This is a genomic window from Phreatobacter sp. GW821-FHT04C01 (assembly GCF_059420385.1).
This window is the reverse complement of record NZ_JBWKTP010000014.1, coordinates 55,581-112,502: the sequence shown is the minus strand read 5'-3', so window position 1 is coordinate 112,502 and position 56,922 is coordinate 55,581. Positions and strand designations below refer to the sequence as shown.

Genomic DNA, 56,922 nt, shown 5'->3' with positions numbered 1-56,922 from the left:
TGTCCGGCCAGGCGCGGGCGCAGGTCGACAATGCGCTCGCCTGGAAAACCGGCGAGGAAGCGCAGGCGATCGAGCGGCGGGTCGAGGAATTGCTCGCCCGCATGACGCTCGACGAGAAGATCGGCCAGCTCAACCTGACCGGACGCGGCGACGGCTTCGATCCGCAATGGGTGGCGACGGGACGCTCGGGCGCGGTGATGAACTTCATCGATCCCAAGGAGATCCGCCGGTTGCAGGATCTGGTCCAGACCAGCCGCCTGAAGATCCCGCTGATCATCGGCCTCGACGCCATCCACGGCTTCGCCACCTATTTCCCCCAGCCGATCGGCCAGGCGGCGACTTTCGACCCCGGGTTGATCGAGCTCGCCGCCTATTGGACCGCCCGGGAGACGCGCGCGGCCGGCGTCAACTGGACTTTCGCGCCAATGGTCGACATGACCCGCGACCCGCGCTGGGGCCGGGTCTTCGAGGGCGCCGGCGAAGACGTGCACCTCGCCACCATCGCGGCGGCGGCCCGGGTGCGCGGCTATCACCGCGGCGGCCTCGCCACCAGCGTCAAGCATTTCATCGGCTACGGCGAGGCCGAGGCCGGACGCGACTATAACAGCGTCTGGATCCCGGTCTCGAAACTGCTCGACCGCCACGTGCCGGCCTTCCAGGCGGCGATCCGCGCCGGCGCCTTCACCGCCATGACCTCGCTCAGCGCCATGAACGGCCTGCCGGCGACCGCCGACCGCACCTTGCTCACCGGCCTGCTCAAGGGCCGGCTCGGCTTTCGCGGCTTCGTCGTCTCCGACTTCGCCTCGATCGAGGAGCTGATCCATCACGGCGTCGCCGCCGATGGCGCCGAGGCGGCGCGCAAGGCGCTGGTCGCCGGCGTCGACATGGACATGTTCTCCGGCCTGTTCATTCGCCATCTCGCCGATGAGGTGCGCGCCGAGCGGGTGCCCGTGGCCGCTATCGACGAGGCGGTCAGGCGCATCCTGCGGGTGAAGTTCCACATGGGCCTGTTCGAGGCGCCGCCGGTCGATCCGGCCGCGACACCGGGCCAGATCATCACGCCCCCGGCACAGGCCGCGGCCCTCGCGGTTGCTCGCGAGGCCATGGTGCTGCTGAAAAACGACGGCGACATCCTGCCGATCCGCCCCGAGGTCCGCTCGATCGCGGTGATCGGCGCCCTCGGCATGTCCGATGACGACTGGCAATATGGCGACAATGTCGGCCTGCCGCGCATCCGCCGGCCGACCGTTCAAGGCGAACTGGCGCGCCAGCTCGGCCCGAATGTCCGGATCACCGCGGACCCCGCCGTCACCACCATTTGCGGCACCGAATTCACCGACCGCGAAGCCACCTTGCGGATGGCGCGCGAAGCCGACCTGATCGTCGCCGTGCTCGGCGAGGAATGCGAGTTCATGGGCGAAAGCGCCTCGCGCACCCGGCTCGACCTGCCCGGGGTCCAGGGCCGGCTGCTCGACGAACTGGTGGCCACCGGCAAGCCGGTGGTGCTGGTGCTCAAGACGGCGCGGCCGCTGGTGCTCACCGACATCGCCGCACGCGTGCCGGCGATCATCCAGAGCTTCCATCTGGGCTCGCAGGGCCGCGTCGCCATTGGCGAAGTACTGGCCGGCCGGGTCAATCCGAGCGGCAAGCTGCCGATGAGCATGCCCCGCTCGGTCGGCCAGATCCCGGTCTATTACGACCATTTGCCCACCGGCCGTCCCAACCGAAAGGGCGAGCGCTACGAGACCTCCTTCGTCGACGAGCGCAACGAGCCGCTGTTTCCGTTCGGCTTCGGGCTCTCCTACACCCGCTTCGATCTCGACCAGCTGACGCTCGACAACGCCCGCGTGCCGCTCGACGGCACGATCTCGGGTTCGGTCAGGCTGAGTAATATCGGCGCGCGCGACGGCCGCGAGGTGGTGCAGGTCTACATGCGCCAGCGGGTCGCCTCACGTTCGCGCCCGGTCCGGCAATTGCAGGCCTTCGAGAAGGTGACGGTCGGCGCCGGCGCCCATCAGACCGTGCGCTTCTCGGTGCCCGTCGAGGCGCTGGCCTTCCACGACGACCAGGGCCGGCGCCATCTCGAGCCCGGGCTCTACGACATCTATGTCGGCACCGACTCGCGCGCCACACTGACCGCGACGGTGACGGTGACCGGGCGGTGATGGGGGCGAATGGCGAATGGGGATGATGCGTAAAGCGCAGTGAAATCAACTCTCTCCCAAAGGGAGAGGGTGGCAGCGTGAGCTGCCGGGTGAGGGGTCGCTCATGTCAGGATGGGGCGGCATGCGCGACGCGCATCGGCATCAGTTCTGGACGTTCACGCCCCTCACCCGGCGCCTGACGGCGCCCCCCTCTCCCAATCGGAGAGGGTCGGTCGCGATGCTTGCCGCATCATGCCCTATTCGCCACTCGCCACTCGCCACTCGCCCCCTACTTCCCCACATTCGATCCCGAATAGGGCGGCGGCGGGATGTCCATATGGGCCTTGCGCAGGGCCGCCGACCAGCGTTCGCGCAGGTCGTGGAAATAGGGCTCGCCCGGCTCGATCCGGTAATTGGTCTCGACCCGCGCCTCGCCGCGCGGCATCACCGCGATGTCGATCGGCATGCCGACGCCGAGATTGGAGCGCATGGTCGAATCCATCGACACCAGGCCGATCTTCAGGGCGTCGTTGAGGGTAGTGTCATATTTGATGGCGCGATCGAGGATCGGCTTGCCGTATTTGTGCTCGCCGATCTGCAGATAGGGCGTGTCGACGGTGCATTCGATGAAATTGCCGGCGGCATAGATCATGAACAGGCGCAGCCGGCGCTGGCTGATCTGGCCGCCGAACAGGAAAGAGGCCTCGAACTTGACGCCGTCCTGGTCGAGGCCCGGCCCGTCCAGCCTGCGCACCATGCGGATCGCCCGGCCGACGCGCTGCGCCGCCTGGAACATGGTCGGCGCGTTCATGATCGTCTCGATCTCGCCGGTCTCCTCGTTGCGCAGGCCCTCGTTGAGAAAGCCCAGCACCGACTGGGTGATCGACAGATTGCCGGCGGAGGCAAGCGCGATCGCCCGCTCGCCCGGCTTTTCGAACACTTGCAGCTTGCGAAAGGTCGAGATGTTGTCGAGGCCCGCATTGGTGCGGGTATCGGCGATCATCACCAGACCGTCGCGCACCAGAATGCCGCAGCAATAGGTCATCGAAGGTTCTCCAGTTGCCCCGGGCATAACCGGCGGCTCCCGCCCACGCAACCGCCCGGCCGAAGCGGCTCCACCTGCGCCTGCCGATGTGCACCTGCGAAAGGCCCCTTCCCTCCGGCGCTATTTTACCGCTAGCTTGGTCGTCGAAGCATTCAGACCGGTCCGTCAGAGAAAGGCGATGCTTCGTCTTCCAGAGGGGATCAGACTGGCTATGCCGGATGACGTACTGGCCTTCGACGAAATGAATCTTGCGGGCGGCGGCGTCCGCCCGGCCTACGAAACACTGGCGCAATGGCTGAAATCGGTCCCTGAAGGCCTGCTGCAGACCAGGGCCCGCGAGGCGGAAGCGCTGTTCCGGCGCATCGGCATCACCTTCGCCGTTTATGGCGACGCCGAATCGACCGAGCGGCTGATCCCCTTCGACGTGGTGCCGCGGGTGCTCACCTATGCCGAGTGGGCGCGCCTGTCCGGCGGACTGACCCAGCGCGTCAAGGCGATCAACGCCTTCCTCAACGACGTCTATGGCCGGCGCGAGATCCTCAAGGCCGGCATCGTTCCGGAGGACCTAGTCTATCGCAATCCGGCGTTCCGGCCGGAAATGAACCAGCAGCCGGTGCCCCATGGCATCTATGTGATGATCGCCGGCATCGACATCGTGCGGGTCGACGGCGACACCTTCTACGTGCTCGAGGACAATGCCCGCACCCCGTCGGGCGTGTCCTACATGCTGGAGAACCGCGAGGTCATGTTCCGGCTGTTCCCGGAACTGTTCGCCCAGCACCGGGTGGCGCCGGTGGAAAACTATACCGACGATCTGCTGGCGACCCTGAAATCGGTGGCCCCGAGCTCGGCCTCTTCCGACCCGACCTGCGTGCTGCTGACCCCCGGCCAGTTCAACTCGGCCTATTACGAGCACACGTTCCTGGCCGACAAGCTCGGCGTCGAGCTGGTCGAGGGCCGCGACCTCTTCGTCAAGGGCGACATCGTCTATATGCGCACGACCCAGGGGCCGAAGCGCGTCGACGTGATCTATCGCCGACTCGACGACGAGTTCCTCGATCCGCTCACCTTCCGGCCCGATTCGGCGCTCGGCGTGCCCGGCCTGATCTCGGCCTATCACCACGGCAACGTCACGCTCGCCAATGCCGTCGGCACGGGCGTCGCCGACGACAAGGCCGTCTACAGCTACATGCCCGAGATCGTGAAGTTCTATCTCGGCGAGGAACCGATCCTGAAGAACGTGCCGACCTTCCGCTGCCGCGAGGCCGACGGGTTGAAATACGTGCTCGACAACCTGCCCGAGCTGGTGGTCAAGGAGGTCCACGGCTCGGGCGGCTACGGCATGCTGATCGGCCCGAAGGCGACGGCGGCCGAGATCGAGATCTTCCGGCACAAGCTCAGGAAGGACCCGGAGAATTTCATCGCCCAGCCGACACTGGCGCTGTCGACCTGCCCGACGCTGGTCGAGGAAGGGGTCGCACCGCGCCATGTCGACCTCCGGCCCTTCGTGCTGACCGGCCGCGACAAGGTCCGCATCGTTCCCGGCGGATTGACGCGCGTGGCGCTGAAACAGGGCTCGCTCGTGGTCAATTCCAGCCAGGGCGGTGGCACCAAGGACACCTGGGTATTGGATTGCTGAGGTCTCAGGATGCTGTCCCGCACTGCCGATAATCTGTTCTGGCTGGCCCGCTACGTCGAGCGCGCCGAATATCTCGCCCGCATCATCGAGGCCTCGACCCGGCTCGCCAACCTGCCTTCGGCCTATGCCGGCTCGTCCAACGAATGGGACTCGGCGGTCGCCACCGCCGGCTGCGCGCCGCTGTTCTACCAGGTCCACGACAAGGCCACGCGCGAGACGGTGATCGACTTCCTGGCCTTCTCGCCCGACAACCCCTCCTCGATCCGCTCCTGTTTCGAGGTGGCGCGCACCAATGCCCGCTCGGTGCGCACCGCGCTGACCATGGACATGTGGGACGCCATCAATTCGGCCTGGCTCGATCTCGGCAAATACCGGGCGAGCAACCTGCGCCAGGACGAGGAGCTCGGCGGCTTCCTGTCCTTCGTCAAGGAAACCGGCCTGCGCTTCGACGGCTCGGCCTACCGCACAATGCTGAGGAGCGACGGCTACTGGTTCTCCCGCCTCGGCGTGATGATCGAGCGGGCCGACAACACCGCGCGCATCCTCGACGTCAAATATCATGTGCTCTTGCCCGACGCCGAGCATGTCGGCGGCTCGCTCGACTATTTCCAGTGGTCGGCGATCCTGCGCGCGGTGTCGGCGCTGACCGCCTATCACTGGGTCTACAAGGAAAGCCTCAAGCCCTGGCTGGTCGCCGATCTCCTGATCCTCAACGACCAGATGCCGCGCTCGCTCGCCGCCTGCTACGAAAGCGTCGTGCGCAATCTCGATTCGCTGTCGCTCGCCTATGGCCGCCAGGGCCCGGCGCAGCGCGCGGCGCGCGCCATTCGCACCAAGCTCGAGAATGCCCGCATCGACGACATCTTCCAGTCGGGCCTGCACGAATTCGTCTCCGACTTCATCGCCGACAACAACCGGCTGGGCGCGGCGATCACCCAGCAATATCTGACCTGACGACGCGCGGCGTCAGCGCCGCGCCTGTTCATATCGAGCCGGCGCATATTGACAGGCGGAGCCTCCACCTCATCCTTCGCAGCCTGCCCTGAAGAATCGACCAGCAAGGCCCAGATCATGCGCATTCGCATCGCACATGAGACCGTCTACAGCTACGGCACGCCGGCCAATGCGGTGATCCAGACGCTGCGCCTGACGCCGCGCAATTTCGGCGGCCAGCATGTCGCGAAATGGCGTATCGAGGTCGACCAGGACTGCCGCCTGGACGCCCATGAGGACGCCTTCGGCAACATCACCCACACCTTCTCGGCGGCCGGGCCGATCGAACGCCTGGTCGTCAGGGTCGACGGCTTGGTCGAGACCACCGACACGGCAGGCGTCGTGCGCGGCTCGGTCGAGCGCTTCCCGCCCGGCTTGTTCCTGCGCGAAACCGACCTGACGCGCGCCGACGACGCCGTGCGCAGCTATGCCGAGGAGCGCCGCACCGCCGCCGGCGGCGAGCGGCTCGCCACCCTGCACGCGCTGATGGACGGTCTCTATGCCGACATCCAGTTCGACAAGGACCCGACCCATGCCGCGACCACCGCGGTGGAGGCCTTTCAGCTGAAGCGCGGCGTCTGCCAGGACTTCGCCCACATCTTCATCGCGGCCGCCCGGCATCTGGCCATCCCCGCGCGTTATATCGGCGGCTATTTCCTGCATGACGACGGCACCGTCGACCAGGAGGCCGGACACGCTTGGGCCGAGGCCTATGTCGACGGGCTCGGCTGGGTCAGCTTCGACCCGGCCAACAATGTCTGCCCGACGGAGGCCCATATCCGCATTGCCGCCGGCCTCGACTACCTGAACGCCGCCCCGGTGCGCGGCACCCGCTACGGCGGCGACGGCGAGCAATTGTCGGTCAAGGTGCAGGTCGACCAGGCCGCGCGACAGGTTCAGAGCTGACGGGCATTGTTTGGATTCGACAACAGTGGCCTGCACCACGCTCAGTCGTCCTTCGATGCAGTGCTTCAATCTCCGACAGCTAAGCTCGAAACACGCTAGAATGAAGCTCGAAGCAAACCATCCTGGCTGACCCGCGATCTTGAAGGTGCAGCCGTGCCCGCGCGGGCGTAAGACAGTGCTGCCACCGCCCGCACGCCGCGCCTATCGGAGATCCGCATGCCCGAGACCGTCACCGCTGCCATCCTCGTCATCGGCGACGAGATCCTGTCCGGCCGGACCAAGGACAAGAATATCGGCTATATCGCCGAATATCTGACCGCCATCGGCATCGACACCAAGGAAGTGCGCGTCGTTCCCGACGAGGAGGACGAGATCGTCGCCGCGCTGAACACGCTGCGCACCAAGTTCGACTATGTCTTCACCACCGGCGGCATCGGCCCGACCCATGACGACATCACCGCGGATTCGGTCGCCAAGGCCTTCGGCGTGCCGATCGACGTCGACCCGCGTGCCCGCGCCCTTCTGCTCGAGCGGATCCCCGAGAAGGACCTGAACGAAGCCCGGCTGCGCATGGCGCGCATTCCCGCCGGCGCCGAACTGGTCGAGAATTCGGTGTCCAAGGCGCCCGGCTTCATGATCGGCAATGTCGTCACCATGGCCGGCGTGCCGGCGATCATGCAGGTCATGCTCGATGCCGTGACGCCCCGGCTGAAGACCGGCGCCAAGATGCTGCAGGTGACCATCGAGGCCGCCGGCCTGAAGGAAGGCGATATCGGCACGCCCTATGGCGTCATCGCCAAGGCCCATCCCGGCGTGATCATGGGCAGCTACCCGATGATGAACGACAAGGGCTTCTATACCCGCCTGGTCCTGCGCGCCAAGGACCCGGCTTTGCTGGCACCGGCCGAGGCTGACGTCACCGCCATGGTCGCGGCGCACAAGCCCGCCGGGTCGGAAATCGTCATTACCCGCGGCGCCTGACCCCCGAGATCGGTGGATTTCCGGCGAAATCGGCGTTCGCGCGCTTGTCACGCGTCTCCGCGTGGCTAGTGTGCCGGTCCCGAAATCACGCGCCGACCGTGCGGAGTTCACCATGGCCACGCCGAACCCAGACAAAGCCTTTCCCGTTTCCTGGGATCAGTTCCATCGCGACGCCCGGGCGCTGGCCTGGCGCCTGTCCGGCCAGGGCCCGTTCCGGGCGATCGTCTGCATCACCCGCGGCGGCCTGGTGCCGGCGGCGATCGTGACCCGCGAGATCGGCATCCGGCTGATCGAGACGGTGTGCATCGCCAGCTATCACGACTACCAGAACCAGGGGCAGCTGCAGGTCATCAAGACCATCGCGCCGGACCTCCTGGCCGATGGTGGTGAAGGCATCCTGGTGGTCGACGATCTCGTCGACACCGGCAAGACCGCCAAGGTGGTGCGCGACATGCTGCCGAAGGCGCATATCGCCACCGTCTATGCCAAGCCCCAGGGGCGTCCGATGATCGACACTTTCGTCACCGAAGTGTCCCAGGACACCTGGATCTATTTCCCCTGGGACATGGGTTACACCTTCCAGCCGCCGATCCGCGACGGCGGCTGAGCCGCCTCGGCCCGGCCGCATCGGATTCGCCGGGTCGAATGCCAGCGCCCGACGCGGCATGACGACGCGCCTCGCGCATCCGGCGGAGAACCATCGGATTCCCGGTGAACAGGCCGCTTTCGGCCGGGAAAGACCTGGACTCCCGACAGGCCGCCAAGACATATTCCTGCCACACTTGCATCTCGCATGACGTGCATTTCTTGGGGGGAATTGTGGCGGCAACGCATGACGGCGCACCGGCCCGGCGCGGACGATATCTTCGTGTCGCATCCCTTCTCCTGAGCTCCACCCTGCCCCTGGTCCTGGCGCAGCAGGCCGCTGGCGGCGAAAGCCGCGGCGCGACGCCTTCGGTCATCGGCCCTTCCATGGCCTCGCCATCCCGCACGGCACAGCCGGCGACGCTGCGATCGGCGCGCCGTGACGGCCCCCGCATGCCGCGCGCGAGCCGGCAGGCCGACCACGACCGCGCGCTGCTGGCCTCCGTGGTCGAAGAGGCCCGCCTCAACCCTGCCGGCCGGGATCGTTTCGCCCAAGCCGCCGCGACCCTGTCGCCGGCCTTGTCGGCGGAGATCTTCCGCGCCGCCGATATCGGCCGCCTGCTCGCCGAACGCGAGACGATCCGCCATTTCGATCCCCAGGCGCCGTCGGCGACGACGCGCCTGAACCCGACCGTCGCCGTCGCGACGACAATGCCGGGCGCCGACGCACCGCGCGCCGCGCCTTCGACCTTCCCCTACATGACCGATAATGGCGCGGTCGCCGTCAGTCCGCGGACCGAGCAGCCCTGGATGGCCAACCGCACCGGGCTCGACGGCAGCTACACCAATGACCAGAAGCTGGAATTCGCCGCCAACTGGGGCAATCTGGCGATCGGCCAGGGAACCGCCCTCAACGCCACGACACGGCCGCAGGACGGCGCCGCCCTGCCGGGCAAGGGATTGATCGGCCGCGGCGTCACGGTGGCGGTGGTCGATACCGGCATCGAGGCCACGTTCAACGCCGACGGCACGGGCTTCACCTCCGTCCATCCGGAATTCGCGGGACGGCTCGATCCGCGCAGCCGCCGCACCGGCTTCAACCAGGACGGCGACCTCGCCATCGGCGACGCCAACGGCCACGGCACCCATGTCGCCGGTACGATCGGCGCGGCCCTCGACGGCTCCGGCATGGTCGGCGTCGCGCCGGGCGCCAATCTCGTCGTGATGAGCGGTTTCGGCAATATCAACCGGGCCCTGGAACTGGCCGCGGCCATGCCCGATGTCCGGGTGATCAATGGCAGTTTCGGCGCCATCATCCCACGGGGCACGACCACCTGGGAGACCGGCGACCAGACATCGCGATGGCAGGTGGTCCGCACGGCGCTCGCAGCCGGCAAAGTGCTGGTCATGTCCAATGGCAACGAGGCTCTCAATTCGCCGGTCCTCGCCGCCAACCCGACCGGCATCGCCCTCTTCCCCTATATCAAGCCGGCCCATGCCGGCACCGGCATCTACGATGACGGCGGCCGGAATTTCGACTTCTCCGAGGCCAATTCATCGCGGCTGCCCGGGCGCATCGTCACCGTCGTCAATCTCGGCATCGACCTGAAGATCGCACCCGATTCCAACCGCTGCGGCGTCGCAGCGGCCTGGTGCATCTCGGCGCCGGGCGGCGGCACCGCAACGAACCTCTACAGCGCGAACGAAATCATCTCGGCCATTCCGAGCACCGACAGGAATGTCATCTTCACCGCCCCCAACGGTGCGACCTATGGCTACAAGACCGGCACGTCGATGGCCGCGCCGCATGTCTCCGGCGTCATCGCCGTGCTGATGGAAGCCTATCCGAGCTATTCGGCGGCCGAGATCGTTCGCCTGATGTACGCCACCGCCGAAGATCTTGGCGATCCCGGTGTCGATCGCGTCTATGGCCATGGCCTGGTCCGGCTCGACCGGGCGCTGACCGGCTCGCCTGCCCTGGGGCCGACAGATTCCAAGACCACCACGGTCGCCGCCGGCCAGAGCGAACTCTGGACGGCGCCGGTGGTCACCACGGGAACGCTGACCATCGACAATACGGCGCCGACCTCCGGGCCCCAGTCGAGCCGCACCCCGGCGACCTATGGCGAACTCCAGATCGCGGGCGAAGCGACATTCGGCGCCGTCGACGTGCGCAACGGCCAGCTTTCGGTCGACGGCACCCTGACCTCGCCGCTCATCACCGTCTTCGCCAACGGCATGCTCGCCGGCTACGGCGAGATCATCGGCGACGTCGTGGTCCACGGTGTGCTCAAGCCGGGTCATTCGCCCGGCGAACTCTTCGTCACCGGCAATGTCGCGATCAGGCCGGCCGGCAGCTATCAGGTCGACATCGACGGTCCCGACGACACCGGCGGCCCGGGCAGCTACGACACCCTGTTCGTGCTCGGTCAGGGCCACACCTTCACCGCCGGCGGCACGTTTGCGGCGCGGTTCCGCGGCATCGACAGCGGCGCCACCAATACCTACGCGCCGACGATCGGAACCAAATTCGTGGTGGTCCGGACCGAATCCGGTGCCCGCGTCACCGGCAATTTCGCCCAGGTCGAGGTCGAGCCGGACACCCAGGGCAATACCGGCCTGCCGGTGAACAGCCGCCTCGACGTGCTCTATTACCCGACCTCGGTCGTCGCCGCGGTGACGCCGGCCTTTTTCGCCAATCTGGCCGAAAACGGCTTCGCGCTCAGCCTGCGCCAGTCGGCGCTCGCGGGAGCTCTCGACCGCGGGCGGCCTGCGCCAGGCGCGGCCATGAGCGGCGCGCAGCTCCATGTCTTCGACCTCGTCTACGGGCTCGCTCCCGCCGGCCTGCAAAGCGCCTTCGACGCGATGTCCGGCCGTGGTTACGGCGGCATGACCAGCACGGCGCTGCAGACCTGGCTCGGCTTCGGCACCATGCTGCAGCAGCGGCGCGACGGCCTGCGCAGCGGCAATGCCCTGGCCGCCTTCGCGCCCGCCTTCGGCTTCAACGGCGACCGCCGCTTCGAGGTCTCGGCCGGGCTGCCGGCAGCAGCCATGGCCTATGCCGACGGCGACGCGGCACGTGCCACGGCCTCCGGCTGGAACCTATGGGGCCAGGCTTTCGGCAATATCACGCAGGCCGGGGCCGACCGCGCCGGAGCCGGCTGGTCGAGCTCCGGCGGCGGCGTCATCCTCGGCGCCGACACCCTGGTGTCACCCTCGCTGCTGATCGGCGTCAGCGGCTTCTATGCCGCCGACAGAACCCGCAGCACAGGATTTACCGGCACGTCCAACACCTTTGCCGCCGCGCTCTACGGCTCCTGGAGCCTTGGCCGGTTCGAGCTCGACGCCGCCTTCGGCGGTGGCTGGACCGAGATGTCGGCCGGCCGCGATCTCGCCATCGGCGATGCCAAACTGGCGGCGCGCGGCGCGACCCGTGGCCTCGGCCTGCTGGCGACCGGCGAAATCGGTTACCGCTTCTCGCTGGCGACCGGCCTCGGCTCGGCCTTCCTCAAGCCCTTCGCCGGCTTCACCTATACCGGCCTCGACCGCGCCGCCTTCACCGAAACCGGCGCCGGCGGCTTCAATCTGACCGTATGGGGTGACCGGCCGTCCCGGGCCATGGCGCAGCTCGGCATCAGCACCGGCCTCTCGATCGCCGGCGCCGGCGGCCTGACCTGGCGTCCGGAGCTTCGCCTCGCCTGGGGCCATGATTTCAAGAATCCCTCGGCCGCCACCACCTCGGCCATTCTCGGGCAGAGCTTCACCGCCCAGGACGCCCGCCAGGGTCGGGATGCCGCGCTGATCGGCTTGCAGCTCGCGGCCCATCGCTCCGACTGGCTGCAGGTCTATGCCGGCTATGTCGGCGAATTGCGCGACAACGGCACGTCGCACCAGGGCCGGATCGGCGCGCGCCTGCGCTGGTGAGGGCCCGCCCGGCCCGCAACGCTCCCGCCTCAGAACACGAAGCGGGGCGTGGAGGGGTGCAAGCGCCCGGTCCTGGTGGTGATCGGCCAGGCCGCCTCCATCTCGGTGGCCAGCGTCGCCATCAGCCGCGCGATGTCCTCATCCGCGGTGTCGTGCAGCGCCTCCGCGACGACAAGCACGGCGGCGGTCTCGGCGCGGACCGCCGAGGTTCCGCTCTGCCGGTTGGTCCAGCGCCGCGCATGGGCTTGTCCCTCGCCGTCGGCGAAAATGATTTCGCCGGCTTCAGGATGCTCGATCTCGCCGGCGAAGGTCCGATAGGTCTCGCCGCCGGTGGCGGCGCGCACCGTAAGGTGATCGGCGACGCGAGAAACATCGAACACGGCGATCGGAATGGCGAAGGCCATCGAGATCGCGTTGCACAGGTCGATCAGCGGATGGATCTGCGGCAGCGCCTTGTCCTGCCGGAACCGCCGGAGCAATTGCTCGGAGGCGCAGCGATATTGCGTCGGCTTCAGCCCCATCTTCGAAAACGCCCGCCGCCAGGCCTGGATCTCCGGCAGCTCTCCTTCCGACTGCGTGGCGAGGCGGGTTTCGGCAATGGCGTTGAAGCCGGCGATGCGGGAGGCGACGGAGACATGCGGCGCGATCCCCTCGGCGAACATCGCGCCGGCGCCAAGGCCCGGGAACTCTTTCCAGATATCGGGGGCGTGACCGAAATGCATGATGGTTCTCCTCAGGCCCGCGACGAGCCGACACTCTGATCGACGGTGGCTGGCTTGCGCGACCAGCCGAGGCTCAGCACCGCCACGAGCACGCAGCCTATGCCGATCATCTGGTTCAGGCCCACCGGCTCGCCGAGCCAGGCGAAAGCCAGCAGCACCGCCGAGACCGGCGCCAGCGCGGTGAACAGCGAGGCCTCCGCGCCGCTCACCCGCGCCAGGCCGGCATACCAGAGCACGAAGCCGCCGACGGTTGGAACCAGGGCGTAATAGATCACGGCGGAAACCGCGCCGGAGCCGATCTCGACCATCCATGGTCGCTCGGCCAAAGCAGGGATCAGGGCCACCGCCAGGCCGAGGCCGGTCATCAGCGTGGATTGTGCCAGCGGCGCGATCTCGCCGTGCAGGCGCTTGTTGAGCAGGATGAACAGGCCCTCGCAGAGAACCGCCAAAAAGATCAGGCCATTGCCGATCCAGGACGACGTGCCGCTGGCCTCCGCCTGGACCGTGATCACCACCACGCCGAAGGTGGCCAGCGCCAGTGCCAGGAGCAGGAAGCGATGGGGGCGTTCGCCCAGCACCACGATGGCGATGGCAGCGGAGACCACCGGCAGGGTTCCGATGATGACGCCGGCATCCGCCGCCGACGTGTGGCGCAGCCCGAAAATCAGCAAGGTGGTGTAACCGACGCTGCCCGCCCCCGCCTGGAGCAACAGCAGCAGCCAGTCCCGCCGGCCCGGTCGCGGCCAAGCCGTTCCGGTCAGGCGCATCAGCACGACGAACAGCGGCAGGGCCAGCGCGAAGCGCAGCGCCGTCGCGGTGAAGGGCGGCAGCCCCGAAGCGATCAGCTTGCTCGCGATCACCGTGCTGCCGACCAGCGCCATGGCCAGCGCCAGATAGACGTAACCCTGCACCTGTCTCGACATGTCCTGCCTGTCCTCGTCATCGGAGGGCGGCAGAAAAGGCGATGGGGTGTGCGACGTCTTGAACGGGATTGCAGGCCCCGGACGGGCTCAGGCGACCGCCTGGGCATAGGCGCCGGGCGAGACGCCGTATTTGCGCACGAAGACGCGGGTCATGTGGCTTTGATCGGCAAAGCCGCCGGCCAGCGCCGCCTCGGCCAGCGGCGTGCCCGCCGCGATCAGGCGCCGGGCGACCGCGATCCGCCGCTGAACGAGATAGGCATGCGGCGTCAGCCCGGTTGCCGCGGCGAAGGCACGCAGCACCTGGAACCGGCTCAGGCCGCTTTCGCGCGCGAGGTCGGCGAGCGAGATCGGTGCCGCCGGATCGTCGTCGATGAGGCCCTGCGCCCTGGCCACGCCCTGCGGGATCGACGAGGGCCGGTCGCCGCCGACGCGCTCGCGCATCACTTCCGCCAGCAGCGCCAGCAGGGCCTCCTCACGGCCGACCGTGGTTTGCCGGTCGTCGCCGGCGGTCACGCGGTCGAACAGCTCCCGGAACCGGCGGGCGATCGCGGCGCTGCGGATCACCGGGTCGGAAAACTCGCCGGCCTCCGCCCTGCCCTGGGAGATGTCGCGCGCCGCCTCGGCAATGACGGCCGGATCGACATAGAGCATGCGCCAGGATCGGCCGGCATCGCCGATCGGCGCACCGTCATGGACCTCGCCCGGATTGACCGTGATGGTATCGCCGGCGCCGGCTTCGACCAGCCCGCGGCCGCTGGCCGAGAGCTGCGCGCCGCGTTCGATCACGCCGATGCCGAATTGCTCGTGGGTGTGCCGCGGGAAACTGTGGCGCGTCTCCGCCACGACAGCTTCGACGCCGGCCATGGCGCTGCGCAACATCATGAACTGGCGGTTTGCCATCCGATGGGTCTGTCCGTGTCGCAGAGGATGCCGGAACCGATGTCGCGGTCTCGGCCGCTATTGTAACGACCGGCGTCGGCGCTGTCTTCGGCATCCACAGCCAGTACGGCTGCGCAGTGATTTTGACCGATTGATTCCGGTGCAGATAAGTCGTGGGTGCCCGGGACGAGCCCGGGCAGGACGATGTGTTGAGTTCACGGCGAGCCGGAGCCGGCCCGCAATCGCAGTCTCGGCCAAGCCATCAGCGTCGTCCCCACACGGCGATCCGGAGGTTCGCCGTGCCCAGCCCCTCCTCGATCGCGATCCCGATGCGGCGGCCTTCCTGGCCGAACATTCCGAGCACAATAGGTGGGTTGATGAGCACGAGGAGCGCCGAAAAGAACAGCACAATGCGGGTCGGTGTCATCGTCAAGACTGTTCTCCGGCGTCGCTCCTCCCTCACCCATCCACAGAATGATCCTGTCAAATAAACCGCCAGTTCACGCGATCGCTCGACTTGAGGCGATCGCTTGGACATCGCCCGGGGCGCCAGGCCGATGGCTCGCGATCTCGCCGGCGAAGCGGTCATCGCCTCGACCGGCATGGGCGCTGCGCGGAGAGGCCCGATCGCAGCGAATATCGGTTCGCTTACCAGCTCTGTCTCAGCGCGACGCTTCCCCTGAGCGCGCGGTGCCGCTCGCCGACCTCTCCGTCGAGAGCGAGGGAGGCCGCGAAACCCTGTCGGAACCGGGCTTCGATACCGAGGGTTCCGAGCGCCGTGTGGGTCGAAGCCCTGGCGCCGAACACGGTGAAGCTGGAGCTGGCGAGCGCCTGGAACTGGGCGTCCGCCGCTCGCTGGGTGTTCGACTGCACGGCATAGCCCAGTTTCGAGAAGGCGATGAGATCGCCGCTCTCCGCGGAGGCGACGAGGGCATCGGCCCGGGCGCCGAGTTCCGCCCTGAGCGTGCCGGTGGTGCGGCCGGCATAGGCGAGCGCAAAGGCGCCGGTAGCCGGCGCCGCCCAGGTCTCGCGATAACCCGGCGCGACAAAGGCGATGGCCTCGGCCGCCGCATAGGGCGTAACAGCGAAGCGCATCATGCCGATGCTGCCGAGGGCGAAGCGGCGCCCCGCCTCGACCCGGCCGCCAAAGGTGTGGCCGATCATGCTCGAACGATAGGTTTCCCCGGCACCGAGAATGCCGGCCGTGCGCGTCATGTCGAAGCGGTTCCAGCCATAGGCCACGGCACCCGACAGGTAACCCGCTCCGAGCCGCGAGGACGCATAGGCACCGATCTGCAGGAAGTCGCCGGTGCCGCTGCCGGGCGAGCCGGGGCCGAAGACGGTGCCGCCGCCGGCCAGCGCGAAGCCGACGACGAGGCCCGGCGAGACCAGCTTGTCGGCACCGGCCGCCACGCCATAGATCGACGAGGCCGTGCCGGTCGCGCCGAGCCCCGCATCGGAGGCGGTGCGGGCCGCCTGGCCATAGGCCCGCGTCCAGATCGACCAAGCCTGCTCGACCTGCGCCGCGGGCGTGCGGGCAGCGCCGAGGTCGGCCATCTCGATGAGCGAGGAACCCGGCGCCGATGCCGTGCCGCCGCGCGAGCCGCCCATCGGGTCGAGCATCATGCCGAGGAAGGTCGAGACGCCGGCAAGACCCGTCGATTGCGGCACGGTGCCGGCTTCTCCGGAGAGCCTGGCGAGGACACGCGCGAGATTCGGTGCCGAATAAGACATGAACTGGTCGAAGGCGGCGGGCCCCACGCCGCCGCTGGCATCCATGCCGCGGTCGATCCCGGCGCCGACATTGCGGGCATTGGTCGAGCCGGCCCCTTGGAGCACCTGGCCGACACGGAAGCCGTTCACCGTCACGACGATGTCGTGGGTGCCATAGGCGACGCTCGCGATCGCCGCGGTATTGGCATCGAGCGCGAAAGTGCCGCTGACGCCGCCCGTGGCATTGACCAGCGTCTGGCTATAGCTCTTGAAGCCGGTCTGGCGGACCCGCAGGCCGCCGCCACCGAGCGTCACCATCCCCGTGACGGAGGCGACACCGTTCCTCTGCATGACCCAGGTGCTGCCGGCGGCAAGGGACAGATCGCCATTCACCTTCAACGTGCCGTCCTCCGGCGAAAAAAAGCCGCCCGACTTGATCGTCGTGTTGCCGATCGATCCGAAGCCGCTGAGTTCGCCGCGCTCGATCGTCACCGTCGCCGTGCCGGTCGTGTCGGCCGTCCGGAGCCAGAAGACCCCCGAACTCGTGATCGTCGCGGTGCCGGTGCTGCCGTAGACAGAGATCCAGCCATTGGCGGTGTTCGTGATCGTCGCGGATCCCGCCGTGCTGCCCCAGCCGAAAGACAGGAAATTGTCGTTGGTGATGGCGGCGCTGCCGGCGGTGCTCGAATCGAGGAATGAGAGAGAGCCCGTATTGGCAATTGTCGCTTTGCCGGCGGTGCTCGTTCCTGAAAAGTTAATAGCGTTGCTGGAGCTGATATTGGCGCCGCCGGCGGTGCTCGAATCGTAGAAATAGAAAATGCCGCTATTGACGATCGTGGCGCTGCCCGCCGTGCTCGTATTGTTGAACGCCGCGATGTTGGTATTGGTGATCGAGGCACCACCGGCGGTGCTGGACGCATAAAAATTCATATTGCCGCCATTGGTGATGGTGGCCGTTCCGGCACTGGCGGAGCCGGTGAAAGTAAGATTGAAAAGATAATTATTGCCGTTGACGATCACGGCATTGCCGGCTGTGCTGGAGCCAGCGAAATAGATCTGGCCAGTGCCAGTGATGTTTGCGGAGCCTGCGGTGCTGTTTTCAAAGAAGCTGACAGAGCTGCTGGTGATGATTGCGCTTTCGGCGGAGCTGTTCCCGTAAAATGACACACCGTAGAAGCCCGACGTGGTGATCGTCGCCGAGCCGGCCTTGCTGTCATTCAAGAAGACCACCTCGCCGGTGCCGGTGACGGTCGCCGAGCCCAGCGTGCTCGTCCCGTAGAACAGCAACGCTCCCTTGTTGACGAACGCGGCGGCACCCGCGCTGCTCGAATTGAGGAAGGAGATCGAGCCATTGTTGGTAATGGTCGGCGTTGCGCCGTTCACCACGATGCCCGCGCCGGTGAATTTGCTCACCCCCGTCATGGTGATCGAATAGGCGGGCGCGCCGGTTGCGAAGGTCCAGCCGTCGAAGGTGCGCCCCTCCGCGAGCGTCAGGGTGGTGACGGTCGATGCCCCGAACGTCGCCGTGCCGCCCGGCAGGCCCGCGGGCGACCAATTGCTCGCCTCGAGCATGTCGCCGGAGCTCGGTGTGCCGCCCCACATGCCGTCCTGCGCCATCGCCGGTGCGCCGGCGAAAGCCGTCGACGCCAGCAGCCCCAGCACCAGCGTGCGCCTGCGCGGACGGCGCACCGCCGGTTCCTTCCTCATCCTCATGGAATGCCCTACCCCCATGCACCCACCGGGCCCGGTACCGATATGCGCGAGGACCGTACCGAAATCGCGAAGACAGGTCTTCTCACTCCGCGCAAACTGCGCGGTCCGCTGAGCACATCCGCAGCGACTTGCCGTCACGTCCGCCGCCCGCCTGCCCTTTATTCACATAAATAATCTGTTCATTAAGAGGCCTGTGACGCGATCACCGGGCTCGCCGATCGCGAGAGCAACGAATTTTCCGTCTTGGACGGCAACGCCTCCCGGGGCGTCCGCGGATCTCACCATTGATCCGCTCAGGGCCGCGCTATGGGCGCAAGCCGGTTTCACCGGCCCCTCACCAGCTCTGCCGCAATCCGACGCTGCCGCGGAGGGAGCGATGATGATCGCCGAGTTCGCCGTCGAGGGCGAGGGAGACGCGGGTGCCCTGCCGGAAGCGGGCCTCGGCGCCGATCGTGGCCAGTGCCGTATGGGTCGAGGCGCGCGCGCCGAACACGGTGAAGCCCGAGCCGGTGACCTGCTGGAACAACGCTTCCGCCCCACGCTGGGTGTTCGACTGCACGGCATAGGCAATGCGCGAGAAGGCGATGAGGTCGCCGGTCTCGCCGGCGGCGATCAGGCTGTCGGCGCGCGCGCCGATCTCGCCCCGCAGCGTCGCGGTGGTGCGGCCGCCATAGGCGAGCGCGAAAACGCCGGTGGCGGGCGCGGTCCAGTTTTCCCGGTAGCCCTGCGCGACATAGGCGATGACCTCGGCGGCGGCATAGGGGGTCAGGCCGAGGCGGCCGAGGCCGAGATTGCCGGCCGCGAAGCGCCGTCCGGTCTCGATCCGGCCGCCGAACGTATGGCCGACGGGCCCGGAGCGGTAGGTTTCGCTGAGGCCGAGGGCGGCGACGTTGCGCGTCACGTCGAAACGGTTCCAGCCATAGGCGAGCGCCGCAGACACATAGCCGGTCCCGAGCCGCATGGAGGCATAGGCGCCGAGCTGGGCGAAGTCGCCGGTGCCCGAACCGAGCGCGCCGAGCCCGAAGCTCGTGCCGCCGCCGGCGAGCGCGAAGCCGACCAGCAGGCCGGGCGAGATCAGCCGGTCGGCGCCGGCCGCCACGCCATAAAGCGAGGAGGCCGTGCCGGCGGCGCCGAGGCCTGCGTCGGAGGCGGAGCGGCCCGACTGGCCATAGGCCTTGGTCCAGATCGACCAGCCCGCCTCGACCCGCGCGGCCGGCGCGCGGGCGGCGGCGATATCGGCCATCTCGATGAGCGAGGAGCCGGGCGCATCCGCCATGGCGCCGCGCGCACCGGCCATCGGGTCGAGCATGATGCCGAGGAAGGTCGAGGCGCCGGTGATGCCGGTGGCAACAGCGCCCGTGCCGGCCTCGCCGGTCAGCGCGTTCAGCTGGTTCGCGAGGGCGGCGCCGGTGAGGCCGATAAGGCCATTCCAGACGGCAGGGGGCAGCGCGCCGCCATTCAGCCCCCTGTCGATCCCGGCCGCGACGTTCTGCACGTTGACGCTGCCACTGCCATTCAGCGCGGTGCCGGCGCGATAGCCGTTGACCGTCAGCGTGACGTCGTTGGTGCCGTAGATCGCGCTGGCGCCGCCGCCGCCTGTTCCCGCGAGCGTAAACGTGCCGTTGACGCCGCTCGATGCGGTCAGGACGGTATAGGTCTGGGCCTGGAAACTCGTGGTCGTGAATGTCAGCTTTGCTCCGCCGAGCGTCGCCGTTCCGTTGACCGTCGTCAGGCTGGACGGCGTGAAGGCGTAGACGGAAGCGGAATTGAGGCTGAGCGCGCCGTTGATCGTCAGGTTGCCGGCCCGCAGTGTGCCGCCGGTGATCGCCGTCGCCGCATTGATCGTGCCGGAGCCGCCGAGCGTGGCCCCTGCGTTCACCGCGACCCCCGAGCCGCCAATCGCGCCATTCACGACCAGAAGGCCGCCATTGACCGTGGTGGAGCCGGCATAGGTGCCGGTACCGGTCAATGTGAGGCTGCCGGTGCCGGTCTTGGTGAAGCCGCCGGCGCCGCCCAGCGCGCCCGACAGGACGATCGCATTGCTCTCCGTGTCGATCGTGCCGCCGCCCGCAGCCATGGTCATGGTATTGGCGACGGTATAACTCCCGCCGAAGCGCAGGGTCGGGGTGCCGGAGCCGCCGCCAAGCGTGATGACACTGGTGCCAGCGGCGGTCGCCGACCCGAGCACCAGCGTTCCCGAGCGGATCAACGTCGAACCCGAATAGGTATTGGCTCCAGCGAGCACGGTCGTGCCGTTCTCCACCAGCACCGTGCCGTTGCCGGTGATGGCGGGGGCGAGCACGTAATTGCTCTCGGTGTGGTTGAGGACGAGTTGGCCGGTACCGGCCCCGAACTGCAGTCTCGCCACGTCGAGGGTGCCGGCGGCCTGGGCTGCGGACCCCGACGCGCCACCGATATTGACCGTGCCGGTCGAGCCGGCCAGGACAGCGATGTAGATGCGCCCGGTGCCGCCGGTGACGCGCACCGTGCCGCCATTGTCGACCGTCAGTGTGCCGACGCCGCCATAGCCGACCATCAGATAGAGTGAGTCGTTCCACAGGGAGTCGGCGCCGGTCACCTGCAAGGTGCCGCTGCCGCCGGCCACGCGGCCGAGCAGGCCGCCATAGCCACCGATGGTGCCGCCGTTCGAGATGACGGCGGAAGCGCTGCCGGACCAACCCACGACCGTATTCGAGACGGCCCCCAAGACATTCAGCGAGCTGCCGGCGCCATCGACGGTCATCGACCCCACGCTGCCAGCCTGCCAGCCGACGACAAAATAGGTGCCGACATTCACATCGGCGCCGTTCGAAACCCCCAGATGGCCGGTGCCGTAATGGCCGACCACCAGGGTGAGCTCGACATTCAAAAGGCTTCCGGCGCCATCGATGGTCCCGGTTCCGTTGCCGGTCGCCTTGTCGCCGAATGTGGTGGCCCGCTCGTTCGCATAGGCGCCGCTGAGCACGTTGAGCACGCCCTGCCCGGAATCACCGGTGATATGGCCGTTGGCCGCATTCCATCTGGTGCCTGCGCCGGTGATCGTCACGGTGCCGGACGAGCCGGCGAAAGTGCCCGACGTTACGAAGGAAGAGACAGTCGCGGCGGCTCCGCCTGATAGCGTGAACACACCTGTCCCGCGATGTCCGGAATAGAGATATTGGCTGTTCCATGTCGCGCCGGCGCCGCTGACCGTGGCGCTGCCGGTCTGGCCGGCGAGATCGCCGAGCGTCGCGGAATTGTGGGTGAAGGTCGCTCCCGACGAGACGCCCAGAGACGCGCCCGCGCCGGTGGCGCCGATCTTGACGATATCGGCCGCGGCGGTGCCGCTCGCGATGACAGGACTGACCGTCCCACCGGTTCCGATCACGACATTGGTCGCCGCGCCCGGAACCGCGTTTGTCGACCAGTTCGCGGCCGTTCCCCAATCGGATGTCGAGCCCTGCCAGACCGACTGGGCGAGAGCGGGCGCGGTGAGAACGGCGAAAACACTTGCGGTGACGACCAGGGAAGCGACCGCCGGGGACTTCAGCCCGTACACAACACGGCTCATCATGCACTCCCCGGGGTTGAGTTACTCTGGCACCACAATCACACGATGGACGTGGCAAATGTCAAGACGGCCGACGGTTCTTTTCACAAGTCCGTCGAACAAAATACCGCGTGACGTAAAACGGTATCTTGGAATGTCTCAATATCGTTTGGCTCAAGGACTGTAACGAGCCGCCAAATCAACTAGATATCGGCGAAATGACCGAAGCTGACGTAACTGACGATGTCGATGTCGCCGGCAGGATAGCGAAAAATAGCGTTCGGAACGAAGATTCCACTCGGAATCACAAAGGATTAGGTTCCACTCTCGAAGATCATCCAACCCTGGGCGACCGCGCGGAAGGGCGATGTCGGCATGGCGCCCGTCGGAGCAAAATGCAGCGGAATGGCACACCCGTTGCGGGATATCGCTGCCCGGACTCGCCCCGGTTGGTCGGTGCCGAACGATCGCCGGTCGCCGTGGTACTGCCGACGCTGCCCTAGACATCGGTCCGCGCCATCGCGGCGAATGGGGTCGCGGCCGCCGCCGCTGGCGGCAGAACCCGCATCGGCACCCGCGCGCCCGAAAGACGCAGCGACGAACCATCCCCCCACCCGCATGCCATGCCCCGCTTGCCCCGCGCAGGGCGACAACCAGCCCGTGCGCAACCACACGCTACGCAGGTCGTGCGGGGGCTGCGTCTCATTTTGTGCAGAGACCTATGGACACCTTGCCGCACCCGAAACGCAGGCGAACGCGCCCGAGGGCCGCGGTGCGGGATTCGTGAATGCGTTTGCGAGCGAGGTCGTGGTGCCCCCTGCCGGACTCGAACCGGCACGCCCGAAGGCGAGGGATTTTAAGTCCCTTATGGCTACCAGTTTCATCAAGGGGGCCCGCTACCCGTCTAGCTGTCGTTGACCGTCGCGACAAGTCACGAGAGCGACGCCGGGCTTCCGGATGGCCGGGCTGTGCCGATGCGAGCCGGTCTCAGGCTTTCGGCGTCTCGCGGCTGTTGATCGCGGCGTCCGACGTCGCGGCCCCGTACCTGCAAGGGTCAGCCGGCCGAGGAGCGGTGCTCCCGGAAGGCCGCGGCGAGCGTGCGCAGCGCATCGCGCGACTTGGCGTCGGAGAGCGTCGAATGCAGCACGATCTCCGATGACGGCAGCGCCGGCAGCCCGAAACGCCGGCCGACGTCGACCGTGCCCGACGGCGCGACGCGGCAGGAGAACACCGAGACCGCCAGGCCGGCCGAGACCGCCGCCATGACGGCCGAGGATCCGCCGCCGAGAAAAACCTCGGTCCAGGCGATGCCGGCGGCATCGAGCACGCGGGTCGCGATATCGCGCACGCCGCAGGCCGGCGCCAGCGCGGCAAGCCGCAGCGGCTCGCCCTGGCGATGTTCGAAGCCGGGCGCCGCGAACCAGGCGAAATGCTCCGGCCCCAGCACCTCGCCGTCGCGCCGGTCATCCTCGCGGCGGATGATCGTCGCATCGAGCTCGCCGCGGTCGAACGCGTCCAGCAGGTTGCGCGAATTGTCGAGCTGCACCTCGATGGTCAGCGCCGGATCATGGGCGTGCAGCCGGGCGAGCAGGGTTGGAACCTCCGGCCCCATGACATGGGCGGCGATGCCGAGCGCGAAGCGGCGGCGCGAGGAGGACAGGCCGGCGAGCGCACGCTCGTGGGCCGCCAGGAAGTCGCGCGCGGCATCGAGGAACAAGGCACCGCGGGCCGACAGCCGCACCAGCCGCGGCGTCCGCTCGATCAACCGATGGCCGAGCCGGTCTTCGAGCCGCTTCAGCTTGACGCTGATCGCCCCTTGCGTGGTGCCGAGCGCCTCGGCGGCACGGGTAAAGCTCTGCAGATCGGCGATGGTCACGAAGGCCTGGACCGCATCGACATCGAGCGAGGTCATGATCGACATCCAAAATTGTTGTCTCTGAAATAGTCAGTCATCCAATTCAGCGATGATCAAGGCGACACTATGTTGCGCCTTCAACGCAACGGGCGGACCGGCCCAAGAGCCCGGGGACGGCGCAATCGCAGAGGTGGGCATTCTCCCGGGCGCCGGCAATGCCGTGCGTCCTCGCTCTCATCTCGCGATTGCACCGCCGCCCGCGCCGACACCGAAAGACCTGGATCATGAATCATGCCTTGCCGGGCCGAAGCGCGATCGCGCTGGCCGCCGTCTGTCTCTCCTCGCTGATGTTCGGCCTGGAAATATCCAGCGTCCCGGCGATCCTGCCGACCCTGGAACAGGTGCTGCACGCCGACTTCAAGCAGCTGCAGTGGATCATGAACGCCTATACCATCGCCTGCACCACCGTCCTGATGGCGACCGGAACGCTGGCCGATCGTTATGGCCGCAAGCGCGTTTTCCTGATCGGCATCGTCGCCTTCGGCGTCACCTCGCTGATCTGCGGGCTGGCCCAGGATGCCACCTTGCTGATCGCCGCCCGCTTCCTCCAGGGCATGAGCGGCGGCGTGATGCTGATCTGCCAGGTCGCCATCCTGTCCCATCAGTTCCGCCAAGAGCGCGAGCGCGGCGTCGCCTTCGGCCTGTGGGGCGTCATTTTCGGCATCGGCCTCGGTTTCGGCCCGATCGTCGGCGGCGCGATCGTCGCGCTGTCGAACTGGCAATGGGTTTTCCTGGTCCACGGCGTGCTCGCGCTGGTGACCCTCGGGCTGGCCATCGCCGGTGTCGTCGAATCGAAGGATCCCGACGCCGGACGCCTCGACGTCGCCGGCATCACGACCTTGTCCGTCTCAGTCTTCAGCCTCGCTTATTTCATCACTCAAGGGCCGGATCTCGGCTTCGCCAGCGCCTCCGCCCTCGCCATTCTCGGTGTCGCGATCGCGAGTTTCATCGCCTTCGTCGTCGCGGAGAAGATCAGCCCGCGTCCCATGTTCGACGTCTCGGTGTTCCGCATCCGCAGCTTCTCGGGCGCCCTGCTCGGCTCGGCCGGCATGAATTTCAGCTTCTGGCCGTTCATGATCTATCTGCCGATCTATTTCCAGGCCGGCCTCGGTTATGACAGCGTCGCCACGGGTCTCGCCCTGCTGGCCTATACGCTGCCCACCCTGGTCATGCCGCCTTTGGCGGAACGGCTCGCGCTTCGCTACCGGCCGGGCCTGGTCATTCCCGCCGGCCTGTTCACCATTGGCCTCGGCTTCATCCTGATGTGGTTCGGCAGCGCGGCCGCTCAGGCGAGCTGGCTGACCATGCTGCCCGGCTGCCTGCTCGCCGGTGCCGGCCTCGGCCTGACCAATACGACGGTCACCAACACGACCACGGCATCGGTGCCGGTCGAGCGCGCCGGCATGGCCTCGGGCATCGACATGAGCGCCCGCATGATCTCGCTTGCCGTCAACATCGCGCTGATGGGCGTCATCCTGGTCGAAGGCACGCTGTCTCACCTGCGCGGCGCGCTGCCCGGCCTCGACGCGGCCCAATTGCGCCATCTGGCGGAACGGGTCGCCGCCGGCAACCTGACCGCCGCCACCCAGGCTGCCGCCGATCCGTCATCAGTGGCTGCGAGCGCCGGCCTCGTCCACCAGGCGCTGGTTCACGGCTTCGGCTGGGTGCTGCTGTTCGGCGGCATCGGCATATGGGTGCTGGCGGCGCTGAGCTTCATCGTCTTCGGAGCGGCAGCGCCGGCCCGGTCGCCGACGCCGTGTCAGCGCGCCTCGTCATAGGCGCGGCGCAACCACTCCATGAGCTCGGCATCGACCTGCGCCGCGTCCGTCAGGCGCACACGGTGGGTGACCATGCTGTTCCATGAACCGGCGGCCGCGAAACGCGCGGTCGCGTCCGCCCTCTTGCGCTTGATGCCGATATCCATGTGCCCGGCCGCGGGCGCCACGATGGCGAATTTCTTCTTGGCCCGCACCAGGCTGGCGTAGCCGTCGGTCGGCGCCACGGCGACGTCGTCGCCGAAGGCCCTGACATCACGCAGCAGGCCGTCGAAACATGATTGCCAGACCGCCTTGCCGCCGGCGAACAGCCTGGCGATGCGGTCGTCCGCGGCGCCACGCGGTTCGCCATCGGCCTTGAGCAGGGCATAGATCGCCATCGCATGGCCGCGCCCGAGTCCGAAATCCTGGGCGAGCCAGGCCACGACATCGCCGGCCTTGGCGCCCGCGAGCCCCTTTTCGGCCGCCAGCGCCCTGAAATCGTCAGGACCTTTGCCGGTCTTGTCCTTGATGGTGTCGAGATAGGCTTGAAACGACATGGCATTCCCCCGGAGACGACCGGCAACCTGCCCCAGCCGGTACCCGGCGCCAAGCCCGCGGCCGATCGTTTCCCCAGCGATGGTCATGTCTGTCGCGGGCGCGGCAACGAAGCGTTCCGCGCCCGCTCGGAGGCGATGAGGCATGGCAGGCTCGGCCGAAATTATCCGGCCTTGCCGCCATCCAGGACACCGGCGATCAGCCGCCTGACCTGGCCGATCTCGTCGTCATTGATGGTGTGGCCCATGCCCGGATAGATCCGCTCGACCACCTCGGCGCCGAGGGTTGCCAGCACCCGGCTCGTCTCCTTGACCCGGGCGAGCGGAATATGGCCGTCGACATCGCTGCAGCCGAGGAAGACCGGCGTGCCGTCGAGCGTGCCGGCATAGTCACGCGGCGCGCCCTCCGGTCCGATCAGGCCCCCGCTCAGGCCGGCCACGCCGCCGAAACGGCGGGCGTTGCGCGCGGCATATTCGAGCGCCAGGCAGGCTCCTTGCGAGAAGCCGGCAAGGATGATGCGCTCCGGCCCGAACCCCTGTTGCGCGAGCCCCTCCACCGTGCTGCCGACGATACCGAGGGCACGTGTGAGATACGGCTCGTTCTGGGCAAAGGGCGCCAGGAAGGACTGGGGGTACCAGCTGTGGCCCGGCGCCTGCGGCGCGAGATAGGCGAGGTCCGGCTGCGCCAGCACCTCGGCCAGCGACAGCATGCCCTCGGCGGTCGCGCCGCGTCCGTGCACCAGGATCATGGCGGCCCGGGCGCGGTGCAGCGGAGCGCCGGCGCGGGCGACGTTCAAGGTCTGATCGATGGCCATCAGGCTGTCTCCAGCGGGGCGAGGATCGTCTCGAGGTCCTTGCGGCGCGGTTCGAGGAATGCGGGCAGCTTCAGGTCCTGGCCGAGCGTGGCGAGCGGCTCGTCGACGGTGAAGCCGGGGACGTCGGTGGCGATCTCGAAGATCACCCCGCCGGGCTCGCGGAAATAGACCGAGCGGAAATATTGCCGGTCCTTCTGCTCGGTCACCTGCAGGCGATGATGGGCGCCGAGCTTGCGCGCCATTTCGGCCTGGTCGGCATCATCGACCGCGCGGAACGCGACATGATGCACCGAGCCGCGGCCCATGGCGCCGCGAGCGCCACCCTTGACCTGCCTGATGTCGACGATGCCGCCGGCCGCCTCGCTGCCGCGATAGCGGATGAGATCGCCGTCGCGGCCGGCCTCGCTGAAGCCGAAGACATCGGTCAGCACGGCGCCGGTGGCGGCCGCCGTCTCGATCGCCAGGGTGACGCCATGGAACCCCCTGATGGCATGCTCGGCCGGAATGTCGTCACGCGCCCAGCCGGGTTCGGTTTCGGCGCCGGCGACGCCGACGAGCGCCAGCCGCATGCCGTCGGGATCGGCGAAGCCGAGCACCGGCTCGCCGAAACGCTCGACGACGGCGTCATGGGCGACGCCCTTGTCGGCGAGGCGCCGGGCCCAGAAGTCGATCGAGCCGGCGGGCACGCGAAACCGCGTCTCGTCGGTCAGGCCGACGCCGGCGCGGCCGAGACCGGCATGTTCCCAGGGGAAGAAGGTCAGGATGGTGCCGGGATGGCCGGCCTCGTCGCCGTAATAGAGGTGATAGGTGCCGGGATCGTCGAAATTGACCGTCTTCTTGACGAAGCGCAGGCCGAGCGCGCGGACGTAGAAGTCGAGATTGCGATGGGCCGAGCCCGAAATCGCGGTGACGTGGTGAATGCCGGACATGATCAGATCCTTTCCGTCCCGTCGTCCATGCGACGGGGCAACGCTGTTGATGGCGCTGATATTGACCCGGGACGCAGGAAAGACAATCGGCACAAATTTGCAGACACTGTCTACGATTAGATGACAAACGGCCTATGCCGCGCCGCATCCGACAGCGACGGCCCCAGGCGGCATGCCAAACGAGAAAAGGCGCCCCTGGAGACCAGGGGCGCCTTCGATGCGAGAGAGCGGAGAGGAGAAAGCGGGCTCTATCCGCGCAGACGCGCGGCGATCCCGGCGACATGGCGGCCCTGGAAGCGGGCGCCGTCGAGTTCGACGGCGGAGGGCTGGCGGCTGCCGTCGCCGGCGGCGATGGTGGAGGCGCCATAGGGCGAATTGCCCATCACCTCGGAAACGCCCATTTGCCCCTGAAAGGAATAGGGCAGGCCGACAATGACCATGCCCAGATGCAGCAGCACCGGATGGAAGGTGAGAATGGTCGATTCCTGGCCGCCATGCTGGGTCGCCGACGATGTGAACACCGAGCCGACCTTGCCGACCAGCTTGCCCTGCGCCCAAAGGCCGCCGGCCTGGTCGAGGAAGTTCTTCATCTGCGCGGTCATGTTGCCGAAACGCGTGCCGGTGCCGAAGATGATCGCGTCATAGTTCGGCAGTTCGTCGATGGTGGCGATCGGCGCGGCCTGGTCGAGCTTGAAACCGGACTTGCGCGCGACCTCCTCTGGCACCAGTTCCGGCACCCGTTTGATGGTCGCCTCGGCGCCCGCCGCGCGCACGCCCTCGGCAACCGCCTGGGCCATCGTTTCGATATGGCCGTAGGACGAATAATAGAGCACCAGAACCTTGGTCATCGCTGTCTCCGGATTGAACGTTCTGGCACTATTGACACGCTCCTGAATGACGACAATCTGCTATTTCATGGCAATAGCGTCTCCAATCTGGTGACAATTGCGCGACCATTCCGGCGGCACCATGGATAAGCTGAGCAGTATCAAGGCCTTCACCAAGGTCGTCGACCACGGCAATTTCTCCGAGGCCGGCCGCGAATTGCGGCTGTCGCGCTCGGCGGTCAGCAAATATGTCATCGAGCTGGAACGCGAGCTCGGCGTCCAGCTGCTCAACCGCACCACCCGCAGCGTCAGCCCGACCGACAACGGCCAGGCCTATTACCGGCGCTGCCTCGCCATCCTGGCCGATCTCGAAGAGGCGGACATGGCGGTGACCCAGGCCCAGGTCGAGCCGCGCGGCACGCTCCGGGTCAATGCGCCCATGTCGTTCGGCACGCTGCATCTCGGCCAGGCCATCGCCGATTTCATGGGCCTCTATCCCGAGCTGACCATTCAGCTCGTGCTCGGCGACCATTTCGTCGATCCGGTGCAGGAAGGCTTCGACGTCACGCTCCGGATCGCCGATCTCGCCTCGTCGAGCCTGATCGCCCGCAAGATCGTGCCGGCCCGGCGCGTCGTCTGCGCCTCGCCCGACTATCTGGCGCGCCGCGGCACGCCACGCCACCCGAACGACCTGCGCGACCACGATTGCCTGACCTATGATCACCTGGCCACCGGGACGCAATGGAAGCTGTCGGGACCGGATGGCGATCACTGGATCCAGGTCAGCTGGACGCTCTGCGCCAATAATGGCGAGGTCCTCGGCGACGCGGCGATCAAGGGCCGGGGCATCGCGCTCCTGCCGACCTTCCTCGTCGGCCCGCATCTGCAGGCCGGGCGGTTGAGCGCCATCCTGACCGACTACAAGGCGCCCGACCTGACCCTTTACGCGATCTATCCGCCGACCCGCCACCTGTCGGTCAAGGTCCGGCTGTTCATCGACTTCCTGGTCGAACGTTTCGGCGGCCGGCCATCCTGGGACAAAGCTGATGAGGCGGTGGCCTGACCCAGCGTTCCCGCCGCGCAATACCGGTGCATCACATAACCGCATACCGCCCCGGCGGCACGATCCCCTTGCGGAAAGCCCGAGAATCCCGGCCTCTTGCCCGCGTCTGACCTACGGGAAATTCCGCTATGGCAAGCGGCTCGACGAGCCTGCACCTCGATCTCACCACACTGCTGTTCACGTCCTTGCTGGTCACGCTCACGACCGGCGTGCTCTATGTGCTCGACGCCGTCAGGCGCGGTGACGTTCTGTCCGGGCGCTGGTGGAGCCTTGCCTTCGTCGCCTCGTCGCTGGCCTCCTTCACCTATATCGCGGCGGCGCAGAGCCCGGCCTTCGCCTGGGCCTATGCCCTGGGCAATGGTCTCGCCGGCACGGCCACCGCGCTGATCTGGGTCGGCGCCCGCAGCTTCAACGGCCGCCCGCCGCTGCCGCTGGTCGGCCTGGCCGGCCCCTGGCTCATGGCCGGCGGCACGCTCATGGCCGACGCGCCGCTCGACGCCTGGAGCGGTGCCACCAGCTTTCTGCTGGTGATCGCGGTCTATGCGCTGGCCGCCGCCCACGAATTCTGGCGCGCCAACGGCACGCGCCTGCAGAACCATCTGGTGCTGGCGGTGGCCTGCGCGGTGAGCGGGCTGTTTTATGCGGCACGGGCCGCGGCCCTGGTCGCGCTCGGCCAGGACCACCCGGTCTTTCTGAGCTATTTCGGGCCGGAGGTCGCCTCCACCGTCGTGCTGCTGCTGATCGTCATCCTGACCTTCAGCCTGGTGGCGCTCGGCAAGGAACAATCGGATATCGCGCTCTATCGCCTGGCCACCCGCGACGCGCTGACCGACGTGCTCAACCGGCGCGAGTTCGCGCGCCAGGCCGAGCTGATCCTGCGCCGCCTCGCCTATGAACGCGCGCCTGTCGCCGTGCTGCTGCTCGACCTCGACGAGTTCAAGGCGATCAACGACACCCATGGCCATGCCGCCGGCGACCTGGTCCTGGCGCGCTTTGCCGCGGTGGCAACCCGCTGCCTCAGGCCGACCGACCTCTTGTGCCGCTATGGCGGCGAGGAATTCGCCGTGGTGCTGCCACGCGTCTCCTTCGACCAGGCGGAGATCGTCGCCGAGCGCATCCGGGCGACCACCGCCGGCCTGGTCGTGCCGAGCGGCAAGGCCGAGCTGCGGCTGACCACCAGCGTCGGCCTGGCCTTTTCGCCGGCCTCGGCCAGCGATCTCACGCACTTGCTCCATCACGCCGACACCATGCTCTACCGGGCCAAGGCGGAAGGCCGCAACCGGGTCGTCAGTTGTGCCCGGGACGTCGGGCCGGCGGCGGAGGCGGCGCTTCCGGCCGCGCTGCCGACCGTCGCCTGAGCCATTCGTTCGACCGTGCCGCCCCCCGCAACATCCCGGATGTCGCGGCGCGTCAATCGACGGCACCTCGCTTTCACCGCTCCGATTGAACTAGTGTCGTCTCACGTCGTTTCGCTCTCGCACCGTCGGCCTTCACACCTTCCCTCGCCGCATCACCCGGGACCTGCCATGCCAGCCAAGCGAATGCTCGCCCTGACTTTCATCGTCGCCGCGATCAGCCCGGCGGCTGCCCAGAACACCGTCGAGTTCCCGGCCCGCCGGCCCGGCCAATGGGAAATCCGCATGGACCGGGCCCAGATCCCGGGCGCGCCCGAGATGATCGTCAAGACCTGTGTCGATGCGGCCAGCGACCGCCAGATGATGCAGGCCGGCATGAACATCCTGCAGCAGAATTGCGAGAAGCGGGAGATGCGCCGCGAGGGCACCGGCATCGTCATCGATGCGATCTGCCAGATGGGGCCGATGCGCATCACCTCGAACACAGTGATATCGGGCGACTTCCAGGCGACCTATTCGGTCAGGTCCAATGCCACCGTGCTGATGCAGGGCCAGACCAATCCGCAGACCAGCTCGACCGTGCAGGAGGCCCGCTGGGCCGGCGCCACCTGCACCGACGGCATGGTGCCCGGCGACATCATGATGCCCGGCGGCCAGAAGATGAACATTCGCAACATGCCCGGCACGGCGCCGACCGCCCCGGCGCCACGGACGCGGTAAGGGCGCGAATGGCGAATGCGGATGAAGCGTAAAGCGCAGTGAAATCAACCCTCTCCCAAAGGGAGAGGGCGGCGGCGTCAGCTGCCGGGTGAGGGGTTGTACCGTTCAGGTTGAGGCGCTTTTAACCGCCCCCGAAGTCCGCGCCCCCGCATCATAGCCGCGACTTTTCTCAGCGCTCGCGCCCCTCACCCGGCGCCTGACGGCGCCACCCTCTCCCTATGGGAGAGGGTTGATCGCGCAGCCCGTCGCATCATGCCCTATTCGCCACTCGCTATTCGCCCCTACCTCCCGGCCGCTCCGCCGTGCGCATGCCGGCCGGGCCGCCTTCGACGGCGACGCGGGCGATCTCGCGCAGGCGCCGGCCGTTGAAGTCGAACACCTGGATGTCGCGTTCGACCATGTTCTGCACCATCAGGCGCCGGCCATTGGCCGACCAGACGATGCCCTGGGACCACTGGCCGATGGGGGCTTCGGCCACCCTGGTCAGCGTGCCGCCGCGGACCTGGAACACGATCACCTTGCCCCGCTCGGCGTAGAACGGCGAGGAGCGTGGCTTGTTCGAGCCATTGACCAGGCCGACCGCCACATATTGGCCGTCGGGCGACATCTTCAGGCCTTCCGGCGTCTGGCCGACCGACACGGTATTGATCACCCGCGCCGGACTGGCGCGCAGGTCGATCACGCTGATCGTGTCGGCATCACCCGCGCCGGGACCGATATTGGCGACCACGGCGACGTCGCCACGGGCGGCGACATCGATGCCATAAGGCCTGAGGCCCGCGCTGATGTCGCGCCTGGTATATTCGACCTGGCTGCCGTTCACCGACAGCACCGAGATCTTGTGGTCGTTGTCGCGGGTCACCAAAGCGCTGCGCCCATCGGGCGTGAACACCGCGAGGCTCGGTCCGGAATTGGCCTCGCCGAGCGCGATCTTGGGCCCGACCGTCACCGTCTTGCCGGCAATGGTCAGCACCGACACCGTGCCTTCCGAACGGTTGGCGACGAGCGCCAGCGTGCCGGCCGGATTGATCGAGACGCCGGCAGCCCCACGTCCGACCTCGAGCGTCGCGATGACGGCGGGCGGCGTCGCCTTCAGGTCGATCACCGTCAGCCGGTTGTCGGGCACGGTGGCACGCGGATTGGCCGGGTCGATCCGCATGGCCGAGGTGACCAGAGCCAGGCTTTCGTCGGGGGTGACCGCCACCGACTGGGGCGGGCCGACGACGCTCGCCGGCGCGCGCACGGTCGCCACCACGCGCGGCGCGCCGGCGGCGAACGAGATCACCGACACCGTGTCGGGCGGCGGGTTCTCGACCACGGTGACGACCCCGTCGACCAGGCGGACCTTGCCGTCATTGGCGGAAACAGCCAGCTGCGCGCGGGCGCCCATCGGACCCGTCACGAGCATCAGCGCCGCGGCGCCCCAGATCACCGGTCGTGCCATCCATTCCTCCCCTGCGCGCAACCGTCATCGCGGGTCGCGTCATCTTGCGACGGAAAGGCTAGCCCGCATCGGCGTGGCGGGCATGTCGGGCGGAATACCCACCCGCGCGTGCATCGCATTGCGCCGAATTCAGGTCTGGAAGCGGTAGATCCAGTCGTAACGCGCCACCAATTGCCGGCCTCCGGCGAGCCGCATCGCGGCATCGCGCGCCCAGGCGATCGGACCCTCGAGGTGATAGATCCGGCCATTGGCGCGGGCGCCGCGCTGCACGGCGACAACCCGCTCGCGTCTTGCCCGCTCATAGGCGCGAAAGGCCGCGCCGGGGTCGTCCGGCCGCGCCGCGAGCGCCTTGGCCAGCACCGCGGCATCCTCGATCGCCATGGCGCCGCCCTGGGCCAGGAAAGGCAGCATCGGATGAACCGCGTCGCCGAGCAGCGTCATCGGCCCCTGCCCCGGACCGAACCATGTCTCCCGGTCGGCGAGCGACCAGGTCATCCAGCTGTCGGGCGCCTCGACGAGCGCACGCGCCTCCCCGGTCCAGCCCTTGAACCGGGGCAGCAGCGCCGCGCGGTCGCCGCTGCCGCTCCAGCCAGCGCGCGGCACAGGATCGGTGACGACCGCGACCAGATTGAGCGCCTCGCCGCTGCACACCGGATAATGCACGAGATGGGCGCCGGGCCCGAGCCAGAGCCCGAGCCGCCGGTCGGATATCCCCTTCGGTACCCGTGCCCGCGGCAGCATCGCCCGCCAGGCGGTGCGCCCGCGATAGGCCGGCGGCGCGCCGTCGCCGATGAGCGCCCGTGTCGCCGACCAGAGGCCGTCGCTGCCGACCAGCGCGGCGCCGCGCTCCTCGCCCCGGCCGCCCGGACCAGCGGTCGTGACCCTCACGCCGCCGTCGTCATGCACGACCGCCTCGATCGTCCGGTCCATGGCGATGCTGATGCCGGGATCGCGCACGGCCGCCTCGACCAGCACGGCCTGCAGATCGGCGCGATGCACGGCCCACCAGGGTGCGCCATAACGCGCCTCCATCGTGGCACCGAGGTCCGCCGCCGCCAACACCCGGCCGTCGCCGCCCGCCCTGACATCCATGCCTTCGGGCGTCACCGCGACCCGGGCGAGTGCCTCGCCGAGCCCGAGCCCGACCAGGATGCGGCTGGCATTGGGAGTGATCTGGATACCGGCGCCGACCGCCTCGAAGGCTGTGGCGCGTTCCAGGAGCCGGACCTGGAAACCCGCGCGCGACAGGGCAAGCGCGAGCGTCAGGCCGCCGATGCCGGCCCCCGCGACGATGACCGTGCGGCGCCCGGCCGGTGAGCCCGTCATGGCCTGGGGATCAGGCGTCCGCCAGCGTCTGAACGAAGGCGCCGGCCGGCGCCGTCTGGTCGGCATGCAGCTTGGCGTCGAACTTGTAGAGGGTCGAGCAATAGGGGCAGATGATCTCGCCGTCCGAGCCCATGTCGAGGAACACATGCGGATGGTCGAACGGCGTGCGCGCGCCCATGCACTGGAATTCCTTCACGCCGATATGGATGACCGCGACGCCCTGGTCGTTGGCGAAATGGGGCACGACATGATCGGCCATGGGTCGGATCCTCCAGGCAATGGGCAGGTGCGCGACCTTAAACCCGCCGCGCCGCCAATAATCAAGTGACAAGTCGGCGGGGCCGGACTTCTCGATCGGGCCGGGCCTCAGCCGATGAGCCGGTCAGCCGATGAGCCAGGCCGCGCCGGCGATCACGCCGCCGACGATGACCACGACCAGCAGCGTCGCCAGCAGTCCCAGGATATGGCCGAGGCCGACCAGCAGTCCGTCTTCTTCCAGGAACCCGACGGACATCACCAGAAGCGCCACGCCGGGCGGAAAATTGCCGATCCAGGACAGCGGCAGCGCCAGCACGACGCCGAGCAGCACGAACATCGCGCCGATCAGCATGCGCATCAGGCCGCGCGTCATGAACACCGCGCGCGGCTTCGCCACGGCTTCGAGCTTCTCGATCCAGGGAATGGTCCGCTCGATCATCGAGGCGGTCTCGGCGCGCGGCAGGCTTCGCGCGGCGACGAAGGCCGGCAGCCAGGGATCGCGCCGGCCGATCAGCATCTGCAGGCCGACAATGGCGATGACGACGCCCGATATGGTCGAGACGCCGGGAATCATCGGGATGATGTTGGGCAAGGCGAAGATCAGCACCAGCAGGCCGAAGGCCCGGTCGCCGAGCGCCTGGGTCACCGTTCCCAGCGGGATCGAATCACCTTCGCCGAGCCGGGTCAGGCCGCGAAAGACCTCTGAGGTCCGGACGGTCGGTTGATCGGCAGCCAGGTCCACGCGCGATATCTCCTGAGGCGGTTGAGTGCGGCGGCCGCGATCAGAAGATCGCCAGCGCGCCGGCGAACACGGTATAGCCTATTCCCGCGCCGATGGCGGTCGCGATGGCCGCGAGCAGGAAGCCGCAGACCACCAGCACGCCGTCCCGCTCGGTCAATCCGAGCCCGAAGACGCAGAGCGCGAGGCCTTGCGGCATCGAGCCGATCCACGGGATCGGCACCAGGATCAGCAGCACCGCCAGCACCAGGACGGCGACGCCGACCGCGCGCCGGGCGGTCGGACCGGCGGCCAGCCCGAAGCGCGGCCGCGTCAGCGTCTCGAGCTTCCTCAGCAGCGGCATGGTGCGGTTCATCACCGCCGTCAGCTTTTCGCGCGGCAAGGCGGTACGGGCGATCCGCTCGGGCAGCCAGGGCACGTCGCGGCCGACGACGATCTGCAGCGCCAGCAGGACCAGGACCAGGCCGGTAATGATCGGCAGGCCCGGAATCGGCAGCAGGTTGGGCAGGCCGAACAGGATCAGCGAGAGGCCGAAGGCACGGTTGCGCAACGCGGCCAGGAGGTCGCCGATGGTGATGGTGGCGAGGATATCGGAATGCGTCGACGTCTGAGCCGACATGAGGGAAGAGATAATTTGCGACGTCTTTTCGGGCGCGCTGGTCACGATAGGTTCTGGTCCTCGCAATTCGGCGGGACCATAAGGGGTCGCGCGGCAACTTGCCATGCCGAAGGCTGCGACCAATCAATGCAGATGTGTCAGGGTCCGCGCGATGGCGACGTCGCAGGGCCGAACCAGCCTTGCCGAGGCGACCCTGACCGTATGCAACCGGCCCTCCAGCGTGCGTTGCCAGAAATCGAGAAAGCGCTGCAGCACCGGGAAATGCGGCGCCTGATCGTAGTCCTGCCAGATATAGGCCTGCAGCAGCAGCGGATGATCCGGCATCCGGTAGAGAATTTCGGCGGTGGTCAGGGAATAACCCTCGATCTGGCGCAGAAAGTCGCCATCGATCGGCCGGGCCTCGCGTGGTGCGAGATGAAGCATGGCAGCCTCCATGATGCGAAAACGCATGCACTGCTGGCGCGCCGGTCTCTCCCTGTCTGTTGCCTGTTGCCCCCGACCGGTCCGACGAATTGAGCGGCCGACATGGTTACCGGAGGCTTAACGGCGCGTTCATCCGCCGGCCCGACTGAATACGAATGGAAACCCGTCTTGGTCCTGTCGGCCGCCGGCCGGGGCGCGCTTTTCATGAACGGCGGACCAAGCCACACGGGGAAACCGCGCCGATCCCAAGAGCTTGCGGCGGAATTCGGATTCTCCGCGCGAGACAGCGCCTGGAGCCTCAATACGGCGTGCCGATATCCGGAAAGCCGGTCACCAGCGGCTGCGACACCAGGAACAGCGACAGGGTGTCGACATAGGAGCCGGCCGAAACCAGCGACCACAAGGGCGGCCGCCAATGCCGCTCGACGCTGCCGGCCCGCTGGACGCGGCCGAACCGCCGGCCGAGCGCGTCGAAAACCTCGCGATCGCGCCGGCTCTCGGCCACCACCAGGATCGGCTGGCCGCGCAAGCGCGCCAGATCCGGCGCCGGTTCCATGGCGAAGCGCAGCCGCTCGTTGAGTTGCACCACCGGCGGCTTGCCGCTGCCGTGGAACCGCAGTTCGCCGGTCATCGTATAGGAGGCCGTGCCGATCGTGCCGGCACCGGTCTCGGCGGCGACGCGCTCGATGCCCGCGGCCGCCTCGCGCCAGCCGAACAACTGGGCGGTCGGATCCGGGTTGAGCGGCACGAGCCGCCAGAGCGCATGGGCCATGACGAACAGGCCGAGCGCGACGCCGGTCACCACGCCGAAGCGCAGCGAGCCGCGCAGCGTCGCGGCCCATACGCCATAGGCCGGGATGGCCCGGGCGCCCATGACTGCCGCGGCGATCGAGGCCGGCAGCAGGCAGGCCGTCCAATTGCCCTGGACCCGGTCGAACAGCCCATACCAGACGAGGTAGAGCAGCAGCGGCACGGTCGAGGCGAGAACCAGCGTGGCGCCCGCCTCGCGATCGCGCCAGGCCGCGCGCGCCGTGACGAACAGGCCGTCGAGCACCAGGACGCCGACCAGCGGCGTCAGCAGGGCCGCCTGGCCGGCGAAGAATTCCGGCACGAAGCGCGGGTCGAAAGCCTGCGGCACCGCGCGGCCGAACTGCTTGGTCAGCGATGCCCCCCCCTGCATCAGGTTCCAGGCCACCACCGGCGCCATCACCAGCAGGCAGAGCGCACCGCCGGCATAAGGCCAGGGCGAGGCGAACCAGCGCCGAAGCTCGGGCACCCAGGCGAGCCAGACGAGAATGCCGAGGCCGAGAAACACGGTGGTATATTTCGACACGAAGGCGAGGCCCACCGCGAGGCCGACGCCGAGCCACCAGGCGCCGCGGCCGGTCCGCCAGAGCTCGGCGAGCGCCAGCAGCGCCAGGGTCCAGAACAGCACCAGCGGCGTGTCCGGCGTCACCAGCATGGCGCCGGCGCCGAGAAACAGGGTCGCCTGCACCAGGCCGGCGCCGGCGAGCGCCGCGACCCGGTCGTCGGTCAGCCTCAGCACCAGGCGCCAGACGCCGAGGCTCGCCGCGGCGCCCAGGAGAACCGACAGCCAGCGCACGCCGAAGGCGCTGTCGCCGAACACCGCGGTGGAGGCGCGGATCAGCACGGCGACCATGGGCGGGTGGTCGAAATAGCCGAAGGCGAGGTTTTTCGACCAGATCCAGTAGTAGGTTTCGTCGGGCGACAGCCCGATCGTCCCCGCGACCCAGAGCCGGATCAGAGTCAGCCCGGCGACCAGCGCCGCGACCGTCGCGGCATGGCCGGCGCCGAGCGGGCGCACGGCAAGGGTCCCGGGTTCAGCGGCGCCAGACAAGGGCCGACGAGGCTGCATAGTTGAACACCGCGCCCATCAGCGCCCCGGCAATGCCGGCAAGCCACCATTCCGCGGCCTCGGCATAAAGCCAGCTGGCGACGCCGACATTGGCGAAGGCGCCGAGGCTGCAGACCGCATAGAACAGCACCAGGCCGACCAGGAAGCGCGCGCCCTTGAGCCGGGCGTCGCGATAGGTGATCTCGTTGTTGATCAGGAAGTTCGACGTCATGGCGATGAAGGTCGCCAGGGTCTGCGCCCATTCGAACTGCAGGCCGGAGCCGAGCCCGAGATAAAGCGAGGCCATGTGGACGGCGAGGCCGGTCGTGCCGACCAGGGCGAAAAAGATGAAGCGCAGCGGAATGAGGCCGCCCGACAGCTTGTTCAGCACGAAACCGAGATAGTCGAGCGCCACCTTGGCGTCGAGCTTGCTCTCACCGTGCACCCGCTCGCGAAACACATAGGGCACTTCGGCGAAGCTCGGCTTGGACGGCACCGAGGCGGCGATATCGGCCAGAATCTTGAAGCCGGCGGTGGCGAGCTTCGGCGCGATCTGCTCGACCAGCTCGCGCCTGATCATGAAGAAGCCCGACATCGGATCCGACAGGGGGGCCTTCAGGATCATGGCCGACAGGCGGCGGCCAAGGTCGGAAATGGCGCGGCGGATCGGCGACAGGCCCTCGTCCTTCGAGCCGCCCTCGATATTGCGGCTGGCGACCACCAGGTCCCGGCCGGCTCGGATATGCTCGAGCATGACCGGCAGGATGGTCTCGTCGTGCTGCAGGTCGGCGTCCATGACCGCCACCACTGGCGCCGACGAAGCCAGCATGCCCTCGATACAGGCCCCCGCCAGGCCGCGCCGGCCAACCCGCCGGATGCAGCGGATGCGCGGGTCGCGCCGCGCGATCTGCTTGACCACCGCCGAGGTGCCGTCCGGGCTGTCGTCGTCGACGACGATCATCTCCCAGGCAATGCCTGCGAGCACCCGGTCGAGCCGCGCGGCCAGCTCGGGCACATTGTCGCGCTCGTTGTAGCTCGGCACCACAACGGTCAGCTCGGGCGTGTCGGCAATTTTGGGGAAATCGGTCATCTGGCCGCGGGTGATAGCCTTCGCCCGTCCGCGGGGTCAAGCCGCGCGATGTACCGCCGGACGACCATCGCCCACGACCGGCGGCGCGATCGGTCGAATTGGCGGCTTTCCGCGCCCCGATCGTTAGGGTCAACCGGTAGGGTAAAGATACGGCTTTTGTTGTCAGCCGGGATGGTTCACGTCACGGTTGTTGCACCGAAGACGCCGCAATCGGCGCCGACACGGTCTCGAATTTACTCCGCGTCCACGGAGCGACAAATCCGGCCTCGAACCCCGTGTTCGAGGCCTTTTTTTGTTGTGCCGGGGTCATGGGCCCCGAGTTCAGCGGCCGATCTCGCCACCAGCCGCGGCCAGCGCCTCGGGCGTATCGAAATCGAGGTGGACGCTGTCGGTACCGACATCGACCTCGGTCACCGCGTCCGGATTGACTGCCAGCACGGCTCGCCCACCCTGATCGCCGGTAACCCTGCCGAGTTCACCGAAAAAACGCCGGCCCCAGAGGACGGGGTTGCCGCGCCTACCATCGGCGGTCGGCACCACCGCGTGATGCCCCTCGGCGGGTGCGAAAGCACCGACCAGCCGGCCGACCAGCGCGGGCTGGATGCGCGGCATGTCGCCGAGCATCACCACGACGGCGTCGACATCCGCCCCCAGTGCCGCGAGACCGGCCTTGAGCGAGGTCGACAAGCCCTCGGCGAAGTCTGGATTGTGAACGAACCGGACCCCGAGATCGTCGAGCGACGCCTCGACCGCATCCGACTGATGGCCGGTGACGACAACGACCTCGGCGAGCCCCGCGGCGAGCGCCGCCTTGGCGGCATGGCGCACCAGCGGCGTGCCTTCGAGGGTGGCGAGCAGCTTGTTCGGTCCGCCCATACGGGTGGAGCGTCCGGCGGCCAGCACCAGGCCGGCGATGCGCGGCGCGCGCGGTGCTTCGGCTTCGCCTTGGCGCGGCTGCGGACGGGATATGATTTCCATCAGAAGTCCTCCGACCCCCATGCCGGTAATATCCGCCTTGGACACCGGCAGGCCGGCCAGCAGCCGGGTCAGGACCCAGTCGAAGCCGTTCTCCTTCGGTGAGCGGGCGCAGCCGGGCGCGCCCAGCACCGGCACGCTGCCGAGGCGGCCGACCATCAGGAGGTTGCCGGGATCCACCGGCATGCCCAGATGCTCGATTTCGCCGCCCGCCTGTTCGAGCGCCGCCGGGATGACGTCGCGCCGGTCGGCAATGGCCGAGGCGCCGAACACCAGCACGAGGTCGACCTCCCCGGTCGCGCTGGCCGCGAGCGCCGCCTGCAGCGCGCCCGTGTCATGGGCAACCCGCCGCTCCGCGACAATGGTTGCGCCCGCCGGCTTCAGGCGTTCCTCGGTCACCTTCAAGGTCTTCTCGATGACCTTGTCGGCCAGGCCCGGCAGCAATGTCGAGATCACCACGATGCGCCGGCGGACGAACGGCGCGATCCGCACAAGCGATCGCGCCTCCACGGCGCGCTGAACCGCCGCGCCCGGCGCCGCATAGGGGATGATCTTGACGGTGGCCACCATCTCGCCCGGCTCGACCGCGGCGAAAGCCGGCAGCGTGGCGAAGGTGATGGCATCGTCGAGGCGATTGACCTGGTCGATGCCGGTGCGGTCGACCACCAGCACGCCGGCATGTTCGGCGAACAGATTGGCACGACCGGTAAAGGCCGGATCGACCCTCACCCCGCGCCCGCCGACCGCGGCCGCGATCCGCTCCGCCGCCTCGTCTTCCGCGATATCGCCGGGCTCGGCGAGCGCCACGGTGACGCTGGCGATGCCGGCGGCATGCAGCGCGGCGATTTCGGCCGCGCCGATCCGTGTCCCCTTCTTCAGGACGAGCCCGTTCGACTTGACGGCATGGGCGACGACCCCGCCCAGCGCCTGGTCGACCGCAACCGGGCCGAACCTCATGGCAACATCCTCACCTGGCGGTCCATTTCAGGCGATGCCCTGGCGCCAGGCCTGCGTCACCTCAGCCATGATCGACACCGCGATCTCGGCCGGGGTGATCGCGCCGATCGCCAGCCCGACGGGGGCCTTGATGCGCGCCATGGCCTCGGCCGAGGCCCCCTGGCCGGCAAGCCGCTCGAGCCGCCTGGCATGGGTTTTCCGCGAGCCCAGCGCGCCGATATAGAAGCAGTCGCGCGCGAAGGCGTGCATCAGCGCGGGATCGTCGATCTTCGGATCATGGGTCAGCGCGATGAAGGCGGTATAGCGGTCGACCTTCAGCGGCGGCAGCGCCACATCCGGCCATTCGGCGTGGACGACGACGTCGGGAAACCGCTCCTTGGTGGCAAATGCCGTGCGCGGATCGACGATGACCGGCTCATAGCCGAGCATGCGTGCCAGCGGCACCAGGGCCTGGCTGATATGAACCGCGCCGATCACCACCATCTGGGCCGGCGGCACCTGCACGGTCAGGAAGGTCCTGGTCTCGCCGACGACGCCGCTGCGCCCGGAGCGCAGGGCCTGACGGATCGGCGCCTCCAGCACGTCGCCGGCCAGCACGTCCTCGGTGACGATCCGCGCCGTACCGCTGTCGAGATCGGTCACCAGCACGGCCGCCTGGCGCGCCCGGCGCGCCGCGTTCAGTGCGGACAGAAGCTTCAGGTCCATCAGCCGACCTTTTCGACATAGACGGCGATGCGCCCGCCGCAGGACAGCCCGGAGCGCCAGGCCGTCTCGTCGGCGACGCCGAATTCCAAGAGCCGCGGCTTGCCCGAACCGATCACGTCGAGCGCCTCCGTCACCACCTCGCCTTCGACGCAGCCTCCGGACACCGAACCGAGGAAGGTGCCCTCCTCGTCGATCACCAGATGCGAACCGACCGGCCGCGGCGCCGAACCCCAGGTCTCGACGACGGTCGCCACCGCCACGCCCTTGCCGGATTTCGCCCATATTTCGGCCTGGGCCAGGATATTGTCGTCGGATGCGAGCATGGCGGCCTCCCGGGTCGCGTCCGAATCCCCGTCTTGGCCGGACTTGTCCCGGCCATCCACGAATTCAGATCGGTTGTCCCTAGAGATCGGACCAATCCGGGTTTTCCGCAAGGATGACCTGCTCCTCGCGATGCACCCATGCGTAAGGCGAAAGGTGCGGCCTCATCCCGGACGACACGCGCCGTTTCGCCGCGCGCCTCCGGAGATAGTGCCCGTCTTGGCCGGGCTTGTTCCGGCCATCCACGAATTCGGCCCCGCCGCCCGTATCGACCGTCCCGACGCCGCAGCCCCTACTTCGCCGAGAACAGCGCCGCGAGCCGTGCCACCGCCGCCTCGGATGCCGCGCGGTCCACCGTCGTATCGGCATTGCCGAAATCGCCGTCGGCCTGGGCCTGCACCAGGATGCCGTCGCGGCGGGGCACGACATTGAGGTTGTGGTTGCGGTAGACGAGGCCGTAGCTGACCTCGGCCTGCGGGATCAGCCGCGCGGTCTGGCCGCGGACCGGCACGAGCGTCTCGTCGCCCAGCAAGGCGCGCGCGCCGTAGCCGGTGGCGTTGATGAGCGTCTTCTCGCGCAGGTCGGCGAACTGGCGCGGGCTTTCGAAGGCGCGGGTTTCGATTTCGCCGCCGAGCCGCAGGAAATCGTCGAGCAGCAGCCGCGAATAGGCGCTGATATTGAAGGTCATCTGGGTGTAGCGCCGCGCGTAAGGCACCGCGAATGGGTGCTGCCCCGGCTCCAGGGCCTGCATCGGCACGCGGATGTCGCCCAGCAGGCGTCGCTCGAGATCGGGATAGGCCGGCTCGCGCTCGTCGCCGTGACGGCCCGGCTGGTCGAACGGCGTATCGGACAGCAGGTAGCCGTCGCGCCACTCGATCGGGCTGTCGGCGAGGCCGAGCAAGGTCTGATAGGTCCGGAACGACAGGCGCGCCATGTCCTCCCAGCGCCGCTCGAACGCAGGCGTCGCATGCTCCGCCGTGCAGATGCGCGAATCCGGCGACCAGACCCCGGTGGCGTTGAACGATCGGGTCTCGGGCGGCCGCTCCTTGGCGTAGATGCGCACGCGCAGGCCCGCCCGCTGCGCGACGAGCGCCGTGGTCAGGCCGATGGCGCCGCAACCGATCACCGCGATCCTGGTCTCGCGCGTCGCCTGCGCCAGGCCCACCGCCAGCGCCGCCGCGCCCCAGGACAGGGACCAGCCGCTGCCGCCGTGGCCGTAATTATGCACCACCGTCTTGCGGCCGATGCGTTCGGCCTCGATGCGCGGCCCTTCGGCGCGAAACGGCCTCGAGCAGACATTGATCGCGACGATGCGATCGGCGCGGGCCTGGATCGGCGCCAGCGACGGTGGCGGCGCGAAGGGCCTGGGCTGCGCGGGTGCCAAGGCCGGCGGCGGCCGGCTCTCATCGGCCGTCGCGGCGCCGCCGGACAGCGCCGCCACGGCAGCTCCGGCCCCATACAGGAAATGTCGGCGTTGCATGTCGATCCTCGGTCAAGAGCCGGCAGTCGCCCACCGGCTGCGTCGCGCCACCCGATCCCGGCCACACCCGGGCGTCCACCGCCCGCCGGGAATCGCCACGGCCGGACGTGACGCTTGGCGTCCAAGCATGGCGACCATGCGGCGAATTCCGGCCGGCGCAATGATGTCGCGATCGCCGTCGCGAAGCCCGGCTCTCAGGCCACCTTGAGCCACAGGCGCGGATCGTGCGAACGGTCGACCCGGCGCGCATCGAGCGCGGTCACCAGGTCGGCGACCGCCGCGATATTGTGGATCGTGCGGAACTCGTCGACATGCGGCAGCAGCGCGCGGATGCCCTGGGCCTTGGCTTCGAAACCGTCGAAGCGCAGCAACGGGTTGAGCCAGACGAGGCGCCGGCACGAGCGGTGCAGCCGGTCGGCCTCACGGGCCAGATCGCCGGAGGCATCACGCTCCAGCCCGTCGGTGACCAGCAGCACCACGGCGCCGCCCGACAGCACCCGCCGGGACCAGAGCTTGTTGAAGGCGTGGAGCGAGGGCGCGATGCGTGTGCCGCCGGACCAGTCCTGGACGGCCGAAGTGGTGGCGGCCAGGGCCTCGTCCGGGTCCTTGGCCTTCAGCGCACGGGTGATGTTGGTGAGCCTCGTGCCGAACACGAAGGCATGCACGTGCCGGCGCCGTTCCATCAGGGCGTGGATGAAATGCAACATCACCCGCGTGTACTGGCTCATCGAGCCGGAGATGTCGCAGAGCACCACCAGCGGCGGATGCTTGTCCTTGGGGCCACGCCGGGCAAGTTCGATGATCTGCCCGCCCTGCCCGATCGAACGGCGCAGCGTCCGCCTGAAATCGATGCGCGGGCCTTGGCGGTCCGGCGCCAGCCGGCGCGTCGGCACGGCGTCGTCGGGCAGCACCAGGGCCGCGACGCGCCGCTGCGCCTCGGCAATCTCGGCCGCCGTCATCTGGGCGAAGTCCTTCTGCTGCAGCACCTCGACGTCGGAAATGGTGAAGCGGGCGTCGACTTCCAGCTCCGGCCGCTCCACCGTCGTGGCCTCGGTGTCCTTGAAAAAGGCCTCCTGCAGGCGCAGCGACACCGGGTCGGGCTTGGCCTGCGGCGCATGCGCCACCGGCATCAGCACCTGCAGCAGCTTTTCCATCAGATGCCGGCGCTTCCAGAAGATCTCGAAGGCATCGTGGAAGACGATCGAATGCTCGTGCTTGCCGACGAACACCGCATGGAGCGTCCAGTAGAAATCCTCGCGCGAGCCGATGCCGGCCGCTTCGACCGCGTGAATGGCGTCGATCACCGTGCCGGGCCCGACCGGCAGGCCGGCGACCCGCAGCGCCCGGGCGAAATGCGCGATGTTCTCGGTGAGCGCATGCGGCATCATCGGCCTTTCAGGATAGCGGCCCGAGGAGAACGGCCCAGACCGGCGCGAGCGCGATCGAGCCGAGATTATAGACCGCATGGGTCAGCGCGACCGCGCCGAAGGCCAGCCAACGCCGGCCGGAGCGGGCGAACCAGCCGGCATATTGCCAGGCAAAGACCAGGAACAGCACGGCCGTCACCGGCGCCCGCGCCAAGGTGAGCGGCATATGGGCGGCCACCGCGACGACCATGACCACGCATGCAAAGACCGGCGCCGTCAGCCGCAGCTTGTCGACCGCCAGCCAATGGACCAGGGCCAGCACCGCCGTTTCGAGCAAGGGGGCGGCGATGACGGTCGCGAGCAGGATGACGGCGAGCGTCAGCGGCGAGGCCTCGGGCACCGGCGGCCGATAGGGCGTCAGCCACAGCAGGCCCCACCAGACCAGCGGCACGGCCAGCAGCGCGACGCCGATGACGATCGCCTTCAGCCAGGGCCAGTCGCCGGGCTCGCCGATCCCACGCAAAACCGCCGTCACCTCAGCGCCCCGCCCTGACCTCGTCGAGGATCATCTTGGCTTCCCCGCCCTGCATCTTGACGATGTCGTCCTGGTATTTGAGCAGCACGCCGAGCGTATCGGTGACGCCCTGCGGATCCAGGCCGACCGCGTCGAGCTCGGTCAGCGCGGTCGCCCAGTCGATGGTCTCGGCGACTCCGGGCACCTTGAACAGGTCGGTCTTCCGGAGCCGCTGGACGAAGGCGACGATGTCGCGGGTCAGCCGCTCCGGGGCGCCCGGCGCCTTGGCCTTGAGGATAGCCAGTTCGCGGCCGGCATCGGGATAGTCGACCCAGTGATAGAGGCAGCGGCGTTTCAGCGCGTCGTGGATCTCGCGGGTCCGGTTGGAGGTGACGATGACGATCGGGGCTTGCGGCGCCCGGATCGTGCCGAGCTCCGGCACGGTCACCTGGTAGTCCGACAGCACTTCCAGGAGGAAGGCCTCGAAAGCCTCGTCGGTCCGGTCGAGCTCGTCGATCAGCAGCACCGGCGGGCCGCGCCCGTCCGGCTCGAGCGCCTGCAGCAGCGGCCGCTTGACCAGGAAACGCTCGGAAAAGATGCCGGCCGTGAGGCTTTCCTGGTTCACCGTGCCTCCGGCCTCGGCGACGCGGATGGCGATCATCTGGGCGGCATAGTTCCACTCGTAGACGGCGGCGGCGACGTCGAGCCCTTCGTAACATTGCAGCCGGATCAGGTTGCGGCCGAGCGTTGCCGCCAGCACCTTGGCGATCTCGGTCTTGCCGACGCCGGCCTCGCCCTCCAGCAGCAGCGGCCGGCCCATCTTCAAGGCGAGGAACAGGACGGTGGCGAGCGAACGGTCGGCGACGTAGTGGCCGCGCTTCAGCAGGGCCAGGGTCTCGTCGATGGATGCGGGCAAGGCTGAGGGATGAACGGTCACTGAGGCACTCCGGCGCGGCCGTCACAATAACGCAGCCTGCGCCCGAGGCGCTATGATGTTCACACAAGTCTGAAAATCGAATGGGTTCAGTGCATTGGCTTGGACTGACGGCCCGTTGCACAGAGGTCGGTCGTCCTTCGAGGGTCGCTTCGCTCCCACCTCAGGATGACGGTTGTAGAGATTTGCAGCAGGCCCTGAGCGGAATGCGCGACAACGGCTGCGCTTCATGAGCAACATCAATGCATTGCACTCACTTCCCTCATCCTGAGGTGCGAGCGTAGCGAGCCTCGAAGGACGGCCGAGCTCGATGCAAAGCCCATTCCTGGCAAGCCGCCAAACAGCGTACAAACTCAATCCACAGAGACGCGCCGCCCTGCCGGCACGGCTGGACCGGCCGGCGCGCCCGGATTGAGGTCGAGCCTGGTCGCTTGCGCAATGCCGGTGCCGTAGCCGGTGGTCAGCGAGATGCGCGCCGGGATCAGCGCACGCGATCCCTGGATCGGCACCAGCGTGACCTCGGCCGAGCGCCGGCGCGCCGCCTGGATGTCCGAACGGTCGGCGCGATAGCCGGCGACCGGCTCGAACCGGACGCTGCAAATGGCGGCCTCGCCCTTGTAGCCGGCGATCTCGACCTGGCGCGTGGCGACGAAAGCGTAGATCAGGTCGAAGCGGACGACGCCGTTATAGATGCGCGAACGCCGCTCGCAGGCCGCCGCCCCGGTCACCGGGCCGGTGCCGCCGGCGATGAAGATGCCCGCCGACAAGGGATCGACGACGCCGCGCAGATGCTCGGCGGTCACCGGCGTCGCGCGGGTATGCGGCGGCTTGTCCGGATTGCGCACCACCGAACGGACATTGCCGTCGGCCATGCCGATCTGGGTGGTCTCGACCTTGCCGCTGGAATGAACCTCGACGTTGTAGTTCACCGGGATGGCGGAAGCGCCGGCGATGCGCCCGGTCGCCACCGCCGTGCCGGAACCGCCGGCGAACATGGCGGCGATGCCGGTCACCCGGGCATTCAGGGTGGTGCGATAGCTCGTTCCGTCGGTGGTCGACACCATCGTGCCGGTGCCGATCGGAATGCCGAGGAACGACACGGCATATTCGGCCGAGACCTGGCCGTTGACCGCGCGCGCCGGCCCAGCGGCGCCAAGCGCCAGCACCAGCGCCACCCCCGAGCATTGCAGCAAACGTCCGTTCATCTTCTGCCCCGCGGCGATACGGGCGCAGGCAGGCCCGCCGATCCGAAAACATGGTGTCGCGGCAACAGATTCGCCACAGGACTTGGCGATTTTGCGGCAGGCCATGCCGCAAGCCCCAAGCCTCCCGTGCGAGGCGCCTGACATGACGATGGCCGGGGCGGCTCGCCGCCGCCCCGGCCATCGCAAGATCGGATCGGGCGATCAGGCCGCCGCGGCCACCGCCCGGCGCGCCATGACGCCGATCAGATGGGCGCGATAGTCGGCGGAGGCATGGATATCGCCGTTCAGGTCGCCGGCCGAGGTCGCGATGCCCTCGAGCGCCTTGGCGTTGAAGCGTTTGGCGAGCGCCTCCTCCATGGCCGCATGGCGGAACACACCGTCATTGCCGGCGCCGGTCACCGCGACACGCACCGAGCGGCCCTTCTTGGCGACGAACACGCCGACAATGGCGTAGCGCGAGGCCGGATTGGGGAATTTGACATAGGCCGCCTTGCCCGGTGCCGGGAAGGCGATCTTGGTGATGATCTCGTCCTCGTCGAGCGCGGTCGAGAACAGCCCGGCGAAGAACTCCTCCGCCGCGAGCTTGCGCTTGTTGGTGTGAACGGTCGCACCGAGAGCGATCAGCGCCGCCGGATAGTCGGCGGCCGGATCGTTGTTGGCGACCGAGCCGCCGATGGTGCCCCTGTGGCGCACCTGCGGATCGCCGATATTGCCGGCTAGATGGGCCAGCGCCGGGATCGCCGCCTGAACGACCGCCGAATTGGCCACCTCGGCATGGGTGGTCATCGCGCCGATGACGACGGTCCGGCCCTTCTGCTCGATGCCGGAGAGACCGGCGCCGGCGAGATCGATGATCGCCTTGGGGCTCGCCAGCCGCTGCTTCATGGTCGGGATCAGCGTCTGGCCGCCGGCGAGCAGCTTCGGCTCCTCGGCCTTCTTCAGCAGCGCGACGGCGCCACGAACCGTGGCGGCCTTGTGGTACTTGAAAGGATACATCGTGCTCCCCCTGAACCTTACTCGGCCGCCTTGGCCGTCTTCGCCAGTTTCTGAATGACGTTCCACACCGCCTGCGGTGTCGCCGGCATCGGAATCTCTTCCGTGCCGAGCGCGTCGGTGAGTGCGTTGATGACCGCCGGCGGCGAGGCGATGGCGCCGGCCTCGCCGCAGCCCTTGATCCCCAGGGGATTGGACGGGCATGGCGTCACCGTCATGCCGACCTCGAAGGACGGCAGGTCATGGGCGCGCGGCATGGCATAGTCCATGAACGAGGCGGTGATGAGCTGGCCGTCCTTGTTGTAGACCGTGCCTTCCAGCAGCGCCTGGCCGACGCCCTGGGCGATGCCGCCATGGACCTGGCCTTCGACGATCATCGGATTGATGACGTTGCCGAAATCGTCCACCGCCGTCCACTTGATGATGGTCGACACCCCGGTCTCGGTATCGACCTCGATCTCGCAGATGTGGCAGCCGGCGGGGAAGGTGAAATTGGTCGGGTCGTAGAACGATCCCTCCTTCAGCCCCGGCTCCAGCTCCTGCGGATTGAACTTGTGGGCGATATAGGCATTGAGCGCCACCGTGCCGAAATCCACCGACTTGTCGGTGCCCTTGACGGTGAACTGGCCGTCCTTGAAGTCGATATCGGCTTCGGCGGCCTCCAGCACATGGGCGGCGACCTTCTTGGCCTTGGCCTCGATCTTGTCGAGAGCCTTGGATATCGCCGACATGCCGACCGCGCCGGAACGCGAGCCATAGGTGCCCATGCCGAACTGCACCTTGTCGGTGTCGCCATGGACGATCGAGACATTGTCGATCGGAATGCCCAGGCGGTGCGACACGAGCTGGGCGAAGGTCGTCTCATGGCCCTGGCCATGGCTGTGCGAGCCGGTCAGCACCTCCACCGTACCGACCGGATTGACCCGGACCTCGGCCGATTCCCACAAGCCGACGCCCGCGCCGAGCGAGCCGACCGCCTGGGACGGCGCGATGCCGCAGGCCTCGATATAGGTGGAATAGCCCAGGCCCCGCAGCTTGCCGCGCTTGGCCGCCTCGCGCCGGCGTTTGCCGAAGCCCTTCACGTCGGCCATCTCCATGGCCTTCAGCAGCGAGGCTTTGTAGTCGCCGGTGTCGTACATCATGATGACCGGCGTCTGATGCGGGAATTTCGAGACGAAATTCCGCTTGCGGAACGCCGCGGGGTCCATGCCGAGCTCGCGGGCCGCGACCTCGACCAGGCGCTCGACCACGAAGGTCGCTTCCGGCCGCCCGGCGCCGCGATAGGCATCGACCGGCGCGGTGTTGGTATAGACCGCGTCGACCTCGGCATAGATGTTCGGGATGGCATACTGGCCCGACAGCAGCGTCGCGTAGAGATAGGTCGGCACCGAGGAGGCGAAGGTCGAGAGATAGGCGCCCATATTGGCGATGGTCTTGACGCGCAGGCCGGTGATCCTGCCCTCGGCGTCGGTCGCCAGTTCGGCCCGGGTCACGTGGTCGCGGCCATGGGCGATCGCCAGGAACTCCTCGGTCCGGTCGGCCGTCCATTTGACCGGGCGATTGACCTTGCGGGCGGCCCAGACGCAGACGGTCTCCTCGGCATAGATGAAGATCTTCGAGCCGAAGCCGCCGCCGACATCGGGCGCGATCACCCTGAGCTTGTGCTCCGGCGCGATGCCGATGAAGGCGGAGAGCACGAGGCGCGCGACGTGCGGGTTCTGGCTGGTGGTATGGAGCGTCAGCCCATCGGTGCCGGAATCATATTCGCCGATCGCCGCCCTCGGCTCCATCGCGTTGGGCACCAGGCGGTTGTTGACGATGTCGAGCCTGGTGACGTGCTTGGCCGCCTTGAAGGCCGCCTCCGTCGCCGCCTTGTCGCCGATATGCCAGTCATAGACGGTATTGGCCGGAGCTTCCGAATGGACCTCGGCCGTGCCCTTGTCCTGGGCCCTCGCGGTGTCCGCATTGGCCGGCAGCACGCCGTAATCGACGACGATCGCCTCGGCTGCGTCCTTGGCCTCGGCCAGCGTCTCGGCGATGACCACCGCCACGTGGTCGCCGACGTAACGCACCTTGCCCTGGGCGAGCACCGGATGGGGCCCTGCCCGCATCGGCGTGCCGTCCTTGGAATGGATCATCCAACCGCAGATCAGGCCGCCGATCTTGTCGGCCGCGATGTCCTCGCCGGTAAAGATCGCCACCACGCCCGGCATGGCCCTGGCCTTGGCCGTGTCGATCTTGTTCAGCGTGGCGTGGGCATGCGGCGAGCGCAGGAAATAGGCCTGCGTCTGATTGGGACGGTTGATGTCGTCGGTATATTGGCCCTTGCCGGTGATGAAACGGAAATCTTCCTTGCGGCGTACAGCCGCGCCGATACCGGTCACAGTCATGGCGCCCTCCCTGGGGATCGCTCGAGACGGAACTATCAGACGGAGAATGCGAGAGACGGTCGCGCGCCGTTATTCGGCGGCTTGTCGGACCGGTGTCTTGCCCGTCATCGCCTGGGCGCCCGCTTGGACCGCCTTGACGATGTTGTGATAGCCGGTACAGCGGCAGATATTGCCCTCCAGCTCCTCGCGCACCGTGTGCTCGTCGACCGCGCCCTTGCGGTTCACGATGTCGATCGCCGACATGATCATGCCGGGCGTACAGAAGCCGCACTGCAGGCCGTGGTGCTCCCGGAAAGCCTCCTGCATCGGATGCAGCTTGCCGTCCTTGGCCAGGCCCTCGATGGTCAGGACCGTGGCGCCCTCGCATTGCAGCGCGAAGGTCGTGCAGGATTTCACGGCCTTGCCGTCGACATGAACGACGCAGGCGCCGCACTGCGACGTGTCGCAACCGACATGGGTCCCGGTCAGGTGGAGATTTTCGCGCAGGAACTGGACCAGCAGCGTGCGCGCGTCGACGTCGGCAGAGACCGAGCGTCCGTTGACCGTCATGGTCACCGTCGGCATAGGCGTTCCTCCTCACAAAACGGTCGGGTAAAAGCGATTTCGGCCGATTTTTATTGTGACCGTCAGCTTTCACCGCCGAAAACCCGTTGTTTTCAGCGTGATTTGCAGTTTGGACCCGTTCTTAACGGCGCGTCAAGCGGTCCGGGAGGCCGCACCGGCCACGACCGGTTGCAAGACATGCATGCCTCCCCCTTTCCCTGCGCGCGGCAGCCGGCCTAGTGTCGCGCCAAAGCTTCTCGAGGGAGACATGCGCATGCCGCGCTTCACCACATCGGACGGATTGTCGCTGCGTTACGAGGACACCGGCGGCACCAGGCCCGTCTTGCTCCTGTCCAACTCGCTCGGCACCAGCCTGGAGATGTGGGACGCCCAGATGCCCGCTTTTTCAAGCCTTTTCCGCGTCGTGCGCTACGACAAGCGCGGCCATGGCCAAAGCGAGCTGAAGGTCGGCCCGACCGGTTTCGCCCGGCTGACCAGGGACGCCATCGAGCTGCTCGATCACCTCGCCGTCGCCAAGGCGCATTGGTGCGGGCTGTCGATGGGCGGTATGAGCGGGATGTGGGCCGGCACCCATTACGCCGCCCGCTTCGACCGGATCGTGCTGTGCAACACGGCGGCCGCGATGCCGACCGCCGAGATGTGGAACCAGCGCATCGCCATCGTGAAGAGCCAGGGGCTCAGGCCGCTGATCCCGACCATTGTCGATCGCTGGTTCACCAAGCGTTTCCAGGAGGCCGATAAGCCGGCCGTCGCCCGCATCGTCGGAATGCTCGAGACGACGCCGCCGGAGGGCTACGCCGCCTGTTCCGCGGCGATCCGCGACATGGACCAGCACGAGGCGATCCGGTCGATCGCCAGCCCCGTGCTGGTCATCTCGGGCAGCCATGACGGCTCGACGCCGCCCGAGCGCGGCCGCGCCATCGCCGCCGCCATCCCGAACGCGCAATATGTCGAGCTCGACGCGGCGCATCTGTCGAATATCGAGCAGGAAAAGCCGTTCACCACCGCGGTCACCGATTTCCTGAACAGCTGAGGGCCCAGGCCATGGATGAAAAAGAACGCTTCGAGGCAGGCCTCAAGGTGCGCCGCGCGGTGCTGGGCGATGCCCATGTCGACCGCTCGCTCGCCGCCCGCGACAGCTTCACCACCGAGTTCCAGGACCTGATCACCCGCTATGCCTGGGGCGAGATCTGGACGAGGCCCGGGCTCGACCGCAAGACCCGCAGCTACCTGGTGCTGGCCATCACCGCCTCGATGGGCCGCTGGGAAGAGTTCCGGCTGCACTGCCGCGCTTCCTTCGCCAATGGCGTCACCACCGACGAGATCAAGGAAGTGGTCCTGCAGATCGCCATCTATGCCGGCGTGCCGGCCGCCAACACAGCGGTCAAGGAGGCCAAGGAGGTCTTCGCCGAAATGGGCATCAAGACCTGAGAGGAATGGCCCTCTCACCTCGCCCCGGCGTACGGACAGCGGCACCGCCGCCGCGAGCAGTCTCACGCCCCCGTGCAGCCTTCACTCCGTCACGCCCGGGCTTGTCCCGGGCACCCATGACTTGTGTCCCGATGACCAACCGGGTCGAGTTCGTGGATGGCCGGGACAAGCCCGGCCAGGACGATGTGCGCGCCTTGCGAGGACTGGCCTGGGTCGTATCGCCCCACCCGCGCATACCCCATTCGCCCCCGCCACTGCTCGAAAGTCAGGGCAAGGACGTCGCCGGTCGCGCCTTCGCCGGCTGCTTCCCGTTGGCCATCGCCAATCCCAAGACCTTTCGCGTCATGACCGCCGAGGTTGCCGGCCCATTGTGAACCGCCCCAACGAGGAGATTGGCATGACCGAACTTGCCCGGCGCCAGATACTCATCGCAACCCTCGCGGCAGCCGCCACGACCGTGGCCGGCTCTCACGCGGCGGCCCAATCGACCGAGATCCGCGTGATCGCGGCCAATGCCGTCAAGGACGCCTATGTCACACTCGTCGCCGCATTTGAAATGGCGAGCGGGCACAAGGTCGCGACCACCTGGGCCGGCACCGAAAGCGCGACGCGGCGGGTGATGGCGGGAGAGGCTTACGACATCGTCATCATCGGTTCGCGCAGCATCGATCAACTGATCGCGGCCGGCAAGCTGGCCCCGGGCAGCCGAAGCGACTTCGCCACATCCAGGGTCGGCGTCGCGGTTCGGGTCGGATTGCCGAGACCGGATGTTTCTACCAGCGAAGCCGTCAAGGCCGCCGTCCTGGCCGCCGGTTCGGTCGCCTATTCCGCAGGTCCGAGCGGCGCCTATATCGCGGAGCTGTTCAGGACCATGGGTATTGCCGAGCGGGTCGCATCGAAGGTCCGGCAGCCGTCGTCGGGCGCCGAGGTCGCGCAGATCCTGGCGCGCGGCGAGGTCGACATCGCTTTCGCGCAGGTCAGTGAATTCCTCGACGTCCCTGGCCTCGTCGATCTGGGGCCGCTCCCGGCCAGCATCCAGAACATCACCACCTATTCCGCCGGACAGCATGTCGCCACGGCTTCGGCCGGCGCCGCCGCGGCATTGATCCGGCATCTGACCGCTCCGGAGGCGGCGGCGGCGATCCGCAAGATGGGCATGGATCCGGCCCGGTGATGGCTTCGGGCGGCCGCGCACGATCGTTCAAGCCGGCCACGGCCGTCCCGGTATAGGTTCTAGCCGGTCGCGCCAACCGACAGGACACCCGATGACCGGCGAGTTCGCTTTCATGGCCGTGCCGTGGCGCCCCGTCATGGCGCTGATCCTGGCCTCGATCGTGATCATGGGCAGCCCCGGCCCCTCGACGGTCAGTGCCACCGCCATGGGCGCGGCCTTCGGCATCAGGCGTTCGCTTTCCTATGTCGGCGGCCTCGTGCTCGGCACGATCGCCGTGCTGCTGGCGGTCGCGATGGGTGTCGTCGCGCTGATCCTGTCGATGCCGCGCGCCGCGTCGGCGCTCACCATCGTCTCGGCCGCCTATATTCTCTACCTGGCCTTCAGGATCGCCACCGCTCCGCCACTTGCGAGCCAGGGCGGCAATGCCGCCGGCCCGGCCTTCGGCGGCGGCTTCCTGCTCGCCATCGCCAATCCCAAGGCCTATCTGGCCATTGCCGCGGTCTTTGCCGGCACCACGCTGCTGGTCGGGGCGCCCGGCGCGGACGCCTGCCTCAAGGTGGCGCTGCTGAGCGGCATGATCGTCATCATTCACCTGTTCTGGCTCACCGCCGGAGCCGCGCTGTCGCGTCTGCTGCACGATCCCTTGAGTTCACGCCTGATCAATGTCGCGCTGGCGGTGATCCTGGTGGTGATGACCCTGGCGGCCTTTGCCGGTTGAGAGACCGGCGTCTCCGCGTCAGCGGCGGGCGAAAGGATGGATCGGCACGCTCTCGCCCAGACGCGGATCCCAGTCGAGCGTCTTCTCGGCCTCCAGGCGCTCGGCGACCGCCGCAAACAGGCTGAGCGCCAGCAGCAGCGCTTCCGGCCAGAGTGCGGCAAAGACCGCCATTCCATGGCGCGCCAGCCCGGCCGCCGCGAAGATGACGGCAAGCGTGGTCAGCGCCATGGCCAGCCCGAGGATCAGCATGGCGGAGCCCGGCAGGAGATCGTCGCTGTCGCCGGTTGCCATTTCGTAGAGCGCGACCAGGAGAAACATGGCGATGGCGACCTCCCAGGCGCCGATGAACGGCTCCATCATGCCGATCCTGGCGAGCGGCCAGTTCAGCCCGTGAAAAATCTGCACGGCATGGGGCAGGATATCCCCGCCGAGCCCGTGCAGGGCCCCGACCATGGCCGGCGGCAAAATGCGCATGACGCCGTCGATCAGCAAAAGCGCGCCCCAGAACGCGGCAAGGCCACCGGTCAACCGGTCCCTGGAATGCACGGCGAAACGACCCATGGCGCCCTCCCGCGGCGAGCCCTCCCCGCTCGTCGGATGGCGCGACCATGGCCGCCGTCAGCTTCGGCACACAACCTGAACTTTTTATTTACCTTAAGAACCGGCGCGGACCGGCCGATGGCCGGCGGCTGCATGCCTGAAGAACCAGATCGCCTATATCGCAGCGGAAGACCCCGCAGCGGCCAGACGCGTTGCCGCTCAGATCCGTTCGGCCGGCGCGAAGCTCGGCGAATTGGCAACCGGCCGGCCTGGACGTGTGTCGGGCACCTATGAACGTTCAATCGGTGGGCTACCCTCCATCATAGCCTATGCCATGACGCCCGATTCCGAAGGCGAGACAATCACCATCCTGCGGGTGATCCCCACGGCACGCGACTGGCCCGCGCAACATTGGCCGGACTGATCGCCGCTTCGCCGCGACACCAGGTGGTCCTGCGGTAAGGGCAAGGCCTTTCAATCGCCGCGGTCGCGCGAGACGATCGAAAAGTCGACCTGGCTGAGCTTCAGGTCATAACGTTGGCCGTCACGCGTGACCGCCTCGGCCACCTCGAACCTGCCATTCCCGTATTCGATCTGGCCCCAGCGGGTGAACCCCTCGCTGTGCAGGATCTGCTCGATTTGCCTGCGCTCCTCGGGCGTGGGCAGCCGGTCGCCGGCATGGGCGGCCGACGCGGCAAGCGGCGGGGCAGCAAGCATGGCCACCACGAGGGCGAGGTGCAGCTTGTTCAGCGGCATGATCGTCTCCTTGGGTTTCGGGCAATATCCGGCTAACGCCCGAAAGCGGCGAAGGATCGATCAGGTCTGGGACTTTTTGTGTTTCGGCGGCCGCGCGTGGGGGCCGCCGGCGGCCGGCAGCGCCCGGTTCAGCGCTCGATCGACCGGTAGCCGCGGCCGAAATAGGCCAGAGCCGGACCGCCGGGACCGACGCGCAGCGCCTCGACCTGGCCGATGATGATGGTGTGGGTGGCGACCGGCTTGATCTCGATCACCCGGCAGTCGAAGGCCACCAGCGCGGTCTCGAGCGTCGGCGAGCCCGTGGCCAGCGGCGACCATTGGCCTTCCTTGAAACGGGCAGCGCCCGCCAGGCCGCGCCGGCCCGCGAAGGTCTCGGCCAGCACCTCGGCCCCGCCGGCCAGCGCATTGATCGCAAACACGCCATTGGCCTCGATCAATCCGCCATTGGCGGACTTCCGGTTGAGGCAGACGAGCAAAGTCGGCGGGTCGTCCGACACCGAGGCGACCGCGATC

At 67.9% G+C, this 56,922-nt stretch carries 51 protein-coding genes and 1 tRNA gene (2 of these 52 running past the window's edge); 17 read left to right on the top strand and 35 right to left on the bottom strand.

Annotation, left to right across the window (positions count from 1 at the left end; all coding sequences use genetic code 11):
• A protein-coding gene (locus AC07WJ_RS34275) for a glycoside hydrolase family 3 N-terminal domain-containing protein (RefSeq protein ID WP_494939214.1) crosses the window boundary here: on the top strand, positions 1-2,165 show its 3' portion. Its footprint begins 67 nt before the window's first position; only the last 2,165 of its 2,232 coding nucleotides appear in the window; its start codon lies off the left edge, out of view; it ends in the stop codon at positions 2,163-2,165.
• A 268-nt stretch (positions 2,166-2,433) separates the two neighbouring features.
• Here the strand turns inward: AC07WJ_RS34275 and AC07WJ_RS34270 are convergent, their stop codons facing one another.
• On the bottom strand, positions 2,434-3,189 hold the full coding sequence (locus AC07WJ_RS34270) for a proteasome-type protease (protein WP_494939213.1): 756 nt from the start codon (positions 3,187-3,189) through the stop codon (positions 2,434-2,436).
• 211 nt (positions 3,190-3,400) lie between these two features.
• On the opposite strand from AC07WJ_RS34270, the gene AC07WJ_RS34265 reads away from it, so the two are divergent.
• The 6 genes from AC07WJ_RS34265 (at position 3,401) to AC07WJ_RS34240 (ending at position 12,217) form a co-directional block, all read left to right on the top strand.
• Positions 3,401-4,828, top strand: a complete 1,428-nt coding sequence (locus tag AC07WJ_RS34265) for a circularly permuted type 2 ATP-grasp protein (RefSeq protein ID WP_494939212.1) — start codon at positions 3,401-3,403, stop codon at positions 4,826-4,828.
• Positions 4,829-4,837: 9 nt separating this feature from the next.
• Positions 4,838-5,782, top strand: a complete 945-nt coding sequence (locus AC07WJ_RS34260; RefSeq protein WP_494939211.1) for an alpha-E domain-containing protein — start codon at positions 4,838-4,840, stop codon at positions 5,780-5,782.
• 117 nt (positions 5,783-5,899) lie between these two features.
• Positions 5,900-6,727, top strand: coding sequence for a transglutaminase family protein (locus AC07WJ_RS34255; protein WP_494939210.1), 828 nt, complete (start codon positions 5,900-5,902; stop codon positions 6,725-6,727).
• Positions 6,728-6,943: 216 nt separating this feature from the next.
• Positions 6,944-7,708, top strand: coding sequence for a competence/damage-inducible protein A (locus AC07WJ_RS34250; RefSeq protein ID WP_494939209.1), 765 nt, complete (start codon positions 6,944-6,946; stop codon positions 7,706-7,708).
• A 112-nt stretch (positions 7,709-7,820) separates the two neighbouring features.
• Positions 7,821-8,315 (top strand): xanthine phosphoribosyltransferase, encoded by a 495-nt coding sequence (gpt, locus tag AC07WJ_RS34245; RefSeq protein ID WP_494939208.1) that lies wholly within the window; start codon positions 7,821-7,823, stop codon positions 8,313-8,315.
• Between the two features lie 431 nt (positions 8,316-8,746).
• Positions 8,747-12,217 carry a S8 family serine peptidase gene (locus tag AC07WJ_RS34240; RefSeq protein WP_494939207.1) on the top strand — a complete coding sequence of 1,157 codons (3,471 nt, stop codon included), beginning with the start codon at positions 8,747-8,749 and terminating at the stop codon, positions 12,215-12,217.
• Positions 12,218-12,246: 29 nt separating this feature from the next.
• Here the strand turns inward: AC07WJ_RS34240 and AC07WJ_RS34235 are convergent, their stop codons facing one another.
• The 8 genes from AC07WJ_RS34235 to AC07WJ_RS34200 form a co-directional block, all read right to left on the bottom strand.
• Entirely contained in the window at positions 12,247-12,939 is a 693-nt protein-coding gene (locus AC07WJ_RS34235; RefSeq protein WP_494939206.1) for a B3/B4 domain-containing protein, read from the bottom strand.
• A gap of 11 nt (positions 12,940-12,950) precedes the next feature.
• Entirely contained in the window at positions 12,951-13,862 is a 912-nt protein-coding gene (locus AC07WJ_RS34230; RefSeq protein ID WP_494939205.1) for a DMT family transporter, read from the bottom strand.
• Positions 13,863-13,949: 87 nt separating this feature from the next.
• Positions 13,950-14,762: an AraC family transcriptional regulator gene (locus tag AC07WJ_RS34225; RefSeq protein WP_494939204.1), complete on the bottom strand. Its 813-nt coding sequence runs from the start codon at positions 14,760-14,762 to the stop codon at positions 13,950-13,952.
• A 241-nt stretch (positions 14,763-15,003) separates the two neighbouring features.
• Positions 15,004-15,174: a hypothetical protein gene (locus AC07WJ_RS34220; RefSeq protein ID WP_494939203.1), complete on the bottom strand. Its 171-nt coding sequence runs from the start codon at positions 15,172-15,174 to the stop codon at positions 15,004-15,006.
• A 215-nt stretch (positions 15,175-15,389) separates the two neighbouring features.
• Positions 15,390-18,167 (bottom strand): autotransporter outer membrane beta-barrel domain-containing protein, encoded by a 2,778-nt coding sequence (locus AC07WJ_RS34215; RefSeq protein ID WP_494939202.1) that lies wholly within the window; start codon positions 18,165-18,167, stop codon positions 15,390-15,392.
• A 334-nt stretch (positions 18,168-18,501) separates the two neighbouring features.
• Entirely contained in the window at positions 18,502-21,717 is a 3,216-nt protein-coding gene (locus AC07WJ_RS34210; RefSeq protein ID WP_494939201.1) for an autotransporter domain-containing protein, read from the bottom strand.
• 787 nt (positions 21,718-22,504) lie between these two features.
• A tRNA-Leu gene (locus tag AC07WJ_RS34205) sits at positions 22,505-22,589 on the bottom strand.
• 161 nt (positions 22,590-22,750) lie between these two features.
• The gene (locus tag AC07WJ_RS34200) at positions 22,751-23,608 is read right to left on the bottom strand and encodes a LysR family transcriptional regulator (protein WP_494939200.1); all 858 of its coding nucleotides are present in this window, start codon (positions 23,606-23,608) and stop codon (positions 22,751-22,753) included.
• Between the two features lie 227 nt (positions 23,609-23,835).
• Between AC07WJ_RS34200 and AC07WJ_RS34195 the strand changes: the two genes are divergently transcribed.
• Entirely contained in the window at positions 23,836-25,389 is a 1,554-nt protein-coding gene (locus tag AC07WJ_RS34195) for an MFS transporter (RefSeq protein WP_494939199.1), read from the top strand.
• Here AC07WJ_RS34195 and AC07WJ_RS34190 read toward each other — a convergent pair.
• The 4 genes from AC07WJ_RS34190 to wrbA all read right to left on the bottom strand — a co-directional run bounded on the left by AC07WJ_RS34190 (position 25,371) and on the right by wrbA (position 28,514).
• A complete protein-coding gene (locus tag AC07WJ_RS34190) occupies positions 25,371-25,925 on the bottom strand; it encodes a DUF4287 domain-containing protein (protein WP_494939198.1) in 555 nt (184 codons plus the stop codon). The genes AC07WJ_RS34195 and AC07WJ_RS34190 overlap by 19 nt on opposite strands.
• A 161-nt stretch (positions 25,926-26,086) precedes the next feature.
• A complete protein-coding gene (locus AC07WJ_RS34185) occupies positions 26,087-26,737 on the bottom strand; it encodes an alpha/beta hydrolase (RefSeq protein ID WP_494939197.1) in 651 nt (216 codons plus the stop codon).
• Positions 26,737-27,666, bottom strand: coding sequence for a ring-cleaving dioxygenase (locus tag AC07WJ_RS34180; RefSeq protein WP_494939196.1), 930 nt, complete (start codon positions 27,664-27,666; stop codon positions 26,737-26,739). The genes AC07WJ_RS34185 and AC07WJ_RS34180 overlap by 1 nt, the downstream gene beginning before the upstream one ends.
• 248 nt (positions 27,667-27,914) lie before the next feature.
• Positions 27,915-28,514 carry an NAD(P)H:quinone oxidoreductase gene (wrbA, locus tag AC07WJ_RS34175; RefSeq protein WP_494939195.1) on the bottom strand — a complete coding sequence of 200 codons (600 nt, stop codon included), beginning with the start codon at positions 28,512-28,514 and terminating at the stop codon, positions 27,915-27,917.
• A gap of 121 nt (positions 28,515-28,635) precedes the next feature.
• On the opposite strand from wrbA, the gene AC07WJ_RS34170 reads away from it, so the two are divergent.
• From AC07WJ_RS34170 to AC07WJ_RS34160, 3 genes are all read left to right on the top strand, one after another.
• The gene (locus tag AC07WJ_RS34170) at positions 28,636-29,556 is read left to right on the top strand and encodes a LysR family transcriptional regulator (RefSeq protein ID WP_494939194.1); all 921 of its coding nucleotides are present in this window, start codon (positions 28,636-28,638) and stop codon (positions 29,554-29,556) included.
• A gap of 128 nt (positions 29,557-29,684) precedes the next feature.
• On the top strand, positions 29,685-30,914 hold the full coding sequence (locus tag AC07WJ_RS34165) for a GGDEF domain-containing protein (RefSeq protein ID WP_494939193.1): 1,230 nt from the start codon (positions 29,685-29,687) through the stop codon (positions 30,912-30,914).
• Positions 30,915-31,082: 168 nt separating this feature from the next.
• Positions 31,083-31,631 carry a DUF3617 domain-containing protein gene (locus AC07WJ_RS34160; RefSeq protein ID WP_494939192.1) on the top strand — a complete coding sequence of 183 codons (549 nt, stop codon included), beginning with the start codon at positions 31,083-31,085 and terminating at the stop codon, positions 31,629-31,631.
• A 271-nt stretch (positions 31,632-31,902) separates the two neighbouring features.
• Here AC07WJ_RS34160 and AC07WJ_RS34155 read toward each other — a convergent pair whose 3' ends face one another.
• The 19 genes from AC07WJ_RS34155 to AC07WJ_RS34065 form a co-directional block, all read right to left on the bottom strand.
• Positions 31,903-33,075 (bottom strand): YncE family protein, encoded by a 1,173-nt coding sequence (locus tag AC07WJ_RS34155; protein ID WP_494939191.1) that lies wholly within the window; start codon positions 33,073-33,075, stop codon positions 31,903-31,905.
• A gap of 129 nt (positions 33,076-33,204) precedes the next feature.
• On the bottom strand, positions 33,205-34,401 hold the full coding sequence (locus AC07WJ_RS34150; protein ID WP_494939190.1) for an FAD-dependent monooxygenase: 1,197 nt from the start codon (positions 34,399-34,401) through the stop codon (positions 33,205-33,207).
• A gap of 10 nt (positions 34,402-34,411) precedes the next feature.
• Positions 34,412-34,660, bottom strand: a complete 249-nt coding sequence (locus AC07WJ_RS34145; protein ID WP_494939189.1) for a zinc-finger domain-containing protein — start codon at positions 34,658-34,660, stop codon at positions 34,412-34,414.
• 123 nt (positions 34,661-34,783) lie between these two features.
• Positions 34,784-35,401, bottom strand: a complete 618-nt coding sequence (locus tag AC07WJ_RS34140) for an exopolysaccharide biosynthesis protein (RefSeq protein WP_494939188.1) — start codon at positions 35,399-35,401, stop codon at positions 34,784-34,786.
• 40 nt (positions 35,402-35,441) lie between these two features.
• On the bottom strand, positions 35,442-36,017 hold the full coding sequence (locus AC07WJ_RS34135; RefSeq protein ID WP_494939187.1) for an exopolysaccharide biosynthesis protein: 576 nt from the start codon (positions 36,015-36,017) through the stop codon (positions 35,442-35,444).
• A 123-nt stretch (positions 36,018-36,140) separates the two neighbouring features.
• Positions 36,141-36,440 (bottom strand): usg protein, encoded by a 300-nt coding sequence (locus AC07WJ_RS34130; RefSeq protein ID WP_494939186.1) that lies wholly within the window; start codon positions 36,438-36,440, stop codon positions 36,141-36,143.
• A 298-nt stretch (positions 36,441-36,738) separates the two neighbouring features.
• Positions 36,739-38,265, bottom strand: coding sequence for a glycosyltransferase family 39 protein (locus AC07WJ_RS34125; RefSeq protein ID WP_494939185.1), 1,527 nt, complete (start codon positions 38,263-38,265; stop codon positions 36,739-36,741).
• A 16-nt stretch (positions 38,266-38,281) separates the two neighbouring features.
• Positions 38,282-39,385: a glycosyltransferase gene (locus tag AC07WJ_RS34120; RefSeq protein ID WP_494939184.1), complete on the bottom strand. Its 1,104-nt coding sequence runs from the start codon at positions 39,383-39,385 to the stop codon at positions 38,282-38,284.
• A 321-nt stretch (positions 39,386-39,706) separates the two neighbouring features.
• On the bottom strand, positions 39,707-41,317 hold the full coding sequence (locus AC07WJ_RS34115; RefSeq protein WP_494939183.1) for an NTP transferase domain-containing protein: 1,611 nt from the start codon (positions 41,315-41,317) through the stop codon (positions 39,707-39,709).
• A gap of 27 nt (positions 41,318-41,344) precedes the next feature.
• On the bottom strand, positions 41,345-42,022 hold the full coding sequence (locus AC07WJ_RS34110; RefSeq protein ID WP_494939182.1) for an XdhC family protein: 678 nt from the start codon (positions 42,020-42,022) through the stop codon (positions 41,345-41,347).
• Positions 42,022-42,345, bottom strand: coding sequence for an XdhC family protein (locus AC07WJ_RS34105; RefSeq protein ID WP_494939181.1), 324 nt, complete (start codon positions 42,343-42,345; stop codon positions 42,022-42,024). The genes AC07WJ_RS34110 and AC07WJ_RS34105 overlap by 1 nt, the downstream gene beginning before the upstream one ends.
• Before the next feature lie 290 nt (positions 42,346-42,635).
• Positions 42,636-43,823, bottom strand: a complete 1,188-nt coding sequence (locus AC07WJ_RS34100; RefSeq protein ID WP_494939180.1) for an FAD-dependent oxidoreductase — start codon at positions 43,821-43,823, stop codon at positions 42,636-42,638.
• Positions 43,824-44,017: 194 nt separating this feature from the next.
• On the bottom strand, positions 44,018-45,211 hold the full coding sequence (locus AC07WJ_RS34095; protein WP_494939179.1) for a vWA domain-containing protein: 1,194 nt from the start codon (positions 45,209-45,211) through the stop codon (positions 44,018-44,020).
• A gap of 7 nt (positions 45,212-45,218) precedes the next feature.
• Entirely contained in the window at positions 45,219-45,725 is a 507-nt protein-coding gene (locus AC07WJ_RS34090) for a hypothetical protein (RefSeq protein WP_494939178.1), read from the bottom strand.
• Position 45,726: 1 nt separating this feature from the next.
• Complete coding sequence (locus AC07WJ_RS34085; RefSeq protein WP_494939177.1) at positions 45,727-46,641, bottom strand: AAA family ATPase; 915 nt, start codon at positions 46,639-46,641, stop codon at positions 45,727-45,729.
• Between the two features lie 350 nt (positions 46,642-46,991).
• Positions 46,992-47,843 (bottom strand): DUF3108 domain-containing protein, encoded by an 852-nt coding sequence (locus tag AC07WJ_RS34080; protein WP_494939176.1) that lies wholly within the window; start codon positions 47,841-47,843, stop codon positions 46,992-46,994.
• Between the two features lie 201 nt (positions 47,844-48,044).
• Positions 48,045-48,839, bottom strand: coding sequence for an FAD binding domain-containing protein (locus AC07WJ_RS34075; RefSeq protein ID WP_494939175.1), 795 nt, complete (start codon positions 48,837-48,839; stop codon positions 48,045-48,047).
• Between the two features lie 17 nt (positions 48,840-48,856).
• Entirely contained in the window at positions 48,857-51,226 is a 2,370-nt protein-coding gene (locus tag AC07WJ_RS34070; protein WP_494939174.1) for a xanthine dehydrogenase family protein molybdopterin-binding subunit, read from the bottom strand.
• A 69-nt stretch (positions 51,227-51,295) separates the two neighbouring features.
• Positions 51,296-51,790 carry a (2Fe-2S)-binding protein gene (locus AC07WJ_RS34065; RefSeq protein WP_494939173.1) on the bottom strand — a complete coding sequence of 165 codons (495 nt, stop codon included), beginning with the start codon at positions 51,788-51,790 and terminating at the stop codon, positions 51,296-51,298.
• A gap of 253 nt (positions 51,791-52,043) precedes the next feature.
• Here AC07WJ_RS34065 and pcaD point away from each other — a divergent pair, with 253 nt between their 5' ends.
• The 5 genes from pcaD (at position 52,044) to AC07WJ_RS34040 (ending at position 55,113) form a co-directional block, all read left to right on the top strand.
• Entirely contained in the window at positions 52,044-52,823 is a 780-nt protein-coding gene (gene pcaD, locus AC07WJ_RS34060) for a 3-oxoadipate enol-lactonase (protein ID WP_494939172.1), read from the top strand.
• Between the two features lie 11 nt (positions 52,824-52,834).
• Positions 52,835-53,221, top strand: coding sequence for a 4-carboxymuconolactone decarboxylase (pcaC, locus tag AC07WJ_RS34055; protein WP_494939171.1), 387 nt, complete (start codon positions 52,835-52,837; stop codon positions 53,219-53,221).
• A 131-nt stretch (positions 53,222-53,352) separates the two neighbouring features.
• The gene (locus tag AC07WJ_RS34050) at positions 53,353-53,595 is read left to right on the top strand and encodes a hypothetical protein (RefSeq protein WP_494939170.1); all 243 of its coding nucleotides are present in this window, start codon (positions 53,353-53,355) and stop codon (positions 53,593-53,595) included.
• A 23-nt stretch (positions 53,596-53,618) separates the two neighbouring features.
• A complete protein-coding gene (locus AC07WJ_RS34045; RefSeq protein WP_494939169.1) occupies positions 53,619-54,395 on the top strand; it encodes a molybdate ABC transporter substrate-binding protein in 777 nt (258 codons plus the stop codon).
• 91 nt (positions 54,396-54,486) lie between these two features.
• Positions 54,487-55,113 (top strand): LysE family translocator, encoded by a 627-nt coding sequence (locus AC07WJ_RS34040; RefSeq protein WP_494939168.1) that lies wholly within the window; start codon positions 54,487-54,489, stop codon positions 55,111-55,113.
• Positions 55,114-55,131: 18 nt separating this feature from the next.
• Here AC07WJ_RS34040 and AC07WJ_RS34035 read toward each other — a convergent pair whose 3' ends face one another.
• Positions 55,132-55,674: a hypothetical protein gene (locus AC07WJ_RS34035; RefSeq protein ID WP_494939167.1), complete on the bottom strand. Its 543-nt coding sequence runs from the start codon at positions 55,672-55,674 to the stop codon at positions 55,132-55,134.
• 136 nt (positions 55,675-55,810) lie between these two features.
• On the opposite strand from AC07WJ_RS34035, the gene AC07WJ_RS34030 reads away from it, so the two are divergent.
• Positions 55,811-56,077: a type II toxin-antitoxin system RelE/ParE family toxin gene (locus tag AC07WJ_RS34030; protein WP_494939250.1), complete on the top strand. Its 267-nt coding sequence runs from the start codon at positions 55,811-55,813 to the stop codon at positions 56,075-56,077.
• Between the two features lie 50 nt (positions 56,078-56,127).
• Here AC07WJ_RS34030 and AC07WJ_RS34025 read toward each other — a convergent pair whose 3' ends face one another.
• A complete protein-coding gene (locus tag AC07WJ_RS34025; protein ID WP_494939166.1) occupies positions 56,128-56,409 on the bottom strand; it encodes a PepSY domain-containing protein in 282 nt (93 codons plus the stop codon).
• A 128-nt stretch (positions 56,410-56,537) separates the two neighbouring features.
• A protein-coding gene (locus tag AC07WJ_RS34020; protein ID WP_494939165.1) for a flavin reductase crosses the window boundary here: on the bottom strand, positions 56,538-56,922 show its 3' portion. The gene runs 143 nt beyond the window's last position; 385 of the gene's 528 nt are visible here — the last part of the coding sequence; its start codon lies off the right edge, out of view — the gene reads right to left on this strand; its stop codon occupies positions 56,538-56,540.

Excerpts from the sequence above, each read along its gene's own strand:
- AC07WJ_RS34185 (WP_494939197.1), bottom strand. The coding sequence starts at position 26,737 with ATGGCCATCGATCAGACCTTGAACGTCGCCCGCGCCGGCGCTCCGCTG.
- pcaC (WP_494939171.1), top strand. The coding sequence starts at position 52,835 with ATGGATGAAAAAGAACGCTTCGAGGCAGGCCTCAAGGTGCGCCGCGCG.
- AC07WJ_RS34050 (WP_494939170.1), top strand. The coding sequence starts at position 53,353 with ATGACCAACCGGGTCGAGTTCGTGGATGGCCGGGACAAGCCCGGCCAG.
- AC07WJ_RS34160 (WP_494939192.1), top strand. The coding sequence starts at position 31,083 with ATGCCAGCCAAGCGAATGCTCGCCCTGACTTTCATCGTCGCCGCGATC.
- AC07WJ_RS34100 (WP_494939180.1), bottom strand. The coding sequence starts at position 43,823 with ATGCAACGCCGACATTTCCTGTATGGGGCCGGAGCTGCCGTGGCGGCG.
- AC07WJ_RS34155 (WP_494939191.1), bottom strand. The coding sequence starts at position 33,075 with ATGGCACGACCGGTGATCTGGGGCGCCGCGGCGCTGATGCTCGTGACG.
- wrbA (WP_494939195.1), bottom strand. The coding sequence starts at position 28,514 with ATGACCAAGGTTCTGGTGCTCTATTATTCGTCCTACGGCCATATCGAA.
- AC07WJ_RS34240 (WP_494939207.1), top strand. The coding sequence starts at position 8,747 with ATGCCGCGCGCGAGCCGGCAGGCCGACCACGACCGCGCGCTGCTGGCC.
- AC07WJ_RS34040 (WP_494939168.1), top strand. The coding sequence starts at position 54,487 with ATGACCGGCGAGTTCGCTTTCATGGCCGTGCCGTGGCGCCCCGTCATG.
- AC07WJ_RS34230 (WP_494939205.1), bottom strand. The coding sequence starts at position 13,862 with ATGTCGAGACAGGTGCAGGGTTACGTCTATCTGGCGCTGGCCATGGCG.
- AC07WJ_RS34255 (WP_494939210.1), top strand. The coding sequence starts at position 5,900 with ATGCGCATTCGCATCGCACATGAGACCGTCTACAGCTACGGCACGCCG.
- AC07WJ_RS34145 (WP_494939189.1), bottom strand. The coding sequence starts at position 34,660 with ATGGCCGATCATGTCGTGCCCCATTTCGCCAACGACCAGGGCGTCGCG.
- AC07WJ_RS34045 (WP_494939169.1), top strand. The coding sequence starts at position 53,619 with ATGACCGAACTTGCCCGGCGCCAGATACTCATCGCAACCCTCGCGGCA.
- AC07WJ_RS34150 (WP_494939190.1), bottom strand. The coding sequence starts at position 34,401 with ATGACGGGCTCACCGGCCGGGCGCCGCACGGTCATCGTCGCGGGGGCC.
- AC07WJ_RS34080 (WP_494939176.1), bottom strand. The coding sequence starts at position 47,843 with ATGAACGGACGTTTGCTGCAATGCTCGGGGGTGGCGCTGGTGCTGGCG.
- AC07WJ_RS34215 (WP_494939202.1), bottom strand. The coding sequence starts at position 18,167 with ATGAGGATGAGGAAGGAACCGGCGGTGCGCCGTCCGCGCAGGCGCACG.
- AC07WJ_RS34260 (WP_494939211.1), top strand. The coding sequence starts at position 4,838 with ATGCTGTCCCGCACTGCCGATAATCTGTTCTGGCTGGCCCGCTACGTC.
- AC07WJ_RS34075 (WP_494939175.1), bottom strand. The coding sequence starts at position 48,839 with ATGTATCCTTTCAAGTACCACAAGGCCGCCACGGTTCGTGGCGCCGTC.
- AC07WJ_RS34235 (WP_494939206.1), bottom strand. The coding sequence starts at position 12,939 with ATGCATTTCGGTCACGCCCCCGATATCTGGAAAGAGTTCCCGGGCCTT.
- AC07WJ_RS34250 (WP_494939209.1), top strand. The coding sequence starts at position 6,944 with ATGCCCGAGACCGTCACCGCTGCCATCCTCGTCATCGGCGACGAGATC.
- AC07WJ_RS34210 (WP_494939201.1), bottom strand. The coding sequence starts at position 21,717 with ATGAGCCGTGTTGTGTACGGGCTGAAGTCCCCGGCGGTCGCTTCCCTG.
- AC07WJ_RS34110 (WP_494939182.1), bottom strand. The coding sequence starts at position 42,022 with ATGGACCTGAAGCTTCTGTCCGCACTGAACGCGGCGCGCCGGGCGCGC.
- AC07WJ_RS34170 (WP_494939194.1), top strand. The coding sequence starts at position 28,636 with ATGGATAAGCTGAGCAGTATCAAGGCCTTCACCAAGGTCGTCGACCAC.
- AC07WJ_RS34190 (WP_494939198.1), bottom strand. The coding sequence starts at position 25,925 with ATGTCGTTTCAAGCCTATCTCGACACCATCAAGGACAAGACCGGCAAA.
- AC07WJ_RS34095 (WP_494939179.1), bottom strand. The coding sequence starts at position 45,211 with ATGATGCCGCATGCGCTCACCGAGAACATCGCGCATTTCGCCCGGGCG.
- AC07WJ_RS34130 (WP_494939186.1), bottom strand. The coding sequence starts at position 36,440 with ATGCTTCATCTCGCACCACGCGAGGCCCGGCCGATCGATGGCGACTTT.
- AC07WJ_RS34120 (WP_494939184.1), bottom strand. The coding sequence starts at position 39,385 with ATGACCGATTTCCCCAAAATTGCCGACACGCCCGAGCTGACCGTTGTG.
- AC07WJ_RS34270 (WP_494939213.1), bottom strand. The coding sequence starts at position 3,189 with ATGACCTATTGCTGCGGCATTCTGGTGCGCGACGGTCTGGTGATGATC.
- AC07WJ_RS34135 (WP_494939187.1), bottom strand. The coding sequence starts at position 36,017 with ATGTCGGCTCAGACGTCGACGCATTCCGATATCCTCGCCACCATCACC.
- AC07WJ_RS34265 (WP_494939212.1), top strand. The coding sequence starts at position 3,401 with ATGCCGGATGACGTACTGGCCTTCGACGAAATGAATCTTGCGGGCGGC.
- AC07WJ_RS34180 (WP_494939196.1), bottom strand. The coding sequence starts at position 27,666 with ATGTCCGGCATTCACCACGTCACCGCGATTTCGGGCTCGGCCCATCGC.
- AC07WJ_RS34070 (WP_494939174.1), bottom strand. The coding sequence starts at position 51,226 with ATGACTGTGACCGGTATCGGCGCGGCTGTACGCCGCAAGGAAGATTTC.
- AC07WJ_RS34225 (WP_494939204.1), bottom strand. The coding sequence starts at position 14,762 with ATGGCAAACCGCCAGTTCATGATGTTGCGCAGCGCCATGGCCGGCGTC.
- gpt (WP_494939208.1), top strand. The coding sequence starts at position 7,821 with ATGGCCACGCCGAACCCAGACAAAGCCTTTCCCGTTTCCTGGGATCAG.
- AC07WJ_RS34105 (WP_494939181.1), bottom strand. The coding sequence starts at position 42,345 with ATGCTCGCATCCGACGACAATATCCTGGCCCAGGCCGAAATATGGGCG.
- AC07WJ_RS34035 (WP_494939167.1), bottom strand. The coding sequence starts at position 55,674 with ATGGGTCGTTTCGCCGTGCATTCCAGGGACCGGTTGACCGGTGGCCTT.
- pcaD (WP_494939172.1), top strand. The coding sequence starts at position 52,044 with ATGCCGCGCTTCACCACATCGGACGGATTGTCGCTGCGTTACGAGGAC.
- AC07WJ_RS34200 (WP_494939200.1), bottom strand. The coding sequence starts at position 23,608 with ATGACCTCGCTCGATGTCGATGCGGTCCAGGCCTTCGTGACCATCGCC.
- AC07WJ_RS34165 (WP_494939193.1), top strand. The coding sequence starts at position 29,685 with ATGGCAAGCGGCTCGACGAGCCTGCACCTCGATCTCACCACACTGCTG.
- AC07WJ_RS34115 (WP_494939183.1), bottom strand. The coding sequence starts at position 41,317 with ATGAGGTTCGGCCCGGTTGCGGTCGACCAGGCGCTGGGCGGGGTCGTC.
- AC07WJ_RS34025 (WP_494939166.1), bottom strand. The coding sequence starts at position 56,409 with ATGCCGCTGAACAAGCTGCACCTCGCCCTCGTGGTGGCCATGCTTGCT.
- AC07WJ_RS34195 (WP_494939199.1), top strand. The coding sequence starts at position 23,836 with ATGAATCATGCCTTGCCGGGCCGAAGCGCGATCGCGCTGGCCGCCGTC.
- AC07WJ_RS34065 (WP_494939173.1), bottom strand. The coding sequence starts at position 51,790 with ATGCCGACGGTGACCATGACGGTCAACGGACGCTCGGTCTCTGCCGAC.